Origin of the sequence: Microbacterium sp., assembly GCF_047607225.1 — a bacterium.
Classification (GTDB): domain Bacteria; phylum Actinomycetota; class Actinomycetes; order Actinomycetales; family Microbacteriaceae; genus Microbacterium.
Genome location: NZ_JASGDO010000075.1, coordinates 1 through 41,300 on the forward strand (window position 1 = coordinate 1; position 41,300 = coordinate 41,300).

36 protein-coding genes and 1 pseudogene are annotated in these 41,300 nt (G+C 70.0%); 21 read left to right on the forward strand and 16 right to left on the reverse strand.

Annotation, left to right across the window (positions count from 1 at the left end; all coding sequences use genetic code 11):
* Positions 1-167: 167 nt before the first annotated feature.
* Genes QM591_RS15530 through QM591_RS15545 form a run of 4 tightly spaced genes read right to left on the reverse strand, consistent with a single transcriptional unit; the run spans position 168 to position 3,244 of the window.
* A complete protein-coding gene (locus QM591_RS15530; protein ID WP_415133690.1) occupies positions 168-992 on the reverse strand; it encodes an SDR family NAD(P)-dependent oxidoreductase in 825 nt (274 codons plus the stop codon).
* A gap of 2 nt (positions 993-994) precedes the next feature.
* Positions 995-1,510, reverse strand: coding sequence for a DUF427 domain-containing protein (locus QM591_RS15535; protein ID WP_415133692.1), 516 nt, complete (start codon positions 1,508-1,510; stop codon positions 995-997).
* Positions 1,507-2,586 (reverse strand): DNA glycosylase AlkZ-like family protein, encoded by a 1,080-nt coding sequence (locus QM591_RS15540; RefSeq protein WP_415133694.1) that lies wholly within the window; start codon positions 2,584-2,586, stop codon positions 1,507-1,509. Before QM591_RS15540 ends, QM591_RS15535 begins: the two co-directional genes overlap by 4 nt.
* A 13-nt stretch (positions 2,587-2,599) precedes the next feature.
* Positions 2,600-3,244 carry a DUF4386 domain-containing protein gene (locus QM591_RS15545; protein ID WP_415133696.1) on the reverse strand — a complete coding sequence of 215 codons (645 nt, stop codon included), beginning with the start codon at positions 3,242-3,244 and terminating at the stop codon, positions 2,600-2,602.
* 136 nt (positions 3,245-3,380) lie between these two features.
* Here QM591_RS15545 and QM591_RS15550 point away from each other — a divergent pair, with 136 nt between their 5' ends.
* Both QM591_RS15550 and QM591_RS15555 read left to right on the forward strand, forming a co-directional pair.
* Complete coding sequence (locus QM591_RS15550) at positions 3,381-4,049, forward strand: TetR/AcrR family transcriptional regulator (RefSeq protein WP_415133698.1); 669 nt, start codon at positions 3,381-3,383, stop codon at positions 4,047-4,049.
* Positions 4,050-4,095: 46 nt separating this feature from the next.
* Positions 4,096-4,479, forward strand: coding sequence for an HNH endonuclease (locus QM591_RS15555; RefSeq protein WP_415133700.1), 384 nt, complete (start codon positions 4,096-4,098; stop codon positions 4,477-4,479).
* A gap of 6 nt (positions 4,480-4,485) precedes the next feature.
* Here the strand turns inward: QM591_RS15555 and QM591_RS15560 are convergent, their stop codons facing one another.
* Positions 4,486-5,925 carry a dihydrolipoyl dehydrogenase family protein gene (locus QM591_RS15560; RefSeq protein ID WP_415133702.1) on the reverse strand — a complete coding sequence of 480 codons (1,440 nt, stop codon included), beginning with the start codon at positions 5,923-5,925 and terminating at the stop codon, positions 4,486-4,488.
* Positions 5,926-6,032: 107 nt separating this feature from the next.
* Here QM591_RS15560 and QM591_RS15565 point away from each other — a divergent pair, with 107 nt between their 5' ends.
* From QM591_RS15565 to QM591_RS15580, 4 genes are read left to right on the forward strand one after another with little or no spacing between them, the layout of a single operon-like run.
* Entirely contained in the window at positions 6,033-6,887 is an 855-nt protein-coding gene (locus QM591_RS15565; protein WP_415133704.1) for an ABC transporter ATP-binding protein, read from the forward strand.
* The gene (locus QM591_RS15570) at positions 6,884-7,561 is read left to right on the forward strand and encodes an ABC transporter permease (protein ID WP_415133706.1); all 678 of its coding nucleotides are present in this window, start codon (positions 6,884-6,886) and stop codon (positions 7,559-7,561) included. Before QM591_RS15565 ends, QM591_RS15570 begins: the two co-directional genes overlap by 4 nt.
* Positions 7,558-8,277: an ABC transporter permease gene (locus QM591_RS15575; RefSeq protein ID WP_415133709.1), complete on the forward strand. Its 720-nt coding sequence runs from the start codon at positions 7,558-7,560 to the stop codon at positions 8,275-8,277. Before QM591_RS15570 ends, QM591_RS15575 begins: the two co-directional genes overlap by 4 nt.
* A 53-nt stretch (positions 8,278-8,330) precedes the next feature.
* The gene (locus tag QM591_RS15580; RefSeq protein ID WP_415133711.1) at positions 8,331-9,257 is read left to right on the forward strand and encodes an ABC transporter substrate-binding protein; all 927 of its coding nucleotides are present in this window, start codon (positions 8,331-8,333) and stop codon (positions 9,255-9,257) included.
* A gap of 65 nt (positions 9,258-9,322) precedes the next feature.
* Here the strand turns inward: QM591_RS15580 and QM591_RS15585 are convergent, their stop codons facing one another.
* The 5 genes from QM591_RS15585 to QM591_RS15605 form a co-directional block, all read right to left on the reverse strand.
* Positions 9,323-10,639, reverse strand: a complete 1,317-nt coding sequence (locus QM591_RS15585) for an LLM class flavin-dependent oxidoreductase (RefSeq protein WP_415133713.1) — start codon at positions 10,637-10,639, stop codon at positions 9,323-9,325.
* Positions 10,636-11,973 (reverse strand): O-acetylhomoserine aminocarboxypropyltransferase/cysteine synthase family protein, encoded by a 1,338-nt coding sequence (locus QM591_RS15590; RefSeq protein WP_415133715.1) that lies wholly within the window; start codon positions 11,971-11,973, stop codon positions 10,636-10,638. Before QM591_RS15590 ends, QM591_RS15585 begins: the two co-directional genes overlap by 4 nt.
* Before the next feature lie 89 nt (positions 11,974-12,062).
* On the reverse strand, positions 12,063-13,019 hold the full coding sequence (locus tag QM591_RS15595; RefSeq protein ID WP_415133717.1) for a squalene cyclase: 957 nt from the start codon (positions 13,017-13,019) through the stop codon (positions 12,063-12,065).
* 54 nt (positions 13,020-13,073) lie between these two features.
* On the reverse strand, positions 13,074-13,874 hold the full coding sequence (locus QM591_RS15600; protein ID WP_415133719.1) for a methyltransferase domain-containing protein: 801 nt from the start codon (positions 13,872-13,874) through the stop codon (positions 13,074-13,076).
* A gap of 35 nt (positions 13,875-13,909) precedes the next feature.
* Positions 13,910-14,863, reverse strand: a complete 954-nt coding sequence (locus tag QM591_RS15605) for an aldo/keto reductase (protein ID WP_415133721.1) — start codon at positions 14,861-14,863, stop codon at positions 13,910-13,912.
* Between the two features lie 99 nt (positions 14,864-14,962).
* Here QM591_RS15605 and QM591_RS15610 point away from each other — a divergent pair, with 99 nt between their 5' ends.
* Positions 14,963-15,994: an LLM class flavin-dependent oxidoreductase gene (locus tag QM591_RS15610; RefSeq protein WP_415133723.1), complete on the forward strand. Its 1,032-nt coding sequence runs from the start codon at positions 14,963-14,965 to the stop codon at positions 15,992-15,994.
* A gap of 26 nt (positions 15,995-16,020) precedes the next feature.
* Here the strand turns inward: QM591_RS15610 and QM591_RS15615 are convergent, their stop codons facing one another.
* The gene (locus QM591_RS15615; RefSeq protein ID WP_415133725.1) at positions 16,021-17,613 is read right to left on the reverse strand and encodes a hypothetical protein; all 1,593 of its coding nucleotides are present in this window, start codon (positions 17,611-17,613) and stop codon (positions 16,021-16,023) included.
* An 860-nt stretch (positions 17,614-18,473) separates the two neighbouring features.
* Here QM591_RS15615 and QM591_RS15620 point away from each other — a divergent pair.
* From QM591_RS15620 to QM591_RS15630, 3 genes and pseudogenes are all read left to right on the forward strand, one after another.
* A pseudogene (locus QM591_RS15620) lies at positions 18,474-18,587 on the forward strand (alkane 1-monooxygenase); the annotation flags it as partial.
* 48 nt (positions 18,588-18,635) lie between these two features.
* A complete protein-coding gene (locus tag QM591_RS15625) occupies positions 18,636-19,184 on the forward strand; it encodes a GNAT family N-acetyltransferase (RefSeq protein ID WP_415133727.1) in 549 nt (182 codons plus the stop codon).
* Positions 19,181-20,116 carry a GNAT family N-acetyltransferase gene (locus QM591_RS15630; protein ID WP_415133729.1) on the forward strand — a complete coding sequence of 312 codons (936 nt, stop codon included), beginning with the start codon at positions 19,181-19,183 and terminating at the stop codon, positions 20,114-20,116. Before QM591_RS15625 ends, QM591_RS15630 begins: the two co-directional genes overlap by 4 nt.
* A 112-nt stretch (positions 20,117-20,228) precedes the next feature.
* Here the strand turns inward: QM591_RS15630 and QM591_RS15635 are convergent, their stop codons facing one another.
* Complete coding sequence (locus tag QM591_RS15635; protein WP_415133731.1) at positions 20,229-23,021, reverse strand: lamin tail domain-containing protein; 2,793 nt, start codon at positions 23,019-23,021, stop codon at positions 20,229-20,231.
* A gap of 276 nt (positions 23,022-23,297) precedes the next feature.
* Between QM591_RS15635 and QM591_RS15640 the strand changes: the two genes are divergently transcribed.
* The 5 genes from QM591_RS15640 (at position 23,298) to cydC (ending at position 30,047) form a co-directional block, all read left to right on the forward strand.
* Positions 23,298-23,921 carry a helix-turn-helix transcriptional regulator gene (locus QM591_RS15640; RefSeq protein ID WP_415133733.1) on the forward strand — a complete coding sequence of 208 codons (624 nt, stop codon included), beginning with the start codon at positions 23,298-23,300 and terminating at the stop codon, positions 23,919-23,921.
* 102 nt (positions 23,922-24,023) lie between these two features.
* Positions 24,024-25,469 (forward strand): cytochrome ubiquinol oxidase subunit I, encoded by a 1,446-nt coding sequence (locus QM591_RS15645; protein ID WP_415133735.1) that lies wholly within the window; start codon positions 24,024-24,026, stop codon positions 25,467-25,469.
* A gap of 9 nt (positions 25,470-25,478) precedes the next feature.
* Complete coding sequence (gene cydB, locus QM591_RS15650; RefSeq protein WP_415133737.1) at positions 25,479-26,513, forward strand: cytochrome d ubiquinol oxidase subunit II; 1,035 nt, start codon at positions 25,479-25,481, stop codon at positions 26,511-26,513.
* A 133-nt stretch (positions 26,514-26,646) separates the two neighbouring features.
* On the forward strand, positions 26,647-28,389 hold the full coding sequence (gene cydD / locus QM591_RS15655; RefSeq protein WP_415133739.1) for a thiol reductant ABC exporter subunit CydD: 1,743 nt from the start codon (positions 26,647-26,649) through the stop codon (positions 28,387-28,389).
* Complete coding sequence (gene cydC, locus QM591_RS15660) at positions 28,386-30,047, forward strand: thiol reductant ABC exporter subunit CydC (protein ID WP_415133741.1); 1,662 nt, start codon at positions 28,386-28,388, stop codon at positions 30,045-30,047. The genes cydD and cydC overlap by 4 nt, the downstream gene beginning before the upstream one ends.
* Positions 30,048-30,297: 250 nt before the next feature.
* Here the strand turns inward: cydC and QM591_RS15665 are convergent, their stop codons facing one another.
* Entirely contained in the window at positions 30,298-31,038 is a 741-nt protein-coding gene (locus QM591_RS15665) for a helix-turn-helix domain-containing protein (protein ID WP_415133743.1), read from the reverse strand.
* An 88-nt stretch (positions 31,039-31,126) separates the two neighbouring features.
* Here QM591_RS15665 and QM591_RS15670 point away from each other — a divergent pair, with 88 nt between their 5' ends.
* The 6 genes from QM591_RS15670 (at position 31,127) to QM591_RS15695 (ending at position 37,248) form a co-directional block, all read left to right on the forward strand.
* A complete protein-coding gene (locus QM591_RS15670) occupies positions 31,127-31,942 on the forward strand; it encodes a siderophore-interacting protein (RefSeq protein WP_415133745.1) in 816 nt (271 codons plus the stop codon).
* Between the two features lie 66 nt (positions 31,943-32,008).
* The gene (gene fepB, locus QM591_RS15675; protein WP_415133747.1) at positions 32,009-33,004 is read left to right on the forward strand and encodes a Fe2+-enterobactin ABC transporter substrate-binding protein; all 996 of its coding nucleotides are present in this window, start codon (positions 32,009-32,011) and stop codon (positions 33,002-33,004) included.
* 92 nt (positions 33,005-33,096) lie between these two features.
* Positions 33,097-34,089 carry a FecCD family ABC transporter permease gene (locus QM591_RS15680; RefSeq protein ID WP_415133749.1) on the forward strand — a complete coding sequence of 331 codons (993 nt, stop codon included), beginning with the start codon at positions 33,097-33,099 and terminating at the stop codon, positions 34,087-34,089.
* Positions 34,086-35,150 (forward strand): FecCD family ABC transporter permease, encoded by a 1,065-nt coding sequence (locus QM591_RS15685; RefSeq protein WP_415133751.1) that lies wholly within the window; start codon positions 34,086-34,088, stop codon positions 35,148-35,150. The genes QM591_RS15680 and QM591_RS15685 overlap by 4 nt, the downstream gene beginning before the upstream one ends.
* 11 nt (positions 35,151-35,161) lie before the next feature.
* Complete coding sequence (locus QM591_RS15690) at positions 35,162-35,983, forward strand: ABC transporter ATP-binding protein (protein ID WP_415133753.1); 822 nt, start codon at positions 35,162-35,164, stop codon at positions 35,981-35,983.
* The gene (locus tag QM591_RS15695; RefSeq protein WP_415133755.1) at positions 35,980-37,248 is read left to right on the forward strand and encodes an NtaA/DmoA family FMN-dependent monooxygenase; all 1,269 of its coding nucleotides are present in this window, start codon (positions 35,980-35,982) and stop codon (positions 37,246-37,248) included. The genes QM591_RS15690 and QM591_RS15695 overlap by 4 nt, the downstream gene beginning before the upstream one ends.
* Before the next feature lie 3 nt (positions 37,249-37,251).
* Here the strand turns inward: QM591_RS15695 and QM591_RS15700 are convergent, their stop codons facing one another.
* The 3 genes from QM591_RS15700 to QM591_RS15710 form a co-directional block, all read right to left on the reverse strand.
* Entirely contained in the window at positions 37,252-37,848 is a 597-nt protein-coding gene (locus tag QM591_RS15700; RefSeq protein ID WP_415133757.1) for a GNAT family N-acetyltransferase, read from the reverse strand.
* Positions 37,849-37,858: 10 nt separating this feature from the next.
* The gene (locus QM591_RS15705) at positions 37,859-39,496 is read right to left on the reverse strand and encodes a DUF2867 domain-containing protein (RefSeq protein WP_415133759.1); all 1,638 of its coding nucleotides are present in this window, start codon (positions 39,494-39,496) and stop codon (positions 37,859-37,861) included.
* A gap of 90 nt (positions 39,497-39,586) precedes the next feature.
* Positions 39,587-41,300, reverse strand: a 1,714-nt coding sequence (locus tag QM591_RS15710) for a helicase HerA-like domain-containing protein (protein ID WP_415133761.1), incomplete at its 5' end; no start/stop codon positions are given.

Here is a 41,300-nt window from a genome sequence, read left to right on the forward strand (position 1 = left end):
GCGGGGCGTGGGCGCCGGGGCGTGGGCGGCGGGGCGTGCACAACACCGGACCCCCCGCCCCACACCCCGCCCACACCAGGACGACACGCCGCACGAACCCCACCACATCCGCCGTTGCGTCACCCCGTCGAGCCGGAAGGGCCGAGCGCCAGCGCCCGGGATGTCGGCTAGAGACCGAGGAGGGCGGCGCTGCGGCGCCACAGCTCGCCGGCGAGCCCTGCGTCGTCAGCGAGGGGATTCGTGTGTGCGAGCCGATTGCGCTCGTAGTAGCCGCCGCGACGCCAACGGACCCCGGGTTCACCCTCGGCGAGCCAGGTCAGTCGCGCACCGCCGGTCTCGGTGGATGTGAGCACACGGCGCGCGAGCGGGTTGTGATACAGGAACTCCCACGGCCCCCCAGCGCCGGCGGCAAAGCTGGTCGCGACGACTCCCGGGTGGAACGCGACGGCCGAGAGCGCCGGTCCGAACCTCCGATCGAGCTCTCGCGTGAACAGGATGTTGGCGAGCTTCGCATCGCCGTAGGCCGTGCCGGGATTCCACCGGCGCTCGCCCTGCAGGTCGTCGATGTCGAAGCGCGCGAACCGGCGGGCCGCCACCGACGCGGTCTGGATCACCGCTGCGCGGCTCAGACACGGCATCAAGAGGTGGGTCAGGAGGAAGGGCGCCAGGTGGTTGACCTGGAAGGTGCGTTCGAAGCCGTCGACGGTCACGGCGCGCGGGGATGGCATGACCCCGCCCGCATTGTTGGCGAGCACGTCGATCGTCGTCGCCTCCTGCGCGAGGTCGTCGGCGAGACGGTGCACCTGGTCGAGTTCGCCGTAGTCGGCGAGAAAGAACCGGGCCCCGATCTCCGTGGCCAGAGCACGGGTCTTTTCCGGATGGCGCCCGACGACGATGACGCGATGCCCGTGAGCGCTGAGCTGCCGAGCGGCGGCGGCACCGATGCCGTCGCTGGCGCCCGTGAGCACGATCGTGCGCGAATCGCCACTCATCCTCACCACCCCATCGATCCCTGCACTCCTTTGAAGGGCCCGACGACGGCCGCCGTGATCCACCCGCCGTAAAAGCCGCCGGGCTGCGGCTGCACGGTCTCGCCCGCCACGGTGCACCGATCCATCGCTCCGGCGTACACGGCGACGCGGCCGCGCAAGCCCTCGAAGCCGGGAGCGGGATCGGGATATCCCCATCCCGCGCGTTCCCGCACCCGCCCGCCGCCCACGACGTCGACGTACGAGGCCATCCCCTTGAACTCGCACAGCGACGATCCCTCGGCCGGCTTCAGGGCTCCGGCGACGAACGCAGCGACCGGCAGGTAGTAGACCGGTGGATGGCTCGTCTCGAGCACCCGCACGACGTCGGTGGTATCGACGATCACCTCACCACCGAGCTCGATCGTCACCCGCTCGCACACCGCGTCCACGCGGGGCGGGCGGGGATAGTCCCATACCGACTCCTGCCCGGGACCGATGGGATCGGGCGTGACCGGGGGAAGGCGGCGACGGGGCCTCATGACAGCCCCACGACGGGGACTCCGAGCCAGTCGCCGAGGTCACGAATCTCCGCGTGCACCATCTCGACGTCGTCGTCATCGAAGGGGCTCATCTCGTGGATGGCGGCCACGACGAGGTTCTCCTTCTTCTTGTCGAGCGCGGCGTCGAGCTGGCCGACGAACCGGTCGCCGATGAGGATCGGATGAGCGAAGTAGCCGTAGCGGCGCTGTGATGCCGGCTTGAACTGCTCGAGCACGTAATCGAACGAGAACAGCTCGGACAGACGAGGCCTGTCGAACAGGATCGGATCGTACGGATTGAGGATCGCGACGCGCCCGCCCGGGTCGTCGTCGAGCGCCGCGACGGCCGCGGGATCGACCCGCCACTTCCAGGCGCTTCCCTCGACCGTCGCCGCCTCGCCCGCCATCCCGACCGGCGTCCACGACGACTTCTGCCGCGCGATCCCCGCCGCCTGAAGTCGGCGCTCCTCCAGCAGGCGGGTAGCCTCCTCGTCGCTCAGCTCGGGGAGGGAGGCCGGGTAGACGCGGTCGCCGATGTCCCAGACGCGCTGTCGCCCCTCTCGACGGACGATGCCCACTTCGCCGAGGTAGGACAACAGCTCGAGCATGCGCGGCACCTGGTTGGAGCCGTACCAGCCGGCTTCGTTCTTGTGCGCCACCTGACTCGTGTCGGGGATCTGCGCCGCCAACAGAGGGCCCTCCGCGCGCAATCGCGCGAGCACGTCACTGCGGAAGCGGGCGTTGGCTGCGAGCCACTCCGAGGCCTGCGCCCGGAAGACACGACGCCGCATGCGGGCCACCAGGGCCGGCATGAGACTGACCGGCCGGAAGTGACCGTCGTACTCGAAGAGGAGCCGGTCGTCTTCGACGGCCTTCTTGAGCTGGCCGGTCTCGTACGCCCAGCCGATACGCGCCCACGGAATCGCCTTCTCGGAGGTCGTGATCACGGCAGTGGGATCGATCTTGATGGCCGCCAGTTGCTCGGCGACCTCGACGACGTCGCCGGGGCGCTGAGCGTCGAGGAGCTGGGCCCGGACCGCGATGCGGCGTGCGTCGTCGCGGCTGAGCTCATGCATGTCACGACAGTAGCTACCGCCTCCGACGTTGCGACACCTCGCCCGTGGAGTCGGTTCCCGTGCAGCCTCCCCCGCCACGCACGAGCAGCCAGGCCCCGAGAGAGAACTCCCAGAGCGCGATGGGAAGCGCCAACAGCCCCGCAAGGCCGGAGACCTGATCCACCACGCCCAGGACGGACAGCATCGCCGACACCGCCAGCACGGGCGAGCCGACCAGGCCCAGGACGGGGATCGCGCGCGGCACCAGCCGGGCTCGGATCACGGCAGGAGCGAGCAAGGCTGCGTTGACCGCCGGCATCAACCCGGGGCCGAGCAGGAACACCGCGTCGTGAACCGGGATCAACGAGCGCTCTGCGCCGCCGATCAGCGCGAGCACGACGGCCACCCCGATCAGCACCAGGGTCGCCTCCATCGTCCGTGCGGCCAGGAAGCCGAGGGCGAGCGTCTCGGAGCGGCGTCGAAGGAGCGGGAAGAGGGCGACCGCCGTGCCGACGCAGGCGAACGCCAGGACCACCTCGAGCACCGATGCCGCTGCGGCGGCCTCGGGCGCCGATCCGTCTCGCAAGAACGCCGTCTTCCACAGGAGAGCGGGGATCGATGTGGCGAACGTCACGAGGTAGAGCGCCCCGGCGAGCCGGGCTCGATGCTGGTCGGTCATGGTTTTCCTTCAGGGAGACGGGATGTGGTTCGAATCGGGTGTACGGCGTACACCTGTTCCTTCACCTTAGGTGTACGCCGTACACTTCGCAATGGTGAGACGTCTCCCGCGCAACGACATGGCAGAGAATGGAGCAATGTCCTCCTCCGGTGATCGACCGCGCTTGACGCGCGACCGTGTCGTGGCGGAGGCGATCGCGCTGGCGGACGAGCAGGGCCTGGACGCCGTGAGCATGCGGTCGCTGGCCGTTCGGCTCGGCGTGGTCCCGATGGCGCTCTACAAGCACGTCCCCGACAAGGAGGGCCTCGTCGCGGCGATGATCGATGCCGTCGTGGCCGGGTTCCCCGCGGTCGCCCAGCCCCAGCCGTGGCGCGACACGCTGCGGACGCGGATCCGCAACGCCCGCCAGGCGCTGGGACGCCACGGGTGGCTGCAGGGGGCGATCGAGGCGGCACCTCAGCCGACGCCGGCCGTGCTGGCCCATCTGGACGCGGCGACCGGCGACTTCCTCGCCGCGGGGTTCTCGGTCGATCTCACTCATTACGCGATGCACGCGCTCGGCAGCCGCGTGTGGGGGTTCTCCCCCGAGGCCTTCACCGGACGACCCCCCGCCGAGGCGCTGAACGAGCAGTCCGCCCGCGCGGCCGCCGAACGCTTTCCGCACATCGCCGCCGTCGCCGCCGACGCGGCGATGCGTCACCCGTCCGGCGCGTGCGAGCCGGACGGCGAGTTCGACTTCACCCTCGACCTGATCCTCGACGCCGTCGCGCGCCTCCACGACGACGGATGGACCTCACGCCCGTGAGCGCGCCGCCGACGCGGGTGCGAGCCCGGTCGATACCCTGCTCCTCATGACCACCCCGCGCGCTCGGCCGTCCCCTTCGCGCCGCGCGCGAGCAGCGCGGCGGCGCTCCCGCCGGGTCGCCGCCTCGGGGAGCGACCTCACCGCGCAGGAGTGGTACCGCATCCTCGACGCCTGGAAGCGATGCGCGTACTGCGGCGCCGACGGAGCCGCCCTCCAGAAGGACTGCGTGCTGCCCATCTCGCGCGGGGGCCGGTACACGCTCGAGAACGTCGTGCCCGCGTGCCGCTCGTGCAATGCGAGCAAGTGCAACGAGGAGGTCACCTCGTGGATGCGCCGTCGGCGCCTGGACGAACCGGCCTTCCTCGTCCGCTGGTACGAGGTCACGGCTGCCCTCCGCGGCGCCGACCGCGTCGACGACGGCGACGACTGACGCGCGTCAGCCGGCCTGCGGCGCAGCGCCCGGCCTCCCCCAGGCCTCGAGCCATCGCAGCCACACCTCGCTGACGGTGGGATACGCGGGCACCGCGTGCCAGAGCCGTTCGAGGGGCACCTCGCCCACGATCGCCACCGTTGCGGCATGGAGGAGCTCCGCCACATCGGGGCCGACGAAGGTCGCCCCCACGAGCACGCCGCGGTCCTCGTCCACGACGGCCCGGGCCGTGCCCGCATAGGAACGTGCGTATGTGCTCGCCCCGGCCACCCACGACAGGTCGTAGTCCAACGCGCGAGCGCGCAGGCCGCCACGCTGCGCCTGGGCGAGCGTGAGCCCCACCGAGGCCACTTCGGGCTCCGTGAACGTCACCTGCGGCACCGCGGCGTGGTCGGCGGTGGCGACGTGAGCGCCCCACGGCGCATCGTCCACCTCGCGACCGAGAGCCCGCGCGGCGATGACGTCGCCCGCCGCGCGCGCCTGGTACTTGCCCTGGTGGGTCAGGAGCGCCCGGTGGTTCACGTCTCCCACGGCGTAGAGCCAGTCGTATCCGCGGACACGCAGCGTGTCATCGACGTCGAGCCACCCGCCCGGCTCGATCCCGATCTTCTCCAGCCCGAGATCCTGGGTGCGGGGAACGCGGCCGGTCGCCACGAGCCCCTCCGTCGCACGCACCTCGGTGCCGTCGTCCAGGGTGACGACGACGTCGCCGCCCCCCTCCCGCACGACACGTACGAGGTCGACGCCGGTACGGACGTCGGCTCCCGCCGCCCGCAGACTCGATGCGACACGGTCGCCGGCGAACGGCTCCGCACCGCGCAGGAGCCCCGAACGCGCGAGCACGGTGACCCGTGTGCCGAAAGAGACGAACGCCGTGGCCATCTCGCACGCCACGACGCCACCGCCGATGATGACGAGCGAAGGCGGGACGTTCCGGACGGCCGTGGCCTCCCGGCTCGTCCACAGCTGCGCGGCGGCGATCCCCTCCACATCGGGAAGGAGCGACGCCGTCCCGGTGCACACGGCGACGGCGTGCCGCGCGCGCAGCACGCGGTCGCCGACCGTCACCTCGCGCTCCCCCGCGATCCGGCCGTGACCGCGTACGAGGTCGATGCCCGCACCCTCCAGCCATTCCACCTGTCCGCTGTCGTTCCAGTCGTGGACGATCTCGTCGCGCCGACGGAGGGTCGCCGCGACATCCACCCCGCCGGTCACCGCCTCTGCAGCGCCCGGGACGTCCTTGGCCGCTCGGAGCGCCGCCCCGGCGCGCAGCAGCGTCTTCGAGGGCATGCACGCCCAATACGAGCACTCGCCACCGACGAGCTCGCTCTCCACGATCACCGCCGAGAGCCCGCCCTGCACGGCGCGGTCGGCCACGTTCTCCCCGACAGGCCCCGCACCGATGACGATCAGGTCGTAGTTCGCAGTCTCCACCCGTCCACGCATACCGGAGTGTGACGCTGTGTGCCACCCCGTTCCCGAGTGTCGGACACGTGTGGTTGGGTGAGGCACGGGAATCTGTCCCTCTGTCCTCACGTCGAATCGGAGACGACATGTCGATCGAGTTCCGCGCCGTCACGAAGCGGTTTCCCGACGGCACAGTCGCCGTCGACGACTTCAGCCTGGTCATTCCCGCGCACAAGACGACCGTGTTCGTGGGATCGTCCGGGTGCGGGAAGACGACGCTCCTGCGCATGATCAACCGACTGATCGAGCCGACAGGGGGCGAGATCACGATCGACGGTGACAGCATCCTCGATCGCGACCCGGTCCGTCTGCGGCGCGGAATCGGGTACGTCCTGCAGAACTCGGGCCTGCTCCCCCACTTCACCGTCGCCGACAACATCGCCACGGTCCCCGTGCTGGGAGGAACACCCAAGCGCGTGGCCCGCGAGCGCGCGCTGGAGCTCCTGGACATCGTGGGGCTCGACCGCGCCCTGGCCGACCGCTATCCCCGCCAGCTGTCGGGCGGTCAACAGCAGCGCGTCGGTGTGGCGCGCGGGCTCGCCGCCGACCCGAACATCCTCCTCATGGACGAGCCATTCGGTGCCGTCGACCCGATCGTCCGCAAAGAGCTGCAGGCCGAGACGCGACGGCTCCAGCGCGACCTCGACAAGACCGTCGTGTTCGTCACCCACGACATCGACGAGGCCTTCCTGCTCGGCGATCAAGTCGTGATCCTCCAGAAGGGGGCCCAGATCGCTCAGGTCGGGAGCCCCGACGAGATCATCGAGAACCCCGCCAACGACTTCGTCGCCGACTTCGTGGGACTGGAGCGCGGGGCGCGGGCCCTGCGCACTAAGCACACCCCGCGCGGCACCGTCCTCATCGACGACAGCGGACGTACGCAGGGCGTCCTGGTCGGAGAGGCCCCCGCCGAGCATCCCGCCGCCGAGGACCGCGCATGACCTGGATCCTCGACAACCTCGACCTCATCGGGCGCCTGAGCCTGGTGCACCTGCGCCAGAGCCTCATCCCGATCCTGTTGTCGTTCGTCATCGCGGTGCCGCTCGGTTGGCTGGCCTGGCGCTACACGGCGCTGCGCGGTGCGACCCTCACGACGATCGGCCTGCTCTACACGATCCCGTCGCTCGGGCTGTTCGCCGTCCTCGCCGGAGCAGGCATCCCGCTCCTGTCGGAGGCCAACCTCATCACGGCGCTCACGATCTACGGCGTCGCCATCATGACGCGATCCGTGACCGACGGCCTCGATGCGATCGATCCCGCCGTGCGCGCGTCGGCCGTGGCCGTCGGATTCGGCCCCTGGCGCCGCTTTTGGACGGTCGATTTCCCCCTCTCCGGACCGGTGCTCCTGGCCGGCATCCGGGTGACGGCCACCTCCACGATCGCCCTCGCGACCGTCGGTATCCTCATCGGCATCCAGAACCTGGGCCTGCTGTTCACCGACGGATACCAGCGGCGCATCGTCGAAGAGGTGCTGTCGGGAGTGGTGGCCGTCGTCGTCATCGCCCTCCTCATTGACCTCGTGCTGGTGCTCCTGGGCCGGCTCCTCATGCCGTGGCTCCCTCGACGGCAACGACGGTTGCCGGTGCGCGCGCCGCAGGCGGTGGTGCAGGCATGAACTTCTTCCTCGACGCCTTCGGCTGGATCTTCTCGCCCGACCGGCTGGAGGGATACCTCCCCCTCCCCCTCGCGATCGGGCAGCACCTCGCCTTCACCTTCGGCGCCGTCGCGATCGCGGCCGTCATCGCCATCCCGCTCGGCTGGCTGATCGGCCACACCGGCCGCGGCCGCGAGGTGGCGGTGGCCCTCTCCGGCGCCGCACGAGCGTTGCCCTCGCTCGGGCTCGTCCTCCTGCTCGTGCTCCTGATCGGCGTGATCCACAAGACCGAGGCCGCCGTGATCTCGTTCGTCCTGCTGGCGATCCCCTCGATCCTCGCCGGCGCGTACGCCGGGTTCGAGGCCATCGACCGCACCGTCATCGACGCCGGTCGGGCCATGGGGATGACGCCGTGGCAGGTGCTGTGGAAGATCGAGGTGCCGCTGGGGCTGCCGCTCCTGATCGGCGGCATCCGCAGTGGCGCCCTCCAGGTGGTGGCCACCGTCACGATCGCCGCCTACGTCGGCCTCGGCGGGCTGGGCTTCTTCTTCATCCAGGGCATCCAGCTGCAGCGGTTCGAGCAGATCCTCGGCGCCTCGCTCGTCGTCATCGCCTTGGCACTCGCCGTCGACGGCGTGTTCGCCCTGCTGCAGCGACTCGTCGTGCCGCGGGGCGTCGCCGTCCGCTCGCCCGCCCGCGACCGCCGTCGCCCCGCCGCCGTGGCGACCTCCACCTGACCCCACCGTCCGTCACCATCCCGCGCCTACAGCACACCAGAAAGGCACCTCACATGTCCCGCATTCGCTCCCGTTTCACCGCGGCGGCCGGCCTCGTCGCCGTCGCCGCCCTAGCCCTGGCCGGCTGCGCGTCCTCCGATCCGCTCGGTGGCGACGCCTCCAGCCCGGCACCCACCTCCGGCTCCGGCACGGGGTCGTCCACGATCGTCGTCGGCTCGCAGGCGTACTACTCGAACGAGATCATCGCCGAGATCTACGCACAGGCTCTGGAAGGCGCCGGGTTCACCGTCGAGCGCAAGTTCCAGATCGGGCAGCGCGACCTCTACATCCCGTCGCTCGAAGACGGCAGCGTGCAGCTGTTCCCCGAGTACACCGGCAACCTGTTGCAGTTCTTCGAACCCGACACCACCGCGACGACGTCCGAAGACGTCTACGCGGCGCTGGGGAACGCGCTTCCCGAGGGCCTGACGGTGCTCGACCAGTCGTCGGCGACCGACCAGGACTCCTACAACGTCACGGCCGACTTCGCGCAGAAGAACAACCTCACCTCGCTGGAAGACCTCGCCGGACTCAGCGGCCTCACGCTGGGCGGCGCTCCCGAGCTGGAGGAGCGCCCCTACGGCCCGAAGGGTCTGAAGTCGGTCTATGGCGTCGACGTCGCCTTCTCGGCGACCGCCGACACCACGGTCGACGAGCTGGTCGCCGGCAACATCCAGATCGCGAACGTCTACAGCGCCGATCCGCGCATCCAGACCAACGACCTCGTGACGCTGGAAGACCCGAAGGGCCTGTTCCTCGCCTCCAACGTGGTCCCGGTCGTCAACTCGGCCATCGCCGACGAGATCGCCGATGTGATCAACCCGATCAGCGCGGCGCTGACCCCCGAGGGCCTGGTCGCCCTGAACGTGGAGTCGACGGAGCAGAAGCGCTCGTCCGCCGACATCGCGAAGGACTGGCTCGCCGCCAACGGCGTCGGCTGATCCGATACACGAGAACGGCGCCCCGGATCTTCCGGGGCGCCGTTCTCGTGTGTGTGTGATGCCGACTAGAAGGCGCGGAGCGTAGCGTGGAGGCCGCCATCGATCAGGTCGCGACGGAGGATGCCGCGCCGTCGCAGCACCGGCACGAGCTCGTCGAGCGTGCGGTGGATCGTCACGGGGTGGAGGTCACCCCACAGCAGGATGCCGTCGTTGCCCCAGTCGCCCAGCTCTTCGATGAGGTCGGCAAACTCGTCGGCCGTTCCGACGAAACCGGTGCGATCGGAAATGCGACCGAGGCGCGCGAGCGCCGCGAGATGGGTCCGCAGGGGCGTGGAGGCCACATCGCGATCGCCGGTGAGTCGGCGGATGCTGCCCTGGGAGACGTGCTCGCCGAAGATCCCGAGATCCAGCGGCGCATCGAGGTCGAGTCCGGTGAGGTCCGTCTCGAGGTCGCTCGACTGCCGCCGCGCGATGAGGCGCAGTGTGTCGTCGTCGGGATCGGCGGCCGCCGCGACGAGGCGGTCGGCCTCTGCCGCGCTCGCGACGATCGTGGGTTGGATCGCGAAGAGGATCTTGATGTCCTCCGGCGTGCGGCCCCGCTCGATGGCCGCGGCGTGGATGCGGGCGCGGTACTCCCGCACGCTCTGTTCGTGGAGGGGTGCGAGGGCAAGCTGGATATCGGAGTTCGCGCCGGCGAAGGCGAGACCGCGTCCGGATCCACCCGGCGAGGCGATCACGGGTTCGCCGTGCTCGAACGGGATGGCGTTGAGGGGGCCGTCGAAGGCGAAATACTCGCCGCGATGTCGGACGGCGTCCAGCCGTGAGCCGTCGGCATAGACGCCCGAGACCGGATCGGTCACCAAAGCGCCGTCTCCCCAGCTCCGCCAGAGCGCGCGAAGACCGCTCAGCCACTCCTCGGCGCGGTCGTAGGCGGCATCGTGACCGAGTTGTGGGGCATCCCCGAAATGCCGGGCGCTGGCCGTGTCGGTCACGACGTTGAGCCCCAGACGGTGACCGGACAGGTGCTGCAGCGTCGCGAACTGGCGAGCCGCGGTGTACGGCAGGTACGCGGCGGGATTGACGGTGGGGATGATCCCCAGATGCGTCGTGGCGGCGAAGAGATACGGCGCGAGAAGGAGCGGATCGTGCTTGGGTCCTCCGAACGCGTGCCGGACACGGAGATCGATCGTCGCCGCCGACCCGAGCGACGGGGCGTCCTCGATCAGCACGAAGTCGAATCCCGCGCGCTCCAGTTCACGCGCCGACTGTTGATACAGCTCGGGCGACGTCCAGCGCCAATCCCAGTCGAGCGAAGGGCTCCCCCACCCGTGCGGACCGAAACCGCGCGCCAGGAACCAGCCGAAATGCTGCTGCCGGCTCATACCGCCACCCGCGCGCGTGCCGATGGAGCGGAGGCGTCCACGGCGGCACCGGAGGCGGCGAGGGCCCCCGCGAGGTCGGCGATGAGGTCGGCGGAGTCCTCGATGCCGATCGAGAGGCGGAGGGTACCGGGGAACACGCCGACCGCGGCCTGCTCCTCCTCGCTCAGCTGCAGGTGACTCGTGGAGCCGGGGTGCAGCACGAGCGATCGGACGTCGCCCAGGTGAGTCATGTGGGTGAACACCTGCAGCGCCTCGACGAAGCGCCGCGCCGTGGACTCGTCGCCGGCGAGCGTGATCGTGAAGACCGATCCGAACCCCCGCGGCAGGATCTCGGCGGCGAGCTCATGGTCGGGGTGAGAGGAAAGGCCCACGTAGTCGACGGCGGCGATTCCCGGCTGATCCTCCAGCCACCGGGCGACGGCGAGCGCGTTGGCGGACTGACGGTCCACGCGCAGGCTCAGCGTCTCGATGCCCTGTGCGATGAGGAAGGCGTTCAGCGGCGACGGCGTGGGGCCGAGCCGCGGCGCCACGCTCTCGCGCGCGTAAGCGAGGCGGGCGTTCCCGCCGACGCGATCGACGAGGCTGGGCGCCCCCCGACGCCCCGGCGCCACGAGGTGCGGGAAGAGCGCACCCGACGAGATGGGGTCGAACCGGCCGCTGTCGACGATCGCACCGCCGAGCACGGCTCCCTGTCCGGCGAGGAACTTGCTGGCCGAGTGAACGACGACATCGGCTCCGTGCTCGATCGGACGGAACAGGTAGGGCGTCGCGAACGTGTTGTCGATGACCAGCGGAATGCCCCGCTCCCGCCCGACCCGCGAGATCGCGGCCACGTCGATGAGGCGGTTGGTGGCATTGGAGATCGATTCGCCGAACAGCAGTCGAGTCTCGGGCCGGATCGCCGCGGCCCACGCGGCGGGATCGCGGATGTCGTCGACGAAGTCGACCTCGATGCCCAGTCGCGAGAAGTTGTCGAGGAAGAGGCCCCGCGTTCCCTCGTAGATGTGTCTCGAGGACACGATGTGGTCCCCGGCTCCGGCCAGGCTCAGCACCGCGATCGTGGTGGCGGCCTGGCCACTCGCAAGGAGCAGCGCCCCGCTTCCACCCTCGAGCGACGCGAGCGCGGACTCCGCGGAGGAGACGGTGGGATTGCCCGTGCGCGTGTAGGCGAAGCCGTCGCCCGCGCCGAAGTGCGCCGAGGCCTGCTCGTACTCGTCGAACGAGAACCCCGCCGTGAGGTAGATCGGGGTCACCCGCGGCGAGCCGCCGTCGGTACGGTCACCGTCGTGCACCTGTCGCGTGGTGAACCCGCGATCCGTCGAACCACCGCTCATGCGCGCCCTTCCTCTCGGCCGGGCCTCACCCCGCCGAGAGCCATCATGGGCTCACGCGTCGCGGTTCGCCTATTCGCGGTGTCGCCGTGTTACGCGGCGCGATCCCACCGTCGCAGCGCGCGCTCGGCGAGGAAGGTCACCCACTTCGAGGGTTGCCCCGGGGGAACGTCGTGCGCCACCCACGTGTCGCCTCCGAATCGCCAGCCCTGATCCCAGCGCCCGTCGTTGCGCCGCGCCGCCCGCAGACGCGCCACGGCCTCTTCGGCGCGCGGGTCGTTCGGCGCGCCGTCCCACTCCGCGGCCTCGGTGACGTGGTCCACCGCCTTCAGCAGCGTGAACGGCGCGCGGTAGGGGTACACGATGAGGTCGGTCCACGGCCCCACCTGCTCGCCCGTCGACGCCCGGTACCGAAGCTGCCGGCTCAACAGGTACTCCTCACCACGGTGTCGCGCATCGCGGACGCTCGTGTCACCCGTGAGCTTCTCGTACGCCAGGAGCCCGCGCACCGCGTTGATCGTGGAGTGGAACGACGACCGCGTCGATCCTTCCACCCACTCGCAGTTCCACCCGCCGTCGGCGAGCGCGTGCGCCGGGAACCACGCGGCGAGGTGCGACATGTCCTCCCCCAGCCACGCGCCATTGGCGAGGGTCATGGCGTTGATGCACACGTCCACCTCGCCGTCCCAGTAGGGCAGGTCGTCGTACTCCCACCGGCTGTGCGCGCGGAGTTTGTCGGCGGTGCCGTCGAGGACGCGCGGGTCGAGCCCCCACTCCCGCAGGCTCGTCAGAGTCCACGTGGTGGCGGTGTAGGGCTGCTCGTTCTGCGGGGGATGTTCGGTCATCGTCGCCGGGAAGAACGCCCCACCGGCCCATTGCCCGTCGTCGTCCTGATGCGACAGGAGCGTCGCACCGTCTCCCTCGACCGCGATGCACGCCCGCGTCTGCTCCCAGACCGCGCTCGGAACCTCGAGCAGATCGCGTTCCACCTGCCATCGGAGGGTGGGGTCTGAATCCCGGAGCCATTCGTGGACGGTCGCCGACGTCATGCGCTCACGCTACGCCGGGGCCCCGACACGGTCGAGGCGCCCTGCGGCAACGCGTCAGCCGCGCGCGAGGATCTCGCCGTGCGGCATCAGCAGCCATCCGTCCTCGCTGTCCGCCCACTCGCGCCACCCAGCGCTGATGCGTTCGAGCGCCGCCCGGTCGGCGATCCCCCGGCGGAGGACGTTCTCGGCGAACGAGGAGTGCAACGCGCGATCGGCCCACGCGCCACCCCACCACTGACGCGCCTCCGGGCTCTCGAAGAGCCAGATCGAAGCGGAGGAGGTCACCTCCGCGAACCCGGCCTCCCGCGCCCACGCCTTCAGCCGGCGTCCCGCGGCCGGCTCGCCGCTCGTGGCGCGGTGGCCGGCGAGGTAGACCTCGCGCCACTCGTCGAGCCCGGGCGGCTGAGGCCACCAGATCACGCCCTCGTAGTCGACTTCGCGCACGGCGACGACACCGTCGGGTGTGCGCACACGACGGAACTCGCGAAGCGCATCGACGGGTCGGCTCAGGTGCTGCAGCACCTGATGGGCGTGCACGACGTCCCATTCCCCGTCGCCCGACGAGAGCGCGTAGGCATCGTCGACGGCATACTCCAGGGTGTCGATCCCGAGGGCCACGCGATCCGCCTCGGCGGCCTCGATGACGTCCGCCGCCGCGTCCACGGCTCGCACGCGACCCGGCGAGACGGCGCGGGCGAGGTCGGTCGTGATCGTGCCGGGCCCGGCGCCCACGTCGAGCACGGACATCCCGGGACGGAGTTCAGGCAGCAGATACGCGGCCGAGTTCGCCGCCGTGCGCCGGCGGTGCACCCGCAAGACGCTCTCGTGATGTCCGTGTGTGTAGTCGTCGGCCATCTCCCCATCATGCGGCCTGAGCGGAGCGCGCGATGTCACATGTCGGTCGGCGTCCACTCCGAGACGGCGTCGAGGTCGGCCACCTCCTCGGCGGTGAGATCCACGCGCGCGCCGTCGAGGAGGTCGCCGACCTGCGACACCCGCGAGGCGGAGGCGATGGGGGCGACCACGGCCGGCTTCGCGCGGAGCCAGGCCAGCGCCGTGGCCGCGATGGAGACCCCGTGCGCGGCGCCGATTCGCTCGAGGGTGTCGATGATCTGGAGGCCCTGCGGCGTCGCGTACTCGACGGCGGCACCTGCCCGGGGCGAATCGTGTCCGTCGGTGTCGGCCGAGCGGTACTTGCCCGTGAGGAACCCCTTCGCGAGCGCGAAGTACGGCACGAGACCGAGACCGTTCTCCTCCGCGAGCGGCACGATGTCGCTCTCGATCTCCCTGTGCACGAGGTTGTAGTGCGGCTGAATAGCCACGGGCTCGGCAACGCCCAACTCGCGCGCGATCCGCACCCATTCGGCGATCCGGTCGGCGGAGTAGTTGGAGACGGCGGTGTAACGCACCAGGCCGTCCTCGACGAGGCGACCGAACGCGGCGACCGTCTCCTCGAGCGGAGTGTCGGCGTCGTCGAAGTGCGCGTAGTACAGGTCGATCCGCTCGACTCCGAGCCGCTGCAGCGACGCCTCGGCGGCGGCCCGGACGTTGGTCGCCGACAGGCCGCGGAAATCGGGGTGCTGGCTGACCTTCGTCGCCACGACCACGTCGTCGGAGGCGCCGCGGGACGCCAGCCATTCCCCGATGAGCGTCTCGCTCTCGCCACCGCTGTTGCCCGGCACCCAGGCGCTGTAGGAGTCGGCCGTGTCGATGAAGTCGCCTCCTCCCTCACGGAAGGCGTCGAGCACGGCGAACGAGGTATCGCGGTCGGCGGTCCAGCCGAACACGTTGCCGCCGAGGGCGAGAGGGAAGACGTCGAGGTCAGAGGATCCGATGCGGGTCATACCCGTGACCCTACGCTCCGCGGACGACGTCACGGCCCGCAGATGACGAGGTTTTACATTCAGTGGAATGCACTGGCTCGGCGTATCGTTGACACCGACATGCAACGCTTCGGAACTCTCTCGTTCGGCCATTACGGACCCCTCGGCGGCGGGCGGGAGCTCACCGCGCGTGACTCGCTCCACCAGGCGATCGACCTCGCTCAGGGCATGGACGACCTCGGCGTCAACGGCGTCGCGTTCCGGGTGCACCACTTCGCGCGCCAGCAGGCCTCTCCCATGCCGCTCCTGGCGGCGATCGCCGCGACCACGCAGCGGATCGAGGTCGGCACCGGCGTCGTCGACATGCGCTACGAGAACCCGCTCTACCTCGCCGAAGAGGCCGCCGCCGTCGACCTCATCTCCGACGGACGGCTCGCTCTCGGCATCAGCCGCGGTTCACCCGAGACCGTCGTCCGCGGGTACGAGGCGTTCGGCTACACCGGGTCGGAAGACCCTCGCGGGGCCGACATGGCGCGCGAGAAGTTCGACCTGTTCCTCCGCGCGATCGACGGAGAGCCCCTCGCCGAGCGCGACGCGAACAGCCCTTTCGGCGCAGGCGCGGGACGCCAGCGCATCGAACCGCACTCGGAGGGCCTCCGCTCGCGGATCTGGTGGGGTGCCGGCACCCGCGAGACAGCGGAGTGGGCGGGCCGTCAGGGCGTGAACCTGATGTCGTCGACCCTCGTGACCGAGGCGGATGGCCGCCCGTTCGACCTGCTGCAGGCCGAACAGCTCGACCTCTTCCGCGCCGCGTGGAAGGACGCAGGTCACGCCGGCACGCCTCGCACGTCGGTGAGCCGCTCGATCTTCCCGATCACGACGGCGGAGGACGAGCTGTACTTCGGCCACTCCGCCGAGGGCGACGGCATCGGCTACATCGACGGCTTCCGGTCGACCTTCGGCAAGACCTACGCCGCCGCGCCCGACGTGCTCGTAGAGCAGCTGCGCCAGGACGCCGCCGTCATGTCGGCCGACACGCTCATGCTCACCATCCCCAGTCAGTTGGGTGTGGAGTTCAACCTCCGCATCGTCGAATCGTTCGCGAAGCACGTCGCGCCGGCGTTGGGCTGGGAGCCCACCACAGCGAGCTGAGTCCGCTCTTGTAAACCTGCGCCTGTCTATCTGCGCCGAGGCGGGACCTCTTTGCGACGGTCGAAGGCCTCGAGGTCGAGCACGGCGCGACGAATCGAGCGGTAGTCATCCTTGGGGACCTCAACGAATTCAACACCGCTCTCCTCGTCCTCGATTTCGAACAAGCCCTCGGGAGCCGCGGTCGTCGATATGAGTTGGACGTAGCAACCGAAGTCGAGGGTGAACACGTCGAACCGGACTCCTGGGCGATCGTTCGCGGAGACGCCCCGCTTGATGACGTGCAGGACCCTTGAGTCGTAGAGCGACGCAACCAAGTCATGCTTGGCTGAATGACCCTGCTCCAGAAGGAAGGCTCTCGCTCGCCGCGTCCCAATTACCTCATCGATGACCCAATGGAGTAGCTCGATTGTCTGAGGGTTCGCTTGAACCGACTTCTCCTTGTCGCGCAAGTACCACTGCCGGGCAGCTTGACGAACATGTGGCACCGAAATTGGGTCGTCGGCAGCTACCTTTGCGGCAAGGATTGCAATGTTGATCGCGTCTCGCGGCACACCTTCAACAGCTCGAACGAACTCAGCGAAGGCGTTCCGCTGCGTAAACGCCTTTCGGACGAACTCGTCGGCGTCGGCGATCGACGCACGACCGTCGTCATTGAGGAACCGACTAACATGTTTGAAGAGCAACTCCGCGAAGAAGGCCTTCGCACGCTCCTCATCGTTCCCAAACACCATGAACTCGTCGAGCTCAAGATCGGCAAATATGTCAGCACCCAACTCAAACCCAATATAGCCGCCGACACCGTCCGGAGCCGAAAAATTCGATCGCTGCTCAATAGCTCCAACCTTCACACTCACATCGCGAACCGGCATCACGCACCGTCGGAGGAGATCAGCGAGAAGCGGCTGCAAATCGAGCGGTACATCACTCCACTCGTCAAGGATCAGCCAGAGTCGTCCGGGAAGGGCCTCTACCATCATACGAATTGCTGAGGATACCGCGCCGAAATGGACATTATACCGACGCGGCCCTCGAACCGAGGCATTCACTTCACTCGTGGACTGGGCGCCGGAACTGCCGCCGAACTGTGCTTTTATTCCATTTGACCCAGCGGCCAGCGACACCTGCCCAGCGTCGCTATCGACGGACTCGAGGCGGACTGACTGCTCTTCATCGCCCGTGATTCTCACGTCTGTGATGCTCGCCTCGAACAGGTCGAGCTTGTTCAGCGCATCGGTGTAGTCGAACCCATCTCCGTATGACGCCGTAATGAGCAAGCTGGCTAGCGTGTTGTAGAGGTGCGACAGGACATCCACGAGAAGTCGAGTGCCCCGCTCGGTTAGCGGAATGTTCGGGTCCGCGTAGATTCCTCCGTTTGATCCGACTGTTCGAAGGTCGACATACACCGCAACGTCACCGCGCTCGCTGACCTTCTCAGTCAGGAACTGGAGCAGGTGCGTCTTCCCCGTGCCACGACGCCCGTAGACAATCTGGTGGTCCGCCGACTGCAGGAGCTCGATGAGCGTGCCTGCGCTTACGAATGTGTCCACAAGATCACCGACTTCATTGCCCTCCGCTCGACGGACGAGTTGAAGCATCGCGGCGTTGATCGAAGAGGTCATATCGATGAACTTAGCGGAGATCGATGTCAGCCCGTGTGGGGCCAGCCCACACGATCTGTGCGCGTGGAGTTCAACCTGCGGACCGTCGAGTCGTTCTGGGAGTACCTGGCGCGCGCGTCGGGGTGGGAGCCGAACACTACGAAGGTGAGTGCGGTTGGAGTGTAAGCGCCTGCATCCTCAATCGTCGAGAGCACTGAGAGCGATTGGCGCGCCCGTCACAGACTGCTCTCGCTGATTACCAAGCGCGGCCTCGCAGGTCGATCGTCCCTTCTGTCCACGAGGCGATCTCACCGTTAACAGGCAGGATGAGCAAAGGGGGCCCCGATGGCGACAGTGCGGGGACTCCACCACGCCGGATCGAACCCTCGGGTGCCGAGATTCGACGCCGTCCACAAGATGAGTAGAACGGGACGACTTCGTCGCGACACCCTAGGTAGCCGCAGTAGATCTCTCCCGCCTCCGGCATGGATGCGGCAGCTCGGGACACCAGTCGCGAACTCCATCTGCCGTTTCCCTCTTGCGGTGCGATGAGCGCACCTCCGACACCGGCGATGGTTACCTCGGCGTCCCCGCGCCGATGACCCTCCGGGCCCATCCGACGCGGCCGACGACATCGTTGTTGCAGCGAGCGATCAGGTGAGGGTCGTGGCCCGCATAGCCGCACGGCCGCTGCACATCCCACGGTCCGAACTCAGCGGAGTACTCGCCGTCGAAGAGTCGACGCAACTGTTGAAGATCATTTGACGACAGCTCATCGTTCTTGACGACATCGATGGAGAACCACTTCTTCTGCGCTCCTCCGAGTGGACGCGGATGGTCCCACCACCGCCACAGTATGGGCGACCCGCCCACGATGCGCGCTCATGCTCACGATCCCCAGCCAGTTGGGTGTGGAGTTCAACCTCCGCATCGTCGAGTCGTTCGCGAAGCACGTCGCGCCGGCACTCGGGTGGGAGCCGACCACGGCGAGCTGAGGCCGAGGCGCCACGGCGAGCAGCTGACCGGCCGTCTAGGTTGGAGGGATGGCCGTGACGTTCACCCCCATCGACCCGGAGGGCGCGGACCGCGACGAGCTCGTCGCGTTCATGACCTCGCAGACCTTCCCCTTCCACGTCCGCAGCTCGCCCTCCACGGAGCAGATCTCCGATGCCATCGCGGCGGGCGCGTACCGCGACGACAACAACGCGTCGTTCTGGATCGATCACGACGAGTACGGTCGGGTCGGGTTCTTCCGCTTCGAAGACCTCTCCGAGGACACCCCGCTGTTCGACCTGCGACTCGCCGAGCAGTGGCGCGGACGCGGGCTCGGCGGTGAGATCCTCGCGGCGGCGACCGAGCGGGTGTTCACGACGATGCCCGAGGTCCGCCGCTTCGAGGGCCAGACGCGCGAGGACAACCATGCGATGCGGCGAGTGTTCGTCCGCTCCGGATGGGTGCAGGAGGCCTACTACCGGGAGGGCTGGCCCGTCGAGGGCGGGGAACCCGTGGCTTCCGTCGCATACAGCGTGCTGCGTCGCGACTGGGAGTCCGGCACCGTGACGCCCGTGGTGTGGGACGCGGCGTCCGCGTGAGAGATGCCGTCGGCGCCCGGATCCTCGTCACCGGCATGTCGGGGGCGGGAAAGAGCTCGCTCCTTCGCGTGCTCGCGAGCCGCGGCATCACGACCGTCGACACCGACTACGGCGGCTACGTCGAGGCCGACCGCCGCTGGAACGACGAACGCATCCGGACTCTGCTGGACGCCCACCCCTCGATCGTCGTGTCGGGCACCGTCGAGAACCAGGGCGACTACTACGACCGGTTCGATCGCGTCGTCCTGCTGAGCGCGCCCCTGGACGTGCTGCTCGCCCGCGTGGCAGCGCGCACCGACAACCCGTACGGACAGACCGAGGAGCAACGGAACGAGATCCGGCGTTACGTCGCCGAGGTCGAACCGCTCCTTCGCCGCGGCGCCCACGTCGAGCTCGACGGCACGCGCCCGCTCCCCGACCTGGCCAATGCCGTGGAGCACTTCCTGCGCCCGGACCCCGTGGAGGTTCGGGACGCCGTCTTCCCCCGCGACCTGTCGTCGGCGTCGTCCCTGCTGGAGGACTACCTCGTCCAGACGGAGCGCGAAAAGGCCGATCACGGCCTCGTGGCGCCCTCTGAAGAGCTTCCCGAGCGGTACGCGCGCGAGGTCGCCGATCCCGCGAGCGCGTTCCGCGGCGCCCTCGTGATGCTCGCCTCGGTCGCGGGCGAGGACTGCGGCATCATCGCGATGACCACGGGAGTCGGCGGATCGGAGCTCAAGCGCTTCTGGACGACTCCCCCCGCGCGTGGCCGGGGAGCCGGAGCCGCACTCCTCGACGCCGCGCTGGCCGCGGCTTCCCCACCCGTGCGCTTGTCGGTGTGGGAGTGGCGGCGGCCTGCGATCGAGCTGTACCGGAGGCGCGGGTTCGAGGTCGTCGCTCCCGCCGATGCGTGGGACTCGCGGCCCGGGCTCCTCTGCCTCCGCCGAGGCTGACCCCTCCGTCCGCGCGCGCCGCTGCGCAGGAGATCTCCGGACGGTCGGACATCCCTCGCGGGCCCGTCCTGTCGCGCGGAGTCCTCCTGCGCAGCAGCAGCGGCGGGAGCGGTCAGCCCGCGCTGCGCGTTCGGCGCCGCACGAGGGCGAGGCCGGCAAGGAGCGTGATCACCCCTCCGACGACGGCGAGCGCGGAACCCCCACCACTGCCGCCCGTGGCGGCGAGCCCATCGCCGGTCACCGTCAGCTCGGTCCACGCCAGGACCGCGCCCGTGGGCTCGGCGATGACGAGCCGGTGCTCGCCTGCCGCCACGGTGACCGGGATCCGGACGGTGATCGCACCGCCCGACCCGACGACGGCGGCACCGAGGTCGGTCGGTGCGGAGAACAGCCACACCGCCACCGTCTCTCCGGCGAGGGCCGGATCGAGCCGCACCCGGAATGAGCTGCCGGCGCGGACCGTCGAGGGCGCCTGGATCGTCCCCCGGTTGGCCTCGGTCAGCTCCGACGGATCGGGAGCCACCCGCGCAGGCCCCGGCGTCGCGGACGGCTCGGGCGTCTCTGTCGGACTCGCGGTCGCGGACGGCTCGGGCCCCTGTGTCGGACCCGGCGTCGCGGAGGGCTCCGGCGTCGTGGAGGGGCTCGGCGTCGGAGACGGCTCCGGGGTCGGGCCCGTTCCCTCGTCGGCGCAGGAGAGGGTTCCGCCGCGGAGGGAGTAGCCGTCGGTGTCGGCGTCGTCGGCATAGAACGTCGCGGCCGCCCCGTCGACGCACGCCGACGCGATCGCGAAGCCCTCATTGGCGACGTTGGCCGCTTCTGCCGGCCGCGCGTACACGGCCGTCGGAACGAACGCCCCGGTCTCGTCGATCTCATATGTGGCACTCCGGCCGTCGCAGGCCTCGTCACACACCACCCAGAGCCGGTCGCGGTCGAACTCCAGCTCCGCGACGAGCGCGAAGTCCGTGTCGATCGTCGCGATCCGCGCGAACGAGCCGTCGTCCATCAGGACGTAGGCGTACGCCGCAGCCGTTCCTTCCACGCCGACGAAGAAGACGCCCCGTCCGTGGCCGCGATAGTCGCCGGGCGCATACGCACGTCCGGTGCGCTCGTCGACGAAACCGCGGGCGACCAGCCAGCTGTCGGGGATCCAGGTGATGCCCTCGAGCCCGGCGTTGGCGCCGAGACCAGGGAAGTCGGCTGCGAGGTTCCACTCCGCGTCCGCCGTCAGCTCGGTCCCGCTCGCCGTCGGATCGACCCGCAGCACGGCGGGGCGACTCACGGAGCTCGCATCGTTGTTGCGCTCGCTGGAGACGTAGACGTCACCACCGACGGCGACGACCCCTTCCGCGTCCACGGTTCCGCCGCCACCCGGATACCGGAGCTTCTTGCCCGACTCCCAGCCGGTCGCCGGCAGCCACCGGTCGCCCTGCGACAGGAGGCGGTAGAGCAGGCCGTTGCCGTTCTCGACGCCCCACAGCACGCCGTCGACCTCGTCGAGCCCGCTGAGGTCACCCGTGAACGTGGCCTCCTCGTCGAGGACGCGCACACTCGCGCCGCCCGGCCACGGCGAGACGACGACCTCGCCCGCGCACCGGTTCGCCGCTGCGCGCGTCGACTCCGCGGTCACCGTGAAGGGTCCTGTGCCGTCGCTGCAGCGTCCCCACGTCGTGGTGGCGTGCGCGGTCCACGAGGTCTCATCCAGCGGCGTCACCCCGTCGATGTCGAACAGGTGCACGGCGTCCTCACCGCCGAGCCCGAACCCGAAGGCGCTCTCGTCGAGGACGAGGTAGCCCCGGGCCGGGATCGTCGTCCCGGAGGGAAGCACGTAACGGTGACCGGAGACGTCGGAGTCGGTGACGACGAGGCCTCCCGCCTCGACGACGGTGTCGCTGAGGTTCACGAGCTCGATCCAGTCGTCCGGCGTCCCGCCGCTGGATTCCACTTCGTTGATCTTCACCGGGAGGGCACAGTTGTTCGGTGCCCCCTTCGTGGTGACCGTGGTCTCCCGCATCTCTCCGGTGCCGTCGGGGCAACGGCCGTAGCTGGTGGCGGCATGCACAGTCCACGCGTACGAGGCCACGAGGGTGCTGCCATCGGGCGAGAAGACGCGCACCATGTCGGCGTTGCCGAGCCCGAAGTCGAAGCCGGGCGAGTGGGCCGTCAGCTGGTCGACGAGAAGGATGCCCCGGGCCGGCACCACCGACCCGGCCGGGAGGGCGTACGCCTTCGCATCGTCGTTGTCGCGCACGATGTAGCCGGTGAGGTCCAGCGGAGCGTCTCCGAGGTTGAACAGCTCGAACCAGTCGGTGTCGTCACCGTTGGACTCCACCTCGTTCACGACGAGCGCACCCGAGGCGGGGTCTGTGGTCGGGGATGTGGTCGGCGACGGCGCCGGGGACGTCGGCACCGTGCAGTCGTTGGCTGCGCCCGGCGTGGCCGCCGCGGTCGTGACGAACGGGCCCGTGCCGTCGGGACACCGTCCGAAGGTCGTGACGGCGTGCTGAGTCCACGAGTACTCGTCGACGAGCGACTCGCCGTCGGGAAGATAGAGGCGCGCGGCGTCTTCCTTGCCGAGCCCGAAGCTCATCTCCGGGGCGGTGAAGACCACGAACGCGCCGGGCTCGATCACGGTGCCGCTCGGCAGGGCGTCGGTGCGAGCCGGATCGTTGTCCTTCACGATCCAGCCCGAGACATCGACAGCGATGTCGGAAGTGTTGGTCAGCTCGATCCAGTCGGACGCATCGCCGTTGGACTCGATCTCGTTGATGACGACGCCGCCGGAGACGGGGGCGGCCGAGGCCGCACCGACGGCGCCGTATCCGATGCCGGCGATTCCGAGGAGAATCGCGACGGCCGCGGCGATGGGCGGACGAACGCGCGATGTGCGCGTGGAAGTGGGAGACATCTCGCTCCAGACGGGAGAAGGAGGAAGGGGGGGCGAGGTCGTGATCCGGACGGGCCCGGTCGCCTCGCCTCCCGATGGTGGCGACGCTGAGCGAACGGACGGCAAACACGAGGCGTCCCAGAGGCAACCGGAAGCGCACGCCCGCGGGTCAGCGGTACCGCTCCCATCCCCGACCGGCCGGGAGGCACACGCCGCCCCCTCCGTTTTCAGGGGGGTGGGAAGAATCGCGGGGCGCTGCCTCTTCCCCCGGCCAGGGAGACCGTGAATAATAGTGGTATGACCACAGGGCGACCCGCCGGATACAGCGCGATCTCCAGCTACTCTCGCGTCGAGCTGCTGCACCTCATCCAGGAGCAGCAGCAACGGACGATCACCGAACTCGTCGAAGCGACGGGCCTCCACCCGAACACGGTGCGCGAGCACCTCCAGCGACTCATCGAAGACGGCTACGTCGTCGCGATCCCGGAACTGCGCACGACGCGGGGCCGCCCGCGGGTGCTCTACAGCGCCGCCGACGGGACCATCGCCTCCAGCCCCGTGCAACGCCGCAAGGTGAAGGCGGCGGCCGAGCGAGGCGACCTCATGCGCCGCGTGCTGCCCGGGGCCCCTCCGGAGCTCGACACCGAGGCGCTCCACCAGGTGGACGCCCTCATCGACGACCTCATCGACGCGGGCTTCGACCCTCTCGTCGACGAGACCGAGCTCACGGTCGATCTGACCCCGTGCGCCCAGGCCGAAGCGCAGGCGGCTCACCGCGAGGTGCTCTGCAGCGTTCACCTCGGGCTCATGCAGAGCGTGCTGAGCGAGGCCGGCGGCCCGCTCTCCATTGACGGCATGCGCTCATCGTGCGACCCCCGACAGTGCGTCGTGCAGCTCGTCCACGCCGCGGCGGCGGGTTGATCCACCCCACCGGGTCTTTTTCACGGCCGGCTCCCGCGCCGGCTGACAAAGGCCTGTGTACCTTCAGGCAATAGGAAGACCCACGCTCGGGGAGGGACTCGCATGGACTTTCTTGATCCGCTACTGCTGGCGCGCTGGCAGTTCGGGCTGACCACTCTGTACCACTTCATCTTCGTTCCGCTGACGCTCGGAATGTCGCTGTTCGTCGCGATCTTCCAGACCGCGTGGTACCGGACGGCCAACGTGAAATGGCTGTACCTGACGAGGTTCTTCGGGAAGATCTTCCTGATCAACTTCGCGATGGGCATCGTCACCGGCATCGTGCAGGAGTTCCAGTTCGGCATGAACTGGTCGTCCTACAGTCGCTTCGTCGGAGACGTGTTCGGTGCCCCCCTCGCCTTCGAGGGCCTCATGGCGTTCTTCTTCGAGGCCACCTTCATCGGCCTGTGGATCTTCGGATGGAACAAGCTTCCGCGCGGCATCCACCTCGCGACGATCTGGATCACCGTCGCCGGCACCTGGCTGTCCGCCTACTTCATCCTCGCCGCCAACGCCTTCATGCAGAACCCGCAGGGCTTCAAGATGTCCGAGGAAGGACATCGCGCGGAGATGGCGAACTTCGGCGAGGTGCTCACCAACCCCGTCGCCCTCACGCAGTTCCCCCACACGATCTTCTCCGCGATCATGTTCGCCGCCGGAGTCATGGTGGCCGTCGCCGCCTGGCACCTGTCGCGCAAGCAGCACGAGGAGATGATGCGCCCGGCGCTCCGTCTCGGGCTGTGGTCGGTCGTCATCGCGTTCGCCGGCGTGGCGCTCTCGGGCGACCAGCTGGGTCTCGTGATGGTCCAGACGCAGCCGATGAAGATGGCCGCGGCAGAGGCGCTGTTCAACAACGCGTGCGGCGCGAACGCCTCCTTCTCCCTGTTCTCGATCGGCACGCCCGACGGCACGAGCGAGATCTGGTCGCTGCGCGTGCCGCACCTCCTCGCCTTCCTCTCCACGCACGACCTCAACGGCTGCGTCGAGGGCATCAACGACCTGAACGCGAAGTACGCCACCGAGCTGTTCCCGCAGTTCGCCGACCAGGTCGACGGCAACTTCGCACCGATCCTCTGGGTCACCTACTGGTCGTTCCGTTGGATGATGGGCTTCGGCGGCCTCGCCGCGCTCATCGCCGTCGTCGGCCTCTGGGTCACCCGCAAGAACGCCAAGCGTCCCGTCGCCGGCTGGATGTGGAAGATCGCCATCTGGCAGGCGCCGCTGGCCCTCCTCGGCATCCTCGTCGGGTGGGTGTTCACCGAGATGGGGCGCCAGCCCTGGATCGTCTTCGGCCAGATGCTCACGCAGGACGGCGTCTCACCGAGCGTCCCCGGCTGGACGGTGCTCATCTCCCTGATCGCCTTCACGCTGATCTACCTCATCCTCGCGGTCGTCGAGTTCGGTCTCATCTTCAAGACGGTCAAGACCGGCCCCGACCCGCTGCCCGGACCGGACGACCCGGATCCGTCCGATCTCTCGGTCGACCAGACCCCGTCGACGGTGTACTAGGAGCCCGCCATGGATCTCGCCTACCTCTGGTTCTTCATCGTCGGAGTGCTGTTCGTCGGCTACTTCGTGCTCGACGGCTTCGACTTCGGCGTCGGGATGTCGCTTCCGTTCCTCGGCAAGGACGAAGTGTCGCGCCGCCAGGTCATCAACACGATCGGCCCCGTCTGGGACCTCAACGAGACCTGGGTCATCGTCGCGGGCGCCTGCCTGTTCGCGGCGTTCCCGGAGTGGTACGCGACGCTGTTCAGCGGCTTCTACCTGGCGCTGCTCCTCATCCTGCTGGCGCTGATCGCCCGCGGCGTGTCGTTCGAGTACCGGCACCAGCGCGACGACCCCCGATGGAAGCGCCGCTTCGACTGGATGATCGTCATCGGCTCGGCCCTCCCGGCCCTCCTGTGGGGCGTGGCGGTCGCCAACATCGTGCAGGGCGTCCCGATCGATGCCGACCACGAGTTCACCGGCTCGCTGCTGACGCTCCTGAACCCGTACGGGCTGTGGGTCGGCGTCACGACGCTCCTGCTGTTCTTCCTGCACGGCGTCTACTTCGTCGGCCTGAAGACCGACGGCCAGGTGCATCACGACGCGCAGGCGCTCGGCAAGAAGCTCGCGATCCCGACGGTGATCTTCGCGGCCGGGACGGTCGTCTGGACGATCTTCCTCGCCGCCGGACGCGAGGCCCCGCTCCTGTGGGCCGTGATCGCCTGCGGTGCGATCGCCGCCGTCGCGCTCCTCGTCTCGGTGTTCTTCAACTGGGTCGACCGCGACGGGCGCGCCTTCGCGGCGGGTGCGGTGACGATCGTCTTCGCCGTGCTGACGCTGTGGCTCGCACTGTTCCCATTCGTCATGCCGTCCTCGACGGACCTGGCGAACAACAGCCTCACGATCTCCAACGCGTCCAGCACCGAGATGACACTGCAGATCATGTCGTGGGCGGCGCTCATCTTCCTGCCGCTGGTGCTGCTGTACCAGGGGTGGACCTACTGGGTGTTCCGCAAGCGCGTCACACGGTCGGTCATCGAGAAGGCGGAAGCCGCCGCGCACTGACCGTACCGAGTGTTGACCGGGTTCCGGGGCGGCGAGGAGCGACACCTCGCCGCCCCGGCTCTTTCTCCGCCTCCCCTCCGACCCCACAGACCACCCGCCCGCGACAGACCAACCGATCTGCGAGGATCGAAGAATGCCGGATGACGACACGACGAGAGCCCCCTCGCGCGGGCGTCCCGTCGATCCCCGGCTCCTGCGGTACGCGACGGCGGCGCGCGGGTTCTTCGTGGCCATCGCCCTGATCGGACTCGCTCAGACAGCGGTCACGATCGCCTTCGCCTGGACGCTCACGCGGGCGATCACGGGAGCGATCGAGCGCGAGCCCCTCACCGAGGTGCTGGGGTGGTTGACGGTCACCATCGTGATGCGCGCCGTCCTGCTGTGGGCACGCGACACCGTCTCGGCCCGCGCGGCCGCGCGCGTGCAGGCACAGCTGCGGGGCAACCTCGTCGAGGCCGTGGGCACGCTCGGTCCCGGGTGGCTCGAGACACAGAACAGCGCACGACTGGCGGTCACCGCAGGTCGCGGCCTGGAAGCGCTCGACGCCTACTTCGCGCGTTATCTCCCGCAGCTGACGCAGACGATGATCGCGACGCCGATCATCCTGGCGGTCATGTGGTGGCAGGACTGGATCTCGGGCCTCACGGTGCTGCTCACCCTCCCCCTCATCCCGCTGTTCATGATCCTCATCGGCCTGGCCACCCGGTCTGTCCAGCAGAAGCAGTGGAACACCCTGGGACAGCTCGCCGCCCGGTTCGCCGATACGGTCCGAGGCCTGTCCACGCTGAAGGTGTTCGGCCGCCACCGCCGGGCGGTCACCTCGATCCGGACCGTCACCGACACGTACCGCCGGGAGACGATGCGCGTGCTGCGCGTGTCGTTCCTCTCGGGCTTCGCACTGGAGCTGCTCGCCTCCATCGCCGTCGCCATCGTGGCCGTCACGATCGGATTCCGTCTCATGGACGGGTCGTTGACGCTCGTGGTGGGGCTTTTCGTCCTCCTCCTCGCCCCCGAGGCGTATCTTCCGCTCCGGCAGGTGGGCGTGCAGTTCCACGCCGCCGCGGAGGGCGTGGCCGCCACCGACGACGTGTTCGCCGTGCTCGATGCCGCGCGTGAGGTCCGGCGCGCGCCCACACAGCCCGCGTGTGCCGACACCGGGGGGGCCGTCGACGACCGGGCTCTCGAGGTGTGCGACCTGCGCGTCGTCCGCGGCGACCGCGAGCTGTCCCCGGTGTCGTTCACGGCCGCGCGCGGCACCGTGACCCTCATCGAGGGGCCGAGCGGCAGCGGGAAGTCGAGTCTGCTCGCAGCGCTCCGCGGCGCCGCTCCCTTCCGCGGCGCCGCGACATTCGGCGGCGTCGGCGTCGAGGTCCTCGATCCGGCCACGTGGCTCGCGTGGGCGGGCCAGAACCCCGGCCTCATCGGCGGCACCGTCGCCGACAACGTCACGCTCGGCGAGGGGGAAGGCACCGACGAGCCCGGCCCGGCGTCGCTGCGGGCCCCTCGCCCCGACCGCGACGCTCGTGTCCGTGACGCGCTGTCCCGCGCCGGTGCGGCCGAGATCGAGCCGGACCGTGTGCTCGGCGTGCAGGGGGCCGGCCTGTCGGGTGGGCAGTCACAGCGGGTCGCGGTGGCACGCGCGATCCATCACCACCTCCACCACCGCGTGCCCGTGCTCGCGCTGGACGAGCCGAGCGCCGCCCTCGATCCCCTGACCGAGGGCGAGCTGTGGTCGCAGGTGCGGCGCCTGGCCGACGAAGGCGCGATCGTCCTCCTCGTCTCCCACCGCACGTCGGCCCGGGCGATCGCCGACCAGGTGCTCGACTACGCCGAGGTGTCGTTCGTCGCGCGCTCGGACGAGGGGGTGGACGCGTGACTTCGCCCGCCGACATCCTCCGGGGCGCCATGCCCTCTGCGCGCCGCTTCTGGCCCGGCGCGGCATCCGGATTCGCCTCCGAGGCGTCAGCCGTCGCGCTCCTCGCCGTCAGCGCGTGGCTCATCGTGCGCGCGAGCGAACAGCCGCTGCTCATGTACATCTCGGCGGCCGTCGTCGGTGTGCGGATGTTCGCCCTCACGCGCGCGGCGTTCCGGTACACCGAGCGTCTGGCGAGCCACGACGCGGCCCTTCGGCAACTGGCCGACACCCGTACCGACCTCGTACGGCGGCTCGTCCCCCTCGCCCCCGACGGTTTGACCCGGACGCGACGAGGCTCGGTGCTGGGCGCCCTCGTCGACGACGTCGACGAGCTCCAGAACCTCCCCCTCCGCGTGGTGCTCCCGCTCGTGTCGTCGACCGCGGTCGCGCTGGGCGCGGTCGTGCTGATCGCGTTCGTCTGGTGGCCCGCCGCCCTCACTCTGCTCGGGTGCCTCGTGATCGCGGCCGCCGCGGCCTCGGTGTGGGGCTGGGCATCCGGGTCGCGCGCGGAGAGGTCGATCGCACCCCTGCGGGCCGCCCTGTCCGACGCCGTGACCGACCACCTCGGGAGCCTCGACGTGCTCGCGGCCTACGGCGCCGAGGCCACCAGTCGCGAGCGCATCGCCCGCGCCGATCAGCGACTCCGCCGCGCCGTCGTCCGGCGCGCAGGGTCGCAGGCCGGAACCGCTGCGGTCGTCTCACTCCTCGCGGGCGCGGCCTCCCTCCTCGCCGTTCTCGTGTCGGCGCCCGCGATCGCCTCGGGTCACCTCGGCGGTCCCGAGATGGCGGTCGCGGTGCTCGTTCCCATGGCCGTCTTCGAGGTGTTCGCAACCGTCCCCTTGGCCGCGGCCTCGTGGCGGCAGGTGCGCGCCGCCGCGGCGCGAATCGCCGACGCCGTACCGTCGGAGATCCCCGCCGAGATCCCCCGTGACCGGGAACCGACCGGCCTGGCGCCGGCGCTCGGCTCGGGGATCCGTCTCCGCGGCGTGACCGCGCGCTGGCCGCACGCCGCCGCGCCATCGCTCCACGACGTCGACCTCGATGTCGCGCCCGGCGAGCGGTTGCTCGTCGTCGGCTCCAGCGGTGCCGGCAAGACGACGCTCGCCCATGCCCTGGTCCGCTTCCTCGAGATCGACGGCGAGTACACGATGGGAGGCGCCGACGTCACGGCGCTTTCCCCCGATGACGTCCGCCTCACCGTGGGCCTGTGCGAGCAGAACCCTATGCTCTTCGACGAGGACATCCGTCAGAACCTCCTGTTCGCGCGCGACACCGCCACGGATGCGGAGCTCGAGGCCGCGCTGGAGGCCGTGGGGCTCGGCGACTGGATGCGCGAGCGCGGCGGACTCGACGCGCGCGTCGGCGAGCGGGGCGCCCTCGTCTCGGGCGGACAGGCCCAGCGCATCGCCCTGGCCCGGGCACTCCTCCACGGCTTCGACGTCCTCGTGCTCGACGAGCCGACCGCCGGTGTCGACCCCGCGGCATCCGACGCCCTCCTCGCCGACCTGCTGACAGCGGTCGAGGGCGACCGCGCCGTCGTCCTGATCTCCCACGTCCGCGTGCCCGAGGGCCTGGTCGATCGGACTGTGCGGCTGGAGAACGGCCGCATCGCCGGCTGACCGGCGGGCGAGCCGGGCCCGTTCTCGGCTGAGGAACACAACGGCGATCCGACCGGCTGGCCGACCTACCGGCAACGCCCCGACTGAGGAGCACAACGGCGGATCAGCGGGCCGACACGCCGAGGTAAGAGCCGGTGGAGCCGGCGCGTCGCCGCAGATCTCCGCCACTGTGCTCTCCGCCACTGTGCACGCCCGTCACTGTGCTCTCTCGGGAGAGACCCAACCGGCGGGCCGGGCCGGCGGATCCGCGTCAGTTCCGGTCGGCGACGATGCGCGCGCGGTGTGCTCCCGGGGTCACGCCGTACTCGCGGCGGAATGCGGCGATGAACGCCCCCGCCCCGGCGTATCCGACAGCGCGAGCCACCGATTCGACGCTTCCCCCGTCCTCGAGCATCGTCCGTGCGGCGAGGAGGCGGGCACGGAGCCGCCACCGCGGATAGGTCATCCCGGTGTCCTTCACGAAGGCTCGCTGGAGCGTCTTCGCGCTGGTGTGCACGACGCGCGCCCAGTCCTCCAGGCGCAGTGCCGACGCGGGTTGCTCGATGATCCGGACAGCCACACGGCGAGCGCGCGCGTCGGTCGGCAAGACGAGCTCCGGGCGTCGCCGAACCGCCTCACCCACTCGCCGGATCACTTCCGACCGCGCCGCAGCCACCGCGCGCGCAGTGGCGATTCCCGATTGCAGCAGGACGCGGACGCAGGAATCGAGCTCTGCAGTTCGGGGGATCACGTGAGCCTCTTCGTCGACGGCGAGGCCTTCCGGGAAGAACAGTGGGAAGACGAGGGAGTCGGGGCGTGGCACGACGACGTGCTCCCTGCCTGCGGGAACGACGAGCGCTCGCGAGGTGTCGACGTTCCAGCGCCGCTCTCCGATGACGAGCGTGCAGCTGCCCGAGACGACCCAGGTGAGCTCGTCCTCCTCGTGTCGATGCGTCGCGCGATCGACGAGTCGGGCATCGGCGAAGGCAGTCCCACTCGGGGGGCTGCTCACTCGTCCAGCACGGCGCATCGTGTGTCCAGTTCTCGTCATCAAACCAGGTAAGGCAAACCTAACCTGGAATGCCGAGGAGAGGAAACCCGTGCCACAGCCGCGCCCGCCGATCGAGACCGTCCGACATGATCTCGGCGTCCGTCTGCTTCATGTGATCGAGACCGAGCGCATCGGACCACGAATGCAGCGCGTGATCCTGAACGGCGAGGATCTCGATGCGACGTTCCCGTTTCCGGCTCGCGCGGCGACAGATCACGTCAAGATCGTGCTGCCCGACCCCGCGACCGGAGTCGTCACGCTCCCCCGTCGTGAGCTCGATGGCGCGGGCCTGCGCCTGCGGGAGCTGCCGAACCCGGTGCGCGACTACACCGTGCGCCGCCTCGACGACCGCGGGCTGACGATCGACTTCGTCCTGCACACCCACGGGCCGGCAGGGCGATGGGCACGATCGGCGCTCCCGGGGATGCCGTTGGGGGTGCTCGGACCGCGCGGGTCGCACCTCTACCCCACCGGCTACGAGCGCTACGTCCTCATCGGCGATGAGACCGCGCTCCCGGCGCTCGGCCGCTGGCTCGACGACCCGACCTGGACCGAGCCCATGGAGGTGCACGTGCTGGCGGCGAGCACGGACGAGTATCCCCTCCCCGCCCGCCCACGCACCGACGTGGTGTGGCATGTCTCTCCCGAGCCGACCGGGCGGACCGCAGCGGTCGCCGAGCTCGCGGCGGAGCTCTCGCTCAGCGACGACACGTTCCTCTGGGCCGCCGGCGAAGCCGACAGCCTCGTCCCCCTCCGGCGCTCGCTCCGCCAGCGAGGCGTGGCGCGCACCCAGTACGACATCGACGGCTACTGGCGCACCGGCGTCGCGAATCTCGACCACCACGCCGTGCCCGACGACGACTGACGCGCGCCCGACTCCAGCCCGACCCACCCATCCACCCATCCACCCATCCACCCATCAGGAAGACTCATGACGACCCTCCGCCTCCGCGTGCTCGGCACCGCGTCGCTCGCCCTCGCAGCCGCCCTCGCACTCTCCGCGTGCACCGGCGCACCCTCCTCGACCACATCCTCCGGCGCTCCGGCCACGCCGGCGAGCGAGGACGCCGTGTGGCCCCGCACGTTCGAGAACGCCGACGGCAGCACGACGGAGATCCCCGCCGCGCCCCAACGTGTGCTGTCCACCGCAGTGTCGGTGACCGGCACCCTCCTCGCCCTCGACGCGCCCGTGATCGCGAGCGGCACCTCCACCGGCGGCGCATGGTTCGACCAGTGGGCGAGCATCGCCGACGAGCGCGACGTCGACCCGATCTGGGAGGTCGGCAGCTTCGACCTCGAGGCCGTCATCGCCGCCGACCCCGATCTCATCGTCGTGGCCACCTCGGGCCGTGACGCCCTGCTCGATCAGGTGGAGGCACTGCAGGATGTCGCCCCCACCATCGTCGTGGACTACGGCGGCCAGACCTGGCAGGACCTCGCCGACGAACTGGGCGAAGCCACCGGACGTGAGGCGGAGGCCGACGCGGTCGAGGAGAGCTTCGATGCGCTCGTCGACGACGTCGCTGAGGAGATCACCGTGCCCGCGGGAACCGCCAACATCATCTCGTTCAACGGCGCGGGCCAGGACAACCCGATCGCGCGGAAGGGCGGCGCTCAGGCCAAGCTGCTCGCCGACCTCGGCTTCACGATCGAAGACCCCGACCCCTCGTGGCACACGCAGGCGCAGCAGCGCGAGGACTTCGTCTGGGCCCCGTATGAGAACCTCACGCGGCTGACGAGCGAGACGACCTTCATCCTCAGCGCAGACGACGCGACCGCGCAGCGCTTCGCGGAGGACCCGGTGATGGCGAACGTGCCCTCGGTGCGCGCTGGCCAGGTCTATGGACTGGGCGTGAACTCCTTCCGCATGGATCCCTACAGCGCCACCGAGATCGTCGAAGGCGTGCGGGCGACCTTCGCCCCGTGAGTTCAGTCCCCCCGGACCTCGAGGAGGGTGCGGCGCCGCGGTCGGCGGCATCGCACCCTCCTACACCGTCCGCACCTCGACCGCTGAGCCGGATGGCGTTCGTCGCCGGAGCGACGCTCCTCGCGCTCGTCGTGGTCATGGGCATGACCCTGAGCACTCTCGTCGGCACACGAATGCTGGCACCCGCAGACCTCTGGGGAGTCGTCACGCGTTTCTCCGCGGAGGATGACGCGCACCTCATCCTGCTCCACACCCGTATCCCGAGGACGATCCTCGCCGTGCTCGCCGGGGCGGCGCTGGGTGCGGCAGGGGTCGTCATGCAGTCACTCACCCGCAACCCGCTCGCCGAGCCCGGCATCCTCGGCGTGAACGCGGGCTCGGCCCTCGCCGTCGCCGTGGCGATCGCCGTGTTCGGCGTCATCCAGCCCGCCGGTTACTTCGTGTTCGCGTTGGGAGGTGCGGCCGTGGCCGGCGTGCTCGTGCTCCTCCTCGGCGGCGTGCGCCGGGGCAGCGATCCGGTGCGGCTGGTGCTGGCGGGGGCGGCCCTGTCGGTGGTCCTGGGGGCGCTCGCCCAGATCGTCATCGTGAACGCCGACGATCTGCTCTTCGATCGGTACCGCAACTGGATCGTCGGATCTCTGCAGGGGCGCGGGCTCGACGTGCTGATCCCCACGCTCGTCCTCGTCGGAGCCGGCGTCATCCTGGCACTCTCCCTCGCGCGCTCCCTCGATACCGTGTCGCTCGGCGGCGATGCCTCCCGCGCTCTCGGCGCACGCCCCGCGCGGGTCTGGACCCTGGCCGGAACCGCTGTCGTGCTGCTGTCGGCGGGCGCGACGGCCGCCGCCGGACCCATCGCCTTCATCGGCCTGACCTCCCCGCACGTCGCCCGCCGTTGGGTCGGGTCCGACCATCGGCGGATGCTTCCCGCCGCGATGCTCCTCGGGGCCGGTCTCGTGCTCGTCGCCGATGTGGCCGGACGCGTCGTCGCCCTCCCGGGCGAGGTGGGTGTCGGGATCATGGCCGCCCTCATCGGCGGCCCCGTGTTCGTCGCGATCGTCCGCCACCGACGGATGGCCCTGCTGTGACCGCCGTCGATCCGACCCGCGCCCCCGGTGGCGCCCGAGTACTGCGGCTCGCGGGGATATCGATCGTCTATCGTCCGCGTACGCTCGCGGTGACCCTCGCCCTGATCACCGCCGCGCTGGCGGCCGGGGTCGTCGCGATGGGCATCGGCAGCGTGCCGCTCACCCCGGCGGAGGTCGTGAGCGCCCTCGGCGGGACGGGGACGGACTCGTCGGTCCGCGTCGTGCACGGCATCCGTCTCCCCCGAATCGTCACGGCGATGGCTGCGGGTGCGGCGCTGGGGATGGCGGGCGCGGTGTTCCAGTCGATCTCCCGGAACGCACTGGGATCCCCTGATGTGATCGGGTTCACGACCGGTGCAGCGACGGGCGCGCTGACCTTCATCGTGGTGTTCGGCGCGAGCTCCGGGCAGATCGCGCTCGGAGCGCTGGCCGGCGGCATCGCGACGGCCGCCGTGGTCCTGTTCCTCGCCCGACGCGGGGGATCACTGCGCGGTCGGCAGCTGATCCTGGTCGGCATCGGCGTGGGAGCCGTGCTGTCGGCGGCGAACGGTCTCCTCCTCGTCAAGGGCGACCTCGACAGCGCTGCGCAGGCCAATCTCTGGCTGGCCGGCTCCCTGGACGCGCGCGGATGGGAGCATGCGGCACCCGTGACGATCGGGGTCATCATCGCGCTCCCGGTCGTCCTCGCCTTCGCGCGCAGCGCCGACATCGTGGAGATGGGCGACGACCTGGCCGGCCAGCTCGGCGTGCGCACCGAACGCGTGCGACTCACCCTCGTCGCCCTCGCGGTGACCCTCGCCTCTCTCGCGACGGCGGCGACGGGACCCATTGCCTTCGTCGCCCTCGCCGCACCTCAGCTCGCCCGCCGCCTCACCCGAGACGATCACCTTCCGGCGGTCTCCGGCGCCGCCATGGGAGCCGCGCTTCTCGTCGTCGCCGACCTCGTGACGCGGGTGCTCCCGGTGTCCTTCAGCGTTCCCATCGGGAGGATGACGGGTGTGATCGGCGGTCTCTACCTGCTCTGGCTGCTTCTTCCCTCGCGCCGCCGGGCCACCCTGTGAAAGGAATCACCGTGACCTCAGCGCAGCCCCGGACGCTCGGCATCCGAACCCATGGGCTCACCGCCTCGTACGACGGCCGCCAGGTGCTCCACGGCGTCGACATCGCCTTTCCTCCGAGCGCCGTCACGGTCGTCCTGGGCGCCAACGCCAGCGGCAAGTCGACCCTCTTGCGCGCGCTCGCCCGGCTTCTCCCACCGACGAGCGGCGCGGTCACCCTCGACGGCGACGATCTGCGAACGCTTCCCGCCAAGGCCCTCGCCCGGAGGATCGGTCTGCTCCCGCAGTCATCGACGGCGCCGCCCGGGATCACCGTGGGCGAACTCGTCGCGCGGGGACGCTATCCGCATCAACGCCTGCTGCAGCAATGGTCTGCCGACGACGCGGCTGCGGTGACCGCCGCGGTGACTGCGACGGGGATGGCGGAGCTCGTGAGCCGCCCGCTGGACGAGTTGTCGGGGGGTCAGCGCCAGCGCGCGTGGATCGCCCTGCTCCTGGCCCAGGACACTCCCGTCATGCTCCTCGACGAGCCGACGACCTACCTCGACATCGCCCATCAGCTCGAAGTGCTCGAGTTGATCCGCGACCTCAATCGCGCGCAGGGGCGCACCGTCATCATGGTGCTCCACGATCTCGACCAGGCCTGCCGCTACGCCGACGAGCTCATCGTGCTGAAAGACGGAAGGGTCGTCGCCACCGGCGCACCCGCCGAGGTGATGACGGCAGAGCTCATCGCCGACGCGTTCGGCATAGAGGCGGAGGTCCAGCCGCATCCTCGCACCGGCCACCCCATGGTCCTCCCGATCGCCAGCTTGTCGGGGAGGGTGCAGTCATGAGCCGCACACTGCTCACCGGGTTCACCCTCGCCCCGACGTGGTTGCGCGGGTGGGGGTGGCGTCACCCCGACAGCCGCGTGGAGGAGATGTTCACGGGCGGGCCGATCGTCGAGGCCGTCGTGCGGGCCGAGCGGGCCGGCTTCGACTTCGCCTTCCGTCCCGACGCCCAGGAGATCGATCCGGCGCGCATCCGCGACGACGCCGGGCAACTGGGCCTTGACCCCCTGATCCAGCTCGCGGCGGTGGCCGTCCAGACACACCGGATCCAGCTGGTCGCGACCCTTTCGGCGACCTTCGCCGATCCCTTCACCGTCGCCCGGCAGCTCGTCTCACTGGAGCATCTCGCCGGGCCACGCATCGGCTGGAACCTCGTCACCTCCCTGGGGGGCGACCGCAACCACGCCACGCCGCGACCGGAGACCTCTGCGGGGCGATGGCGACGTGCCGCGGAGTTCGTCGAGGTGGTGGAGGGCCTTCGCGCCGGATTCCCGCCCGACGCCGTCATCCACGATCGCGCGTCCGGTCGCTTCACCGACCCCGAGCGCCTCCGGCGACTGGATCACGAGGGCGAGAGCTTCCGCGTGGAGGGCCCCCTGACCACCCCCTCGGGATCCGGCGGCAGGCTGCCGATGCTGCAGGCCGGCGGATCGGAGGCCGGCAGGCAGTTCGCGGCCCGTCATGCCGATGCGGTCTTCACGGCCGCGCCACAGGAGGAGTCGGCGGCGGAGCTGCGCCGCGACCTGATCGTTCGGGCGCGCGAACTCGGACGAGCGCCGGCTGCCGTGGTCCCCGGGCTCAGCCTGTTCTTGGGTGCGACGAGCGATGAGGCCTGGGCCGCCTTCCGGGCCGCTCAGTCACCCGCGACGCTGGCTCGACGACGTGATGCGGTGGCAGCCGCGATGCACGCCGACCTGTCGGACCTCTCCGTCGACGACTCCGTGCCACGAGCGCGGCTACGGACCCCTGACACGCCTCTCGACGCTCGCGCAGAGCGCCTGCGAGCCGTCGCCGCGAGGGCCACGCTCGGCGCGCTGCTGGAGTCTCCCGATGCTGTCGCCGATCTGCATTGGACGGTGATCGGCACGGTCGACGACGCGGCGGATGCGATCTCGGTCCGCTTCGAGCGCGCATCGCTCGACGGGTTCATCGCCTTCCCCGGCGGCAGCTGGACCAGCGTCGAGCTCGCGTGCGATGCGCTCGTGCCGGAGTTGCGCCGACGGGGTCACGTCGCCCCGGGAACGGGGCTTCGACGAGACGCGCCGTGACCGCTACAGGCGCAGACCGAACGCCTGCGAGCCCGGAGACGAGGGCAGCGCCGCGAAGCCGAGTCGCTCGTAGAAAGCGAGAGCGCCGATGTTCTCCGCCGACGCCACGAGGTGGAGGGCGGGGACGCCACGATCGCGGAGCGAGTCGACGACCGCGCCGATGAGGCGCCGTCCCCAGCCCTGACCTTGGAGCTCCGGCAGGAGGTCGATGTGCAGGTGGGCGGGATACTCCGCGGCGTACCGTTCGTCCTGGTCTCCGCGCCCGTACGCGTAGAGCAGCAACCCGTCCTGGCGGGACTCCTCCTGCTCGGGTCGCGGCCACCGCACGCCCCGACGCGGCCACCACTGATCGCGGAACCACTCCTCGAACGCGACGGTGTCGGGCGTCGCCACCGCGTATCCCCGCGCACTTCCCGACTCGTCCTCCACGACGAAGGCATGTTCGGGGTGACGAGCGACGTACGGCAACACGAACAGGTCCGCCCAGAGGTCGTCGTCATCCAGGATGCCGGTCCCGTCGGTGCCGGCGTCGGCGGTTCGGAGGCAGATCTCAGCGAGTGCCGATTCGTCGCCGATGCGGAAGGGACGGATGCGGGCCATGGGCCCGAGTCTACGTCCGGGTCCGGGCGCGACGCGGCGGCACCGCGGCTGCGGGAGGCGCGGCGAGCGCCTCGGCGGCGGCGGTGATCCGAACCGCCATGCCGCGGAAGATGAACCCGTGGAACGGCAGCACGGCCAACCAGTACAGCCGGCCCGAGAGGCCCCGTGGGAAGAACACGGCACGCTGCCGGTAGACCGAGCCCTCCCCGTCGGGATCGCATCGCAGTTCCAGCCAGGCCAGGCCCGGCACCTTCATCTCCGCCCGTAGACGGAGCAGGTGCCCCGGTTCCACCGCCTCGACTCGCCAGAAGTCGATCGCGTCGCCGACCGATACCCGCGTGCGGCTCCGCCGTCCGCGCCGAAGACCCACACCGCCGACCAGGCGATCCATCCAGCCCCGCAGCGCCCACAGCAGCGGCGACGAGTACCACCCGTTCTCGCCGCCGACGCCCGCGATCACCTCCCACAGGTGTGCGGGAGACGCGGAGGTGCGCTCGGTCTGCTCATCGGTGAAGACCGTCCGCCCCGCCCATTCCGGGTCGCTCGCCAGAGGATCGGACGGCACTCCCGACACCTCGGCGTCCTGCCAGCTCGTCTCGACCGAGTCGGCCTCGACGCGGCCGAGCGCCAGCGCCACCGCCCGGCGATAGGGAGTCAGCCCGCCCTCGGGAGGGGGGATGAGCGTGTCCACGTCGTGATCGTCCATGACGCATTCGTTGACGAGAGACGCGATCAGCGGGCGCGCGATCGATCTCGGCACGGGAGTGACCAGGTTGACCCAGTGCGACGCGAGGCCGGGGGTCAGGACCGGTAGAGGTGCGATGGGCCGCTGCGGGAGTCCCGCCTCGACGGCGTAGCCGTTCATCATCTGTCCGTAGCGCAGCACGTCCGGCCCGCCGATGTCGACGGCGCGATTGACGCGAGGATCGACCCGCGCCGCGCCGAGCAGGTAATGGAGCACGTCACGCACCGCGATGGGCTGGATGCGGTTGCGCACCCAGCGCGGGGCGGGCATGTAGGGCAGCACTTCGGTGAGGTGGCGGATCATCTCGAACGAAGCCGATCCCGAGCCGATCACGACTCCCGCCTGGAGCACGAGTGTGGGGACGCCGCTGCGCAAGAACTCCTCCCCCACGGCGACCCGCGACCGCAGATGCGGGCTCAACTCCACTCCCGAGGGATGCAGGCCACCGAGGTAGACGATCCGACCGACGGATGCCGCCGCCGCCGCCTGCGCGACCGTTCGCGCCGCCGTCAGGTCGGTCTCCTCGAATCCCTTCCCCTGGCCCATGGAGTGGATGAGGTAATAGAGCACGTCGACGTCCTCGACGGCCTCGGTCACGGCCGCCCGGTCGGTCGCCGAGCCGGCGACGGCGTCCACGCGATCGCCCCACTCGAACGCGGCGAGCCGCCCGAGATCGCGCGCCATCACGCGGACGCGATAACCGGCGGCGAGCAGGCGCGGCACGAGGCGCCCGCCCAGGTAGCCGGTGGCACCGAGGACGAGCGCGCGAGGGGCGGTGCCGTCCGGGCGAGGGTTCGCACGCAGCGCCTGCTCGCGGCCGCTCGGAGCGAACGGCAGCCGTGCGCGGTCTTTCCCCGCGTCGTTCGGCGACTCTTGGGTGGCGGGTGCGGGGTCCTCGGGCATGCCCCGAGCGTAGGCGCCGCGACCGACCGGGTAAACGCCTTGCCCCACACCCCGCGACGGGATATGCACGAGGAGACGAGACTGCCCGGGTCAGCGCCGGCGACCGGTGCCGAAGACCCCGCGGATCACCGAGGTGAGGATCGTCTGCGTCGCCTTCGACCCGAGGACCTGCTCCAGGGGAGACTGCGGCGTCGTCGCACGGGATCGAGACGACCCACCCGTCGACTTCATGAGACGGTCGTACTCCTTCTGCCGCTCCATCTCGGCAGCAGCACGTTCCTTGTCGGCGGCCGCCTGAGCCTTTGCGACTGCCGCCTGCTGTCGGGCGTACTCGGCGTCGGTCTTGGCCTTGTCCTTGGCCGCCTGCTCGGCCGCCTCCTTCTCCGCAGCCGCGTTCATCTTGGCCGTGAGGATCTCCCGCGCCGACTCGCGATCGATCGCGGTGCCGTACGTCGCCAGCAACGGCGAGGCCTTCACGGCGCGCTCGATGTCGGGATCGGGCGTGGGAGACATGAGCCCCTGCGGAGCGCGCAATCGCGTCCACGCGACCGGCGTCGGGGCGCCCTTCTCGCTCATGACGGTGACGATCGCCTCGCCCGTGCCGAGCTCCTGCAGCACCCGCTCCAGGTCGTACCCGCTCTTGGGATACGTGCCGACCGTCGCACGGAGCGCCTTCGCGTCGTCCGGGGTGAAGGCTCGCAAGGCATGCTGCACACGCGATCCGAGCTGCGCCAGCACGTCGCCGGGCACGTCTTTCGGGGTCTGCGTCACGAAGAACACCCCCACCCCTTTGGAGCGGATGAGGCGGACGGTCTGCGTGATCGCGGCGAGGAAGTCCTTGGAGGCTCCGGAGAAGAGCAGATGGGCTTCATCGAAGAAGAACACCAGCTTGGGCTTGTCGAGGTCGCCCACCTCGGGGAGGATCTCGAAAAGCTCCGCCAGCAGGTACATGAGGAACGTCGAGAACAGCGCGGGCTTGTCGGCCACGCCGGGAACCTCGAGCAGGGAGATGATCCCACGCCCGTCCGGTGCGGTGCGAAGGAACTCGCGCACGTCGAACTCCGGCTCGCCGAAGAAGACGTCGGCGCCGTCATCACCGAAAGTGATGAGCTCGCGCAGGATCACGCCGGCCGTGGCGGCCGACAGTCCGCCGAGCGTCTTCAGCTCGGCCTTCCCCTCGTCGCCCGTGAGATAGGTGAGGACCGCTCGGAGATCGGACAGATCCACGAGGGCGAGGCCGTTCTGGTCCGCGTAGTGGAAGACCAGGCCGAGGCTCGACTCCTGTGTCGCGTTGAGGCCCAAGACCTTGCTTAGGAGCAGCGGACCGAACCCCGATACGGTCGCCCGGATCGGCACACCCTTGCCGACTCCTCCCAGTGCGTAGTACTCGGTCACCGACGCGGTCGGCTGCCAGTCCTGACCGATCGCCCTCGTGCGCGCGAGAAGCTTGTCGCTCGGCTGACCGGGCGTGGCCACCCCCGACAGGTCGCCCTTGATGTCGGCGGCGAACACCGGAACTCCGCGGGCTGCGAGCTGTTCCGCAAGCCCCTGCAGCGTACGCGTCTTTCCCGTTCCCGTCGCGCCGGCGACCAGGCCGTGGCGATTCATCATCGCGAGGGGGATGCGCACTTGCGCCTCGGGCACGGGCTCGCCGTTCACGAGCGCTCCGAGGTCGAGGGTCTCGGCCTCGAACGTGTAGCCGGAGACGATCGCGGCGACCGCATCGGCGTCGAGCGGACCGTCGGATGCCGGCGCGGCCGCCGCGGCCGCCGCGGCGGTCGGGTCGGTCGCACTCGCGGCACCC

Excerpts from the sequence above, each read along its gene's own strand:
- QM591_RS15570 (WP_415133706.1), top strand. The coding sequence starts at position 6,884 with ATGACCTGGATCCTCGACAACCTCGACCTCATCGGGCGCCTGAGCCTG.
- QM591_RS15585 (WP_415133713.1), bottom strand. The coding sequence starts at position 10,639 with ATGAGCCGGCAGCAGCATTTCGGCTGGTTCCTGGCGCGCGGTTTCGGT.
- QM591_RS15575 (WP_415133709.1), top strand. The coding sequence starts at position 7,558 with ATGAACTTCTTCCTCGACGCCTTCGGCTGGATCTTCTCGCCCGACCGG.
- fepB (WP_415133747.1), top strand. The coding sequence starts at position 32,009 with ATGACGACCCTCCGCCTCCGCGTGCTCGGCACCGCGTCGCTCGCCCTC.
- QM591_RS15695 (WP_415133755.1), top strand. The coding sequence starts at position 35,980 with ATGAGCCGCACACTGCTCACCGGGTTCACCCTCGCCCCGACGTGGTTG.
- QM591_RS15600 (WP_415133719.1), bottom strand. The coding sequence starts at position 13,874 with ATGGCCGACGACTACACACACGGACATCACGAGAGCGTCTTGCGGGTG.
- QM591_RS15605 (WP_415133721.1), bottom strand. The coding sequence starts at position 14,863 with ATGACCCGCATCGGATCCTCTGACCTCGACGTCTTCCCTCTCGCCCTC.
- QM591_RS15560 (WP_415133702.1), bottom strand. The coding sequence starts at position 5,925 with ATGCGTGGACGGGTGGAGACTGCGAACTACGACCTGATCGTCATCGGT.
- QM591_RS15595 (WP_415133717.1), bottom strand. The coding sequence starts at position 13,019 with ATGACGTCGGCGACCGTCCACGAATGGCTCCGGGATTCAGACCCCACC.
- QM591_RS15705 (WP_415133759.1), bottom strand. The coding sequence starts at position 39,496 with ATGCCCGAGGACCCCGCACCCGCCACCCAAGAGTCGCCGAACGACGCG.
- QM591_RS15700 (WP_415133757.1), bottom strand. The coding sequence starts at position 37,848 with ATGGCCCGCATCCGTCCCTTCCGCATCGGCGACGAATCGGCACTCGCT.
- QM591_RS15640 (WP_415133733.1), top strand. The coding sequence starts at position 23,298 with ATGACCACAGGGCGACCCGCCGGATACAGCGCGATCTCCAGCTACTCT.
- cydB (WP_415133737.1), top strand. The coding sequence starts at position 25,479 with ATGGATCTCGCCTACCTCTGGTTCTTCATCGTCGGAGTGCTGTTCGTC.
- cydD (WP_415133739.1), top strand. The coding sequence starts at position 26,647 with ATGCCGGATGACGACACGACGAGAGCCCCCTCGCGCGGGCGTCCCGTC.
- QM591_RS15555 (WP_415133700.1), top strand. The coding sequence starts at position 4,096 with ATGACCACCCCGCGCGCTCGGCCGTCCCCTTCGCGCCGCGCGCGAGCA.
- QM591_RS15680 (WP_415133749.1), top strand. The coding sequence starts at position 33,097 with ATGGCGTTCGTCGCCGGAGCGACGCTCCTCGCGCTCGTCGTGGTCATG.
- QM591_RS15540 (WP_415133694.1), bottom strand. The coding sequence starts at position 2,586 with ATGCATGAGCTCAGCCGCGACGACGCACGCCGCATCGCGGTCCGGGCC.
- QM591_RS15550 (WP_415133698.1), top strand. The coding sequence starts at position 3,381 with ATGTCCTCCTCCGGTGATCGACCGCGCTTGACGCGCGACCGTGTCGTG.
- QM591_RS15530 (WP_415133690.1), bottom strand. The coding sequence starts at position 992 with ATGAGTGGCGATTCGCGCACGATCGTGCTCACGGGCGCCAGCGACGGC.
- QM591_RS15580 (WP_415133711.1), top strand. The coding sequence starts at position 8,331 with ATGTCCCGCATTCGCTCCCGTTTCACCGCGGCGGCCGGCCTCGTCGCC.
- QM591_RS15545 (WP_415133696.1), bottom strand. The coding sequence starts at position 3,244 with ATGACCGACCAGCATCGAGCCCGGCTCGCCGGGGCGCTCTACCTCGTG.
- QM591_RS15590 (WP_415133715.1), bottom strand. The coding sequence starts at position 11,973 with ATGAGCGGTGGTTCGACGGATCGCGGGTTCACCACGCGACAGGTGCAC.
- QM591_RS15625 (WP_415133727.1), top strand. The coding sequence starts at position 18,636 with ATGGCCGTGACGTTCACCCCCATCGACCCGGAGGGCGCGGACCGCGAC.
- QM591_RS15635 (WP_415133731.1), bottom strand. The coding sequence starts at position 23,021 with ATGTCTCCCACTTCCACGCGCACATCGCGCGTTCGTCCGCCCATCGCC.
- QM591_RS15615 (WP_415133725.1), bottom strand. The coding sequence starts at position 17,613 with ATGACCTCTTCGATCAACGCCGCGATGCTTCAACTCGTCCGTCGAGCG.
- QM591_RS15645 (WP_415133735.1), top strand. The coding sequence starts at position 24,024 with ATGGACTTTCTTGATCCGCTACTGCTGGCGCGCTGGCAGTTCGGGCTG.
- QM591_RS15565 (WP_415133704.1), top strand. The coding sequence starts at position 6,033 with ATGTCGATCGAGTTCCGCGCCGTCACGAAGCGGTTTCCCGACGGCACA.
- QM591_RS15610 (WP_415133723.1), top strand. The coding sequence starts at position 14,963 with ATGCAACGCTTCGGAACTCTCTCGTTCGGCCATTACGGACCCCTCGGC.
- QM591_RS15535 (WP_415133692.1), bottom strand. The coding sequence starts at position 1,510 with ATGAGGCCCCGTCGCCGCCTTCCCCCGGTCACGCCCGATCCCATCGGT.